The sequence below is a fragment of the Xenorhabdus sp. TS4 genome (genome assembly GCF_014467265.1).
Classification (GTDB): domain Bacteria; phylum Pseudomonadota; class Gammaproteobacteria; order Enterobacterales; family Enterobacteriaceae; genus Xenorhabdus; species Xenorhabdus ehlersii.
Genome location: NZ_NKHQ01000005.1, coordinates 1 through 57,671, shown reverse-complemented (window position 1 = coordinate 57,671; position 57,671 = coordinate 1). Strand labels below are relative to the sequence as shown.

Below are 57,671 nucleotides of genomic sequence, written 5' to 3'. Positions count from 1 at the left end.
CATGATCTGCCTAAAATAAAACCTTTACTCATACAGGAGCGGCACTGCGAATTAAAGGCATTACCATTAAAAGATTTCAATCGCCAGCCTGTTTCTGCGCTGTATTGCCCGCATTATCACCAATTGCAACACCTGGAGAAAATTTTCAAGGAACAGAATGTCCCCCTCTACGAAACCGATATCCGCCCACCCGACAGGTTTATAATGGAACGCTTTATCACTGCTCCCGTTTGGTTCAGCCAGAAACCCGACGGAAGTTATCAGATGAAACCCAATCCCGCCTATCGGCCTAATTTGCAATGGGTATCACTGGATATCGAAACCAGCCAACATGGAGAGCTGTATTCCATTGGCTTAGCTGGATGCGGCGAGAAAACCGTATTTATGTTAGGGCCAGCAAAGGGTAATCAACAGGCTCTCGATTTCAAATTAGAGTATGTTGTCAGTCGTCCGATGATGCTGGAGAAACTCAATGAATGGCTGGCACATTATGATCCTGATGCCATTATTGGCTGGAATCTGATTCAGTTTGATTTGAGGGTATTACAGCAACATGCTGAGCGCTATAACGTGCCGTTAAAATTCGGACGCAATCAGACTTTGCTCGAATGGCGAGAACACGGTTTCAAGCCAGGGCACTTTTTCGCCTCAGCAGAAGGCCGTTTGATTATTGACGGCATTGATGCACTGAAAACCGCAACCTGGAACTTTCCTTCTTTCAGCCTTGAATATGTGGCACAACAACTTCTGGGGGAAGGAAAAGCCGTCGATAATCCTTATGATCGCATGGATGAGATCAACCGCCGCTTTCAGCAAGATAAGCCTGCCCTCGCCCACTATAATTTGCAGGATTGTATTCTGGTTAATCGTATCTTTGAGAAAGCAGATTTGATGGACTTCTTATTGGAACGCGCTACGGTAACAGGGTTGGCGGTGGATCGCAGCGGCGGATCTGTGGCAGCATTCACGCACCTTTATTTGCCCAAAATGCACCGTATTGGCTATGTTGCGCCTGCCCAGCCAACGTATTTCGATGATAACAGTCCAGGCGGTTTTGTGATGGATTCATTTCCAGGGTTATACGATTCGGTGTTGGTACTGGATTACAAGAGCCTCTATCCATCGATCATTCGCACGTTTTTGATTGATCCGGTCGGCATGGTTGAAGGCCTTGCCAATCCTGACAGTGAACACGCCGTCCCTGGCTTTCGTCAGGCATTTTTTTCCCGTACACAGCACTGCCTGCCGGATATCGTCACACAAATCTGGCATGAGCGCGACAAGGCCAAACAGCAACAGAATGCGCCCCTTTCTCAAGCCCTGAAAATTATTATGAATGCCTTTTATGGTGTACTCGGTGCCTCTGGCTGTCATTTTTTTGATCCTCGCCTGACTTCATCAATTACGATGCGCGGCCACGAAATCATGCACCAAACCCGTGAGCTAATCGAATCACAAGGCTATCAGGTGATTTATGGCGATACGGATTCCACGTTTGTCTGGCTAAAACGCGCTCATTCAGAGGAAGAAGCCTGCCAAATCGGACATTCTTTGGCGCAATTTGTCAACCAATGGTGGCGAAACCATCTCAAAACCGAATTCAATCTTGCAAGTACGCTGGAGTTGGAATTCGAGACACATTATCGGCGTTTTCTGATGCCAACGGTACGCGGGGCAGAGCAAGGCAGCAAAAAACGTTATGCCGGATTAAGCGGTGATAAGGTGATTTTCAAAGGGCTGGAAACGGTAAGGACTGACTGGACGCCGCTGGCACAAATATTCCAGAAGGAACTGTATACTCTGATTTTTCATCAACAGCCGCATCAAAATTATATTCGTGAGTATCTTGCCAAGACGCTGGCGGGTGAATTTGATGACCGTCTGGTTTATCGTAAGCGACTACGCCGTAAGTTGTCTGATTATCAGCGCAATGTCCCGCCCCACGTTCGGGCAGCACGTTTGGCGGATGAGTATAATCAATTGCATCATCGTCCACTACAGTACCAAAATGGTGGCTGGATCAACTATGTCATCACCCAAGCAGGCCCTGAGCCATTAGAGAACCAAACCTCTGTCCCCGATTATGAACACTATATCAATAAGCAATTAAAGCCGATTGCTGACGCTATCTTGCCATTTATTCAAGATGACTTTATGCCTCTGCTGACAGGGCAAATGAGCATCTCTTTCGAATAATGGATATTTTTGCAGGTGACGGCTTGCTCGGCTTCAATTAACATATCGCCCCTCTAATGGGCCATTGTACTTTTGCGATCCCTTTATCAAAAAACAGGCGTTGTAAAGTGCAATTGAAAACTATCCCTATCGATAACCAATAACGATCGATATCCAACAAAAGCAGCCATCCTGCAACCATAAATAATATTGTCTAACAGAAAACTGAGCCAAAATTTATGCCATTTACTCTTGGTCAACGCTGGATAAGCGATACAGAAAGCGAACTTGGATTAGGAACAGTCGTGGCGCTTGATGCGCGCATGGTAACGTTGCTCTTCCCTGCCAGCGGAGAAAACCGCCTTTACGCACGCAATGACTCCCCTATCACTCGTGTTATGTTTAATGTGGACGATACCGTGACCAGTCACGAAGGCTGGAAACTCAAGATTAATGATGTCCAACAAGATAATGGTTTGCTGATCTATGTCGGTACGCGTCTGGATACGGAAGAAGAAAATACCTGCTTACGGGAAGTTTTTCTGGATAGCAAGCTGACGTTTAACAAGCCACAAGATCGCCTGTTTGCAGGTCAGATTGACCGCATGGATCGCTTTGCTTTGCGTTTTCGCGCCCGTAAGCACCAAAGCGAGCAGTTCCGTCTGGCAGAAAGTGGGCTACGTGGTATCCGTGCCAGTTTGATCCCTCACCAATTACATATTGCCAATGAAGTAGGCAAGCGCCACGCACCACGTGTATTACTGGCGGATGAGGTCGGCCTGGGGAAAACGATTGAAGCCGGGATGATTATCCATCAGCAATTAATGGCTGGGCGGGCTGAACGTGTGTTAGTTATTGTGCCAGATAGCCTGCAACACCAATGGCTGGTAGAAATGCTGCGCCGTTTCAACCTGCGTTTTTCGCTGTTTGATGATGACCGATATAGCGAAGCACTGCATGACAGCGATAATCCGTTCGAAACCGAACAGTTGATTATCTGTTCCTTAGATTTTGTTCGCCGCAATAAGCAACGTTTTGAACTTCTGCTGGAAGCAAGCTGGGATTTGATGGTGGTGGATGAAGCTCACCATCTGGCATGGAGCGAAAAATCCCCAAGCCGCGAATATCAAGTTATCGAACAATTGGCAGAACAAATCCCATCTGTCTTATTGTTAACGGCGACACCAGAGCAGTTGGGGCAAGAAAGCCACTTTGCCCGCCTGCGCCTGCTGGACCCAAATCGTTTCCACGATTATCAGGCTTTCATTGATGAACAACAGAAATACCGCCCTGTCGCGGATGCAGTGACGTTGCTGTTGTCCGGTGAAACCCTGAACAATGACCAGCAAAATGCCATCGGCGAACTGATTAGCGAACAGGATATTGAGCCTCTGCTGAAAGCAGCAAACAGTAATCAGGATGGAGAGAGCGAAGATGCGCGTCGCGAACTGATCACCATGCTGATGGATCGTCACGGCACCAGCCGCCTGCTTTTCCGTAACACCCGTGGTGGTGTGAAAGGCTTCCCGCATCGTGAACTACACGAGATCAAGTTACCACTGCCAGCCCAATATCAGACGGCAATCAAGGTTTCTGAAATCATGGGGGCCAAAAAGACGGTGGAGTCTCGCGCCAAAGATATGCTCTATCCTGAGCGGATCTATCAGGAATTCGAAGGTGAAAATGCCACATGGTGGAATTTCGATCCCCGCGTAGAATGGCTGATGGGATTCTTGATGGCAAACCGCGATGAGAAAGTGCTGGTGATCTGTGCCAAGGCAGAAACTGCGCTGCAACTGGAGCAAATTCTGCGTGAACGCGAAGGCATCCGCAGTGCTGTGTTCCACGAAGGTTTGTCCTTGCTGGAGCGTGACCGTGCCGCCGCTTATTTCGCTTCTGAGGAAGAAGGCGCGCAAGTGCTGCTCTGCTCTGAAATTGGCTCAGAAGGGCGTAACTTCCAGTTTGCCAACCAGCTTGTCATGTTTGATCTACCATTCAATCCTGATTTACTGGAACAACGTATCGGTCGTCTGGATCGTATTGGTCAAAATCGTAATATCAAAATCAGTGTGCCTTATCTGGAAAATACTGCGCAATCCATTCTCCTGCGCTGGTATCACGAAGGGCTGGATGCCTTTGAGCATACTTGTCCAACAGGCCGTGCCATCTATGACAAGTATTATGAAAACCTGCTCAATTTCCTGGCCAAACCCAATGAACAAACTGGCTTCAGTGAGTTTATTACCGAATGTCGCGGGCATCATGAGAAGCTTAAACAGCAATTGGAACAAGGACGTGACCGTTTGCTGGAGATGAACTCCAACGGTGGCGAGCAAGGCCAAAAACTGGCAGAAAAGATTGCTGCGCAAGATAACGACACAGATCTGGTGAATTTTGCCCTGAATCTGTTTGATATCATTGGTATCAATCAGGAAGATCGCTGCGACAATATTATTGCCCTGCATCCATCCGATCATATGCTGGTGCCTGATTTCCCTGGATTACCCAAAGATGGCTGCTCAATTACGTTTGACCGTGAAAAAGCACTCTCCCGCGAAGATACTCAGTTCCTGAGCTGGGAACACCCTATCATCCGCAATGGTCTCGATTTAGTCCTGTCGGGGGATACGGGAAGCTGTGCCGTTTCTATCCTGAAAAACAAAGCGCTGCCAGTAGGTACGTTGCTGGTTGAGTTAATTTACGTTGTTGAAGCTCAGGCACCGAAGCACCTGCAATTGACTCGTTTCTTGCCACCAACACCAGTGCGTCTTTTGTTGGATCTGAAAGGCACCAATCTGGCTCCTCAGGTCGAGTTTGAAAGCTTCAACCGTCAACTCAATGCGATTAACCGCCATAACGCCAGCAAGCTGGTTAATGCGGTACAGAAAGAGGTTCATGCTATTTTGCGTCAATCCGAACCTCTGATTGAAGAGCAAGCGCGCGTGTTGATTGAGAAAGCGAAAAAAGAAGCTGATGAAGCGCTGTCGACTGAATTGTCACGTCTGGAAGCCCTGAAAGCGGTTAACCCGAATATCCGTGATGATGAGCTGGAAGCGATCGGTTCCGAGCATAAACATCTGCTGCTCAATCTTGATCAGGCCAACTGGCGTTTGGATGCGATTCGTTTGGTGGTTATTTCTCACCAATAAACAGACATCAATAAATAGACAGCAATAACCTGTCATTCGGTAAACTCAGGGGCGCTTTCCGCAAGATGCCCCTGGGGATCCAATTTTTTCCGACCCATTGGAGCCACTATGCTGGAGTCTTATAATCCCCCGACAGATCCTTGGTTATATGTGCTGTATCAGGACGAGTACATTATGGTTGTCAACAAACCCAGTGGATTACTTTCTGTGCCGGGTAAAGCGGAAGAGCACAAAGACAGTATCATGACACGGATCCAAGCTGAATTTCCTACAGCCGAATCAGTCCATCGATTGGATATGGCTACCAGCGGTATCATGGTCGTGGCGCTGACTAAAGCCGCCGAGCGTGAGTTGAAACGCCAGTTCCGTGAGCGTGAGCCGAAAAAAATCTATATCGCACGGGTATGGGGAAAGATGGAGCAGGAAAAAGGTTTGGTGGATCTGCCCCTAATCTGCGACTGGCCGAATCGCCCAAAACAAAAAGTCTGTTTTGAAACGGGCAAATCCGCACAAACTGAGTATCAGGTACTGGAATATGAAGCTCAGGCAACACGTGTCAGGCTCGCACCAATCACAGGGCGCTCTCATCAGCTCCGGGTACATATGCTGGCACTGGGTAATCCCATCCTGGGAGATAAGTTCTATGCCCATACGCAGGCAAGGGAAATGGCGCCTCGCCTACAATTACATGCTCAAGAACTCTTTATTACTCATCCGGCTTATGGCACACCAATGCATTTTGAGTGTAAAGCCGAATTTTAACGTGCGCTATTTAAAACCCCGCTCCTTTTTAATCAAATCGTAAGCCGACTGGATGGACTGCGTCTTTTGTTTCGCCAGTTCCATCATTTCTGGTGGTAAACCTTTTGCCACCAGTTTATCGGGATGGTGCTCACTCATCAGTTTTCGATAAGCTCGCTTAATGGTGGTCGCATCATCCTGTTTATTGACGCCCAATACCTTACAAGCATCTTCCAATGTCGCACGCTGCTGCTCATGGCCTTGATAGCGCCCATACTGCTGGTACTGTCCACTGAAATGGCGTCCGCCTTCCATCATGGCAAGGAATTGTTCAAATTGAATACGGGAAATACCTAACTCTTCGGCAATGACAAACAGAACTTTTCTTTCATTAGGATGCAGTTCGCCATCAGCAAATGCTGCTTGTAGCTGAATTTCCAGAAACATGCGGATCAAATCAGAACGACCGAAGCAGGCACGGCGTAATTGTCGCATTGTTTCACGCAAAGGAAATTGAGACTGTTTGCCTTCACGAAACGCCTGCTGCGCGGAAAACCGTGCCTCACCATGCAGTTGCATTCTGTTCATCAATTGGATAGCGAGCTGGATATCCGTTTCTGTTACCCGACCTTTTGCTTTGGTTAAATGCCCCAATACTTGAAAAGTACTGCGGAAAAACAGCGCCTGCCGGGTTGGGCCTTTAGTCGTTCTCCCCAATTTCTGCATCCTGATTTTGTCAAGGATATGACCAAGCACTAAGCCAATCACAATCCCCCAAAAACCCGCACCAGATGCAATCCCAAATATCAATCCGAATAATTTTCCCCAATACTGCATATAGTCTTCAATTCCCCAATGCTCTGAGCGCAATTTTGCATTATCATACTCTCCATTAAGCTCTGTGCCTAACAACAAGATTAGCAAAGTTAAACTTTACTCTGGCGCATATCTCTCAACTACGTTAGTCTCTGAGCGTTTGCCGGCACGATGCCACTGATGACGGAACCGCATAAACATCTATGAATAAATGTTATCCTACCCTGCTGGCCACAATGGTATGGGCAGCACTTTATAGTCAGCAAGCTCATGCTGACCTTGCAGCACAATGTATGCTGGGTGTACCTGTCTACGATAAGCCGATTATCACAGGCGATCCAAATAAACTGCCAGTTTATATTCAGTCCGATGATTCTCACGGTGAATATCCCAATGCGGCTGAGTTCATTGGCAATGTGAATATCCAACAGGGAAATAAAACACTGATAGCCGATAAAGTTCGGCTCGAACAGACCCAAGAGCAGGATAAAGAACCTGTGCGCACTGTTACCGCAGTGGGTAATGTCAGCTATGATGACCCTCAGATCATTTTGAAAGGACCACGCGCCTGGGCGAATCTGAACAATAAAGATACCGACGTGGAACAAGGCAAGTACCAGATGGTTGGTCGTCAAGGACGTGGTAGCGCAGATAAGATGATGCTGCGTGATGAGAACCGCTACACCATCATGAATAATGGGATATTCACTTCCTGTCTGCCCGGTAATGATAGCTGGAGTGTCGTGGGTTCTGAGGTCATCCTTGACCGTGAAGAAGAAGTCGCCGAAATCTGGAATGCCCGTTTTCGCGTTGCTAATGTGCCGGTGTTTTACACGCCGTATTTGCAATTACCCATTGGGGATAAACGTCGTTCTGGTTTTTTAATCCCTAATGCCAGTTTTTCCAATAAGGAAGGCTTCCAATTCCTGCTGCCATATTATTGGAATATTGCACCCAACTATGATGCCACAATTACACCGCATCTCATCACGATGCGTGGTTTGAAGCTGGATAATGAATTCCGTTATTTAACCAAAGCGGGGGCAGGTACAGTTGCGCTGGATTGGATTGGTCACGACCGTCTGTATGAAGAGGATAAAAGACTCAATATCAGACCTGAGCGGGATAGCAACAGCCGCTGGTTGTTCTACTGGAATCACAGTGGTGTCATGAATCAGGTTTGGCGTTTCAGTGCTGATTATACTAAAGTCAGTGATCCGAACTATTTCAGTGACTTCAACTCACAATACGGTTCCAGCACCGATGGCTATGCCACTCAGAAATTCAGTATTGGCTATGCCCAGAAAAACTGGAATACCACACTAACAACCAAACAGTTCCAAATCTTTACCCCAAGTGAGAGCAAAAAAGCTTATCGGGCTGCCCCTCAGTTAGACTTTAATTACTATAAGAATAATCTGGGACCATTTGATTTTCATACTTATGCTCAAGTAGCGAAATTTACCAGTGTCGGCAATCAATGGCCGGATGCAACACGCTGGCATTTGGAACCAGCCATTAACTTACCACTCTCTAATGGCTGGGCGAGCATCAATAATGAATTTAAATTGATGGCGACGCACTATGAGCAAGATATTTCAGAAGCGACCAAAAATAAGCCTAATACGGCGTCATTGGAAAGATCAGTAAACCGTGTCCTGCCGGTATTTAAATCAGATGCGAAGATGGTGTTTGAACGCGCCATGTATTTTAACCAGGGTTATACCCAGACGCTGGAGCCACGCGTTCAATATCTCTATGTGCCTTATAAGAATCAAAACAACATCAATAATTTTGATTCTTCTTTACTGCAATCGGACTATACCGGGCTGTTCCGCGATCGCTTCTACAGTGGCTTAGACCGCATCTCGTCTGCCAATCAATTTACCACTGGCGTGACTACCCGTATTTATGATGAAGATTTAGTTGAACGTTTTAGCCTGTCCGTAGGTCAAATCTACTACTTTGAACGTCCACGTACCGAAAACACTGAATCTGTTTCAGGTAGCAAGGATATCATCGGGAATAAAAAAGGAACGGGGGCGACAACCTGGGCTGGGGATGTACACTGGAGAATCAATGATTCCTGGGGCATCAAAGGCGGGTTACAATATGATAATCGTCTGAACAGCTTCACTATGGGTAATGCCGTAGTGGAATACCGTCGTGATGCTGACCGCATGTTGCAGTTAAGCTACCGTTTTGTTGACCGCGATTATATTCAAGCCACACTCAAGGGAGGCGCGCCCGCTTACCAGCAAGGAATTTCTCAGATTGGTATGGTGGCAAGCTGGCCGTTGTCAGATCGTTGGGCGTTTGTCGGGGCTTATTACTACGATACCAAAGAGAAACAGCCAGCAAACCAGATGGTCGGTTTGCAATACAACACCTGCTGCTGGGCAGTCAGTGTAGGTTATGAACGCAAGATCACCGACTGGCGCTTCGACAGCAGTCAATATGACAACAAATGGTCATTCAATGTTGAACTTCGTGGCTTAAGTAACAATCATAGTTTGGGTAGTCAGAAAATGTTGCAGCAAGGTATTCTTCCATACCAACGTGCATTCTGATACCGATAAACGCAATGTAAACAAAATAACCCCGCCAAGGCGGGATTGATATGATGGGAAATGTATGAAGAACTGGAGATCGCTGATTTTCGGATTGATGTTTTCAGTAAACTCTGTCGCAATGGCGGCTCCACAAGAGCTGAATAAGGTAGCTGCCGTTGTTAACAATGATGTCGTACTGGAAAGTGACGTCAACAGCCTTTTACAATCCGTTAGACTCAATGCAAAACATGCAGGCCAGCAATTACCGGATGAGAAAACATTGCGTCACCAAATCCTTGAGCGCCTGATTATGGACGACATTGTTCTGCAAATGGCAAACCAGATGCAGATAACTATTCCTGATCAAGCCTTAGATTCTGCGATCACAAATATTGCAGCTCAAAACCACTTGAGCCTTGCCCAGTTGAAGCAAAATCTGAGCACAGAGGGTATGAGCTTTGATGCTTACCGTACTCAGATCCGCAAGGAAATGATGATTGCAGAAGTACGTAACAATGAAGTGCGCCGCCGCATCACTATCCTGCCACAGGAAGTTGATTCACTGGCTAACCAAATCAGCAACCAAAACAGCCAGGACTCTGAGGTAAATATCAGCCAGATCCTGATCCCTCTGCCGGAAAACCCGAGCCAGGAGCAGGTAGAAAAAGCGGAAACCACGATCAAAAAAATCTTATCTGAACTCCAGAATGGTGTTGATTTCGGCAAATTAGCGCTCTCCTATTCCGGTGATACCCAAGCCCTGAAAGGGGGAAATATGGGTTGGAGCAAACTGCAAGAATTGCCATCCCTGTTCGCTGCACAGCTCCAGTCTGCCCATAAAGGACAAATTATTGGCCCAATTCGTTCCGGTGTTGGTTTTCACATTCTGAAAGTGAATGATATCCGTGGTGGTCAGATGTCTATTGCCGTCACCGAAGTGAATGCCCGCCATATTCTGCTGAAAACATCACCTATTATGAATGACGAGCAGGCACGCAACGAGTTGATGAAACTCAGAGAAGAGATCTTAAGTGGCAAAACCTCATTCGAAGAAGCAGCAAAAGCGCATTCTGAAGATCCAGGTTCAGCCATGCGCGGTGGAGAACTGGGTTGGAATTTGCCGAGTGCTTACGATCCTGCTTTCCGTGATACGTTGATGAAACTGCAAAAAGGTGAGATCAGCCAGCCTGTTCACTCCTCGTTCGGCTGGCACTTAATCCAACTGCTGGATAGCCGCAAAGTTGACAGAACAGACGCCGCACAGAAAGATCGCGCCTACCGCCTGCTGTTCAACCGTAAATTCAATGAAGAGGCACAAAGCTGGATGCAGGAATTACGCGCCTCTGCTTATGTGAAAATTCTAGATGGTAACAATGCACAATAATAAACCCATCGTCATTACCCCCGGCGAACCAGCCGGGGTTGGCCCTGACTTAGTCATTGCCCTGGCTCAAAAAGAGTGGCCTAGCCAACTGGTTGTCTGTGCTGATCCAGAGCTGATGCTGTCCCGAGCTAAGCAACTGAATTTACCTCTGCAACTGCAAACTTATTCTCCGGAACACATTTCTTCATCACAAGCCGCCGGAACCCTGACCATCCTGCCCGTTAACCTCCACTCCCCGACGATTGCAGGGGAATTAAACCGGAAAAACGGTACTTACGTCACGGAAACCTTAGCAAGAGCTTGCGATGGCTGCCTGAATGGGGAGTTCTCAGCATTGGTGACAGGGCCTGTACATAAAGGTGTCATTAATGATGCAGGCGTACCTTTTACCGGACATACTGAGTTTTTTGCTGACCATAGCCAATGCTCAAGGGTAGTCATGATGTTGGCAACGGAAGAGCTACGGGTAGCGCTGGCAACCACGCACCTGCCGATTCTGGATGTCCCCAACGCAATTACGTTTGATTCTCTGCGGGAAGTGATCACCATTCTTAATCATGATCTAAAAACCAAATTCGGTATCCCCCGTCCCCATATCTATGTTTGTGGTCTGAATCCTCATGCCGGTGAAGGTGGGCATATGGGACATGAAGAAATAGATATCATCATTCCTGCCTTAGACAGTCTGAGAGCAGAAGGGATATGGCTGGAAGGTCCATTACCTGCGGATACCCTGTTCCAACCCAAATATTTAGATCATGCTGATGCCGTGCTTTCGATGTATCATGATCAAGGGTTACCCGTGTTAAAATACCAAGGTTTTGGCAGGGCCGTAAATATTACGTTGGGACTGCCATTTATCCGAACTTCTGTCGATCATGGCACAGCACTGGAGCTGGCGGGGACAGGTCAAGCTGATGTGGGTAGTTTTATCACCGCATTGAATCTAGCAATTAAAATGATACAAAACAGTAATGAATAACAAAGTCCATCAAGGGCACCATGCCCGTAAACGTTTCGGGCAAAACTTTTTAACCGATCAGTTTATCATTGATAGTATTGTCAATGCGATGAACCCACAGGCTGGCCAAGCCATCGTGGAAATCGGCCCAGGTCTGGGGGCACTGACTGAGCCAGTTGGTGAACGCATGGATAAGATGACTGTCGTCGAGCTTGACCGTGATTTAGCGGCTCGCCTGCATGTCCACCCCAAACTGAAAGATAAGCTGACAATCATTCAACAAGATGCGATGACCGTTGATTTTGGTCAGATTGCTAAAGAACATGGGCAATCCCTGCGTGTATTTGGTAACTTGCCTTATAACATCTCTACGCCGTTAATGTTCCATCTTTTCGGCTATACTGATGCTATCGCTGATATGAGCTTTATGTTGCAGAAAGAAGTTGTGAATCGTCTTGTCGCAGGGCCTGACAGTAAAGCCTATGGACGCTTAAGTGTGATGGCACAATACTACTGTCAGGTAATACCTGTTCTTGAAGTACCGCCAACAGCATTTACACCAGCGCCAAAAGTGGATTCTGCTATTGTGCGTTTGATCCCACACAAGAGTATGCCTTATCCTGTTCAGGACATTCGCATGTTAGCCCGGATCACAACTCAGGCATTTAACCAACGGAGAAAAACGATCCGTAATAGCCTTGGGAACATTTTTTCTGTTGAACAGTTAACAGAATTGGGTATTGATCCAAACTCGCGGGCTGAAAACATCTCTGTCGAGCAATACTGTAAGATGGCGAATTGGTTATCATCTCAACCTGAAATTGCCTAAACAAATAAACAGGCGTTGCAGCAACAGGAGGTATCTATGCTCAATGAACCAAGAATTCATATTCAAGTACAAAGTACTTACGTAGAAAGTCAATCACAGCCGGAACAACAACGTTTTGTGTTTGCTTATACCGTATCAATTCGTAATCTTGGGCATTCCCCTGTGCAACTTATTAGCCGTTACTGGCGCATTACCAATAGTGATGGTCACCTAACCGAAGTTCAGGGTGAAGGGGTTGTGGGAAAACAACCTTTGATCCCACCGGGAACAGAATATCGCTACAGCAGTGGCGCTATTCTGGAAACACCTCTGGGGACAATGGAAGGTCACTATAACATGATCGATCACGATGGTCGTCCATTCCGTGTCGCCATTCCCGTGTTCCGGCTGGCTATTCCAACACTGATAAATTAATTATGGCTACATACCTTATTGGCGATATTCACGGCTGTTATCGTGAATTTCGCGCCTTGTTACAACAAGTCGATTTTAATTCCAGTGAAGACACTTTATGGTTAACAGGCGATCTGGTCGCTCGTGGCCCTGATTCATTGGCAGTACTTCGCTACATTAAGCAACTCGGCTCCGCAGTTAAACTGGTATTAGGCAATCACGATCTGCATCTGTTGGCGGTTTACGCTAAGATCAGCCGCAATAAACCGAAAGATTTGCTGGATGAATTACTCGCGGCACCGGATGTCGATGAATTAATAAATTGGTTGAGAAAGCAGCCAATGCTGCAAATCGATGAAGAACTGAAACTCGTCATGGCACATGCCGGGCTCACTCCACAATGGGATCTGGGAACAGCCAAAATATGTGCCCGTGAAGTGGAAGCCATTCTTCGCAGTGACAGTTATCCCTTGTTTCTCAATGAAATGTATGGAGATATGCCGAACAATTGGACGCCAGAGTTAAGCGGACTTGCTCGATTACGTTACAGTACCAATGCCTTGACCCGAATGCGTTATTGTTTTCCACATGGTCAATTGGATATGAGCTGCAAATCCAAACCGGAAAATGCGCCTGCCCCACTAAAACCCTGGTTCGAATTACCACGCAGCATTCCTGAAGACTATTCAATTGCCTTTGGTCACTGGGCTGCTCTGGAAGGTCAGGGCACCCCCGCTGGCATCTACGCTCTGGATACCGGGTGTTGTTGGGGAGGTAAATTAACCCTGCTTCGTTGGGAAGATAAACAGTATTTCAGCCAAAAATCATTATCCAAATCATAAGCTTGGTAAATAAAATAATAAACCTGGCTGTGACACTGGAGTGCCCCAAGGCACTCCACACGTAAGATTAACTCACTCTCGGCGTTCCAGAATTTCAAAACAATAGCTATGAGAATTGTTTTCATCTGCATCGTGATATTCGGTAAACGTTGAATTCCATTCATCTGGTTCATAATCGGGGAAATGCGTGTCACCAATCACTTCTGCATCAATGTGAGTCAGGTACATACGATTAACCAGAGGAATAAACTGCTCATAAATTTTTCCTCCTCCCATCACCATAACTTCTTTAACATCGCCAGCGGCTGATAAAGCAGCTTCGATAGAGTTAACCCAAGTCACCCGATCATCATTTGCAGGTTGACTGCTAATCACGATATTCAGGCGCCCTGGCAGAGGGTGGCCAATAGACTCATAAGTCACTCGCCCCATTACAACCGGCTTTCCGAGTGTATTGCGTTTAAACCAGGCTAAATCACCCGGCAAAGTCCACGGCATGGCATTTTCCATACCGATAACTCGATCCATAGCCATCGCAGTAATCAAGCTGATAATCATTAAATCACCTTACAGCCAAGTAGTATGAAAATTTGGGACACTATACGGAAAGGGTTACTCACAGTCGATAAGATTAGCCATTTATCCGAACAAATAGTGAGTTTGCCCGCGAATTGTTAAACAATCCGTTGTTTAACAGATTATTACTTAACAAGCAGGCAGCAAAATAACAACTTTATTCCATTTGACAGAACATCTATCTAAAACAGAGCCAGAAACGAGTAAAGTCAGAGCAAAGATTTCATTTAAAAACCAGCAGGATTGACAATTAACTGTCCGGCAACTCCACGATCTGCCATCTCCAATATCTGGCTGTAATACATGAAAGGAAAATGTTCATAAGACGGCTGCATCATATTAACCAGCAATTCTGCCCGGCTATCGATCCAAACGGTATCTTTCCAGCCATAATCCTGTGGTTCTGGACGGTTGCCATTCAGGCTGATGACCTTAAATCTTACCCCTTCAATATGGAAAGGCTGGGGCACTGACGTTGTGACTATCCAACGTTCCCATGCGCCTTGTTGGCTTGTGATATCGATTCGATGCTCATTCAGCAGTGAGCCATTAATCCCTTGAGAATAATTGCCCAAATCAATCTGACGATTTTGAATGGTAGAGTTGATCTGTGGATTATCAACGATAAGCTGAGTCGGTAGTTGATCTGTCACCAAAGGAAGCAACCCGCTGGCTTTCAGGGTTAATACCGTCGTTGACAGCAGTTTGGTCGAAGGTTCAAACATGCCTTTCAAACGATCGATTACGCCAGCAGATTCTCCCGCAGTAACGGTAACACTTTCCACTTTCGACATATCAATCAAGACTTCTCGCCGTTCTCCCGGCGCAAGTGACAATAATTGTACCGCCACGGGAGCAGGCAGCAAGCCTTGATCAGTGGCAATCATGTAGAAAGGACGCCCATCACTGAGTTGCAATTGATATCGTCGGGCATTGGATGCATTCAGAAAGCGTAACCTGACCCAACCTCTGGCAACCTCCACAAAAGGATTTTCGACACCATTAACAATTAAGGTATCGCCAAGAAAACCTTGATTGGCTGGCGGGTTATATTGCGGTACACCAAAATTATTCAATCGCTTATCTTGCAAGATAACAGGAAAATCATCGACACCATAATGTCTGGGTAAAGGCAGGCAGTGGCTACTTTCGTCTTCCACCAGCCACATACCAGCAAGGCCGGCATAAACATGCTGTGCCATGCGATTTGGGGTATTGGCATGATACCAACAGGTCGATGCAACTTGATCTATCGGGATAACCGGCGACCAATTTTCCCCCGGCGCCATCAAACGAGCCGAACCGCCCATCAAGGTTCCAGGCACCAGTAATCCCCCGACGGTCATTGAAACCGGTTCAGATAACCGATTGCTATAGATCAGTTTGACATCATCCCCTCGATGAACCCGAATGGTTGGCCCCAAATAATGTCCGTTGATGCCCCAGACTGGCGCTTTATTATGACCATTAAACGACCAGGTGGCTTTTTGTATGGCTAAAAACAGGGGTTGCCCTCTGCGGGATTCCAGTAAGGGAGGGAGCGGCAATTTTGTTTGTTGATTTTTGTTGGCCCGAACAACAAAAGGAAGCGCCCCTAAACACATTGCCAAACCAGAAGCCTGAATAAATTGGCGCCGACTCAGTGACATACTTTCTCCACAGAAGGAATAGTCTCTCTACGATAAAAATAATTTTCACAACCCAAATAGCAATTTCCAATGATTGCCTAATTCAAATAATTGCAGGGATGAATACCCTGATATTGTGGCTATCAGAATTTATTATTCTATCGATTGCGTTTAATAAAAACGTTAATTCATTAAACGCAATCATATCGCGAACAGGAGAGAATTTCTAAAATTATCGAAAAATTATAGCGATAATCAGTCCAACATGTGGGAGAACATAATGGATCATTCAGGCCAATTAACCATCATTTAATTATCCACGCTGATTAAGTGCCTCGACTTCTTTATCCAATTCTGCAATTTTAGTTTTCATCATTTGTCGGCAGTGTTCTGCCAATTCACGAACCTGTTCTTTGGTATATTTCGTGGTGTCAATTGGAGGCAACATTTCAACAATAACGGTGCCATTATCCCAACGATTTAGTTTTATTTTATCGTGTGTTGTAGAAACACAGACCGGCACGATAGGTACACCTGCTGTAATGGCGGCATGAAAAGCACCTGTTTTAAAAGGCATCAACCCACGGCCACGACTGCGCGTTCCTTCTGGAAACATCCAAATCGAAACCCGATTTTTTTTGATCTGTTTGACAACCTGTGAAATCGTGCCATGTGCTCTTGTCCGATTATCCCTGTCGATCAAAATATTACCTGTCAGCCAATAAAGCGGGCCAAAGAAGGGAATAAAGACCAGGCTTTTTTTGCCCACAGTGACTGTACGTGGCTGTACCGCATTCGACATCGTAACCATGTCGTAATTATTTTGGTGATTGCCGATATAAATGCTAGGCCCATATTCCTGTGCTTCCTCTGGAATACGTTCCAGCAGCTTGATGCCAAGCACTTTGTGCAATTTGCCAAACGCATGCCCGAAAGTCATAACATGACGTGGGTTGCGTGGGCTGAATAAACAGTAGATACAGCCAAAAATAAAGATCAGTATCACAAACAGGATAACAATAATTCCCCGAATGATTGCTAGCATAGCGGCCCCTTGTTGAAAGGCCAGTGCATTCATTACACTGGCCTAAAATTACGATTTATACCTTTCACCCTGCAATTTGCAGCTTAATTGCTTGTATTACAAACTATTTCAACGCGTTCAATACGCTGTAACCCACGAGGCAGAGACACGCCCTTGCGCCCTCTCTCTGCCCTGAATTTCTGTAAATCCTCAGGGCGAAGCAGTAACTTGCGTTTGCCAAAATAAAGCGTGATTGAAGATTGTGGCGGCAATACCAATAACCAAGCCAGCATATCTTCGCCTGATGCAGCCTGTGCCGCCGGGATGGAAACAATCTTATTGCCCTTACCCTTTGAAAGCTGCGGCAGATCAGCCACCGGAAACATCAACATACGACCCGCGTTGGTAATCGCCAGTAACATGTCTTCCTGTTCGTTGTTAATCTCCAACGGCTGCATCACTTTGGCATTTTCAGGCAAAGTAATCATCGCCTTGCCCGCTCGGTTCTTGGCAATCAGGTCATTGAAAGTACAGATAAAACCATACCCCGCATCAGATGCCATCAAGAATTTCTGTTCTTCTTTCGCCATCAAAAGATGCTCAACCGATGCCCCTACCGGCAACGCCAGTTTGCCTGTTAGTGGTTCTCCCTGCCCTCTGGCTGATGGCAAATCCAACGGATCAACGGAATAACTGCGCCCTGTGGTATCAATAAAGACCACTGGCTGGTTACTCTTGCCGCGCACCGCACTGCGGAAGCTGTCACCAGATTTGTAATTCAAGCCAGCCGGATCAATATCGTGCCCTTTCGCACTACGTACCCAGCCCATCTCTGACATGATGACGGTAATCGGCTCAGAGGGCAGGATGTCATGATCACTCATGGCCTTCGCTTCCGTACGCTCTTTCAGCGGGGAGCGACGGTTATCACCGTAGCTTTCTGCATTGGCAATAATTTCTTTTTTCAGTAATGTATTTAACTTACGCTCAGAACCCAAGATCGCCTGAAGTTTGTCACGTTCTTTCGCCAATTCATCCTGTTCGCCACGGATTTTGACTTCTTCCAGTTTTGCCAAGTGGCGCAATTTCAGTTCAAGAATGGCTTCTGCCTGCGTTTCGGTTAATTCAAAACGCTGCATCAATACTGACTTCGGCTCATCTTCATTACGAATAATATGGATGACTTCATCAATATTAAGATATGCTGCCAGCAAACCTTCCAGGATATGCAAACGCTTAAGCACTTTTTCCAGGCGATGGTTCAGGCGATTACGCACTGTTTCACGGCGGAAAACCAGCCATTCACTGAGGATCTCAACCAAACCTTTAACCGCAGGACGGTTATCCAGGCCGATCATGTTGAGATTGACGCGATAGCTTTTTTCCAAATCGGTGGTTGCAAACAGGTGGTTCATCACCTGCTCGACATCCACGCGGTTAGTACGGGGAACAATCACCAGGCGGGTTGGATTTTCATGATCAGACTCGTCACGCAGATCATCCACCATCGGCAACTTTTTCGCCCGCATTTGGCTGGCGATTTGTTCTAAAACCTTCGCGCCAGATACCTGGTGAGGTAAAGCCGTGATCACTACGTTACCTTCTTCTTTCGACCAAACCGCCCGCATCCGTACCGAACCACGACCATTTTTGTAGATCTTGCGGATATCTTCTTTTGGCGTGATGATCTCAGCTTCTGTTGGATAGTCTGGCCCTTTGACATATTCCATCGCCTCATCAAGCGACAGATCAGGCTTATCCAACATGGCTATCAGTGCATTCACTACCTCACGAGCATTGTGTGGCGGGATGTCGGTCGCCATACCAACGGCAATGCCCGTGGTGCCATTAAGCAAGATATTAGGCAGACGTGCAGGCAAACACTTAGGCTCCTGCAATGTACCATCAAAGTTTGGCACCCAATCTACGGTTCCTTGCCCCAACTCAGACAGTAACAATTCGGCATATTTAGACAAACGAGATTCGGTATAACGCATCGCCGCAAAGGATTTTGGATCATCCGGCGCCCCCCAGTTTCCTTGCCCGTCGACTAACGGATAACGGTATGAGAAAGGCTGAGCCATCAAAACCATAGCTTCATAACAGGCCCCATCACCATGCGGATGATATTTACCGAGAACATCACCGACAGTACGGGCAGATTTTTTAAATTTGGCTCTGCTGCTCAGCCCAAGTTCTGACATCGCATAGACAATACGACGCTGAACAGGCTTTAAGCCATCACCAATAAAAGGTAACGCCCTGTCCATGATGACGTACATGGAGTAATTCAAATAGGCGTTTTCAGTGAACTTGTGGAGCGGCTGACGCTCCACACCGTCGTGAGTTATCTCACTCATGTAATAATTTCCTCAGGATCTGTATTGACTACCTTTGCGCTGTATTTATGCACTAAATTCATGCGCTAAATTTCGATATCAATGGAATCACCCTTCTCTTGCAGCCAATTACGGCGATCTTCTGAACGTTTTTTCGCCAAAAGCATATCCATGACTGAGAGCGTTTCTTGATAATTTTCATCGTCGATAGTCAATTGCACCAGACGGCGAGTGTTAGGATCTAACGTGGTTTCACGCAACTGCATTGGGTTCATTTCACCCAACCCTTTAAAGCGCTGAACGTTCGGCTTGCCCCGCTTGCGGCTCAAACGATCCAGGATGGCACTTTTTTCCCCTTCATCCAGCGCATAATGTACTTCTTTGCCAAGGTCGATGCGGTATAGCGGCGGCATTGCCATGTAGACATGCCCACGTTTCACCAATGTCGGGAAGTGACGGACAAACAGGGCGCACAGCAATGTTGCAATGTGTAATCCATCAGAGTCTGCGTCCGCCAGTATGCAGATTTTACCGTAGCGCAGTTGGCTTAGATCATCACTATCCGGATCGATACCAATCGCCACAGAGATATCATGAACTTCCTGCGAAGCCAGTACTTCATCCGAAGAGACTTCCCATGTATTCAGGATTTTTCCACGCAGTGGCATGATCGCCTGAAACTCACGATCACGAGCTTGCTTCGCAGAGCCGCCCGCAGAATCCCCTTCTACTAAAAATAGTTCAGTAACATTGAGATCTTGTGCAGTACAATCTGCCAATTTACCCGGCAAAGCAGGGCCATTGGTCAGCTTTTTGCGTACCACTTTCTTCGCCGCACGCATTCTACGCTGCGCACTGGCAATTGCCATTTCAGCGAGTTGCTCCGCATCTTGAATATGCTGGTTCAACCACAAGCTGAATGCATCTTTCACCACACCAGAAACGAAAGCCGCAGACTGGCGAGAAGAGAGGCGCTCTTTGGTTTGGCCGGCAAATTGTGGATCTTGCATTTTAAGCGATAGCACATAAGCACAGCGATCCCAAATATCATCAGCAGAGAGTTTAACCCCACGTGGCAATATATTGCGGAACTCGCAGAATTCACGCATGGCATCCAACAAACCTTGACGCAAGCCGTTAACATGGGTGCCACCTTGTACCGTTGGGATCAGGTTGACGTAACTTTCCGTCAATAATTCTCCGCCTTCCGGTAGCCAGAGCACTGCCCAGTCAATCGCTTCAGTATCTCCACTTAATGTGCCGACAAAAGGCGCTTGTGGCAATGTTACCAACCCGTTGACGGCTTCTAACAGATAATCTGTCAACCCGTCGGCATAACACCATTTCTGCTCGGTATCATTCAGTTTGTCCTTAAAAACAATCTCAACACCCGGACACAGCACCGCCTTGGCTTTTAGTAAATGAGTCAAGCGGGTGGCAGAAAAACGGGGTGTATCGAAATAGCTTTCATCTGGCCAGAAATGGACACTCGTTCCGGTATTGCGTTTGCCACAACTGCCGATGACTTCCAATTCTTGTACTTTCTCACCATTTTCAAAGGCGATTTGGTGTACCTGACTGTTACGACGAACAGTCACTTCCACGCGCTTGGACAAAGCATTGACCACCGAGATCCCAACCCCATGCAAGCCACCAGAGAATTGGTAATTTTTATTGGAAAATTTTCCGCCCGCATGTAGGCGGGTTAAAATCAATTCAACAGCAGAAACTTTTTCTTCAGGATGGATATCAACCGGCATACCACGGCCATCATCTATCACTTCCAGAGACTGATCGCTGTGAAGGATTACTTCAATATGCTTCGCGTGACCAGCCAGAGCTTCGTCCACACTGTTATCGATCACTTCCTGTGCCAAATGGTTCGGGCGGGCTGTATCAGTATACATTCCGGGACGACGACGAACTGGCTCCAGGCCACTGAGGACTTCAATGGCCTCTGCGTTGTAACTAGATTGAGTCATGTTGTAATTCTGTCGGTTGCTTCGTTATTAGAGGGCCAATCAGTATTGATATACTGTTGATAATACCAGTCGCTTACCTATTTTTGGCAATTTTTTTACTATTGCCACTGGTCAGCCCCAAGAAGTCAATGATTTGAGGGAAATAATATTCGAAGCCAATAAAAGCATGATTCCCACCGGATTCAACTGTCTGTCGGCACTGCATCAGGTAAGCAACGGCTTGACGGTAATCGAGCACCTCATCCCCTGTTTGCTGCAATAACCAAATAAGATCAGGTGATTCCAGCGGGTCAATATGCATCACTTTGAGATCATGTATATGGCTTGGTTCGAGAGTATAGCGCTCTTCGGTATAGGGATTCACGTTTTCCCCAAGATAATTCTGAAGCAAGTCGAAAGGACGTACCGCAGGATTGACAACCACGGCGGGCAAACCAAAGCACTGGGAAAGCCAGATAGCCAGATAACCGCCCAGGGAAGAACCTACCAGCCCGATATTTTCACCGGCGTGTTCCATTACCAGTTCTTCCAGTAAGATGGCCGCATCTTCAGGATAAGGGGGTAATTGCGGCACCAGCATGTCAATTTCAGGGTGCCGCTGGTGTAACCACGTTTTCAGCGCATTCGCTTTTGCGGATTGAGGGGAACTATTGAAACCATGTAAGTAGAGTAACGTCGACATTAATACCCGTCCGAATCTAAATCCGGGCAAAACTCGTTATTCTTAAGCCTGTGAACCTGTGTCTGCAATCTCGCTTCTTTATTATTGCCAGCCACAGACAGTTCGAGATAACGCCATCCCGGAGCCACTGTATCAAGCATAAAATTAGTACAATGTGGCTTAAATTGCACACAGGTTGATGGGGTTGCCATAACACGAATACCGTTCCACATTTCATCCACTTCTTGATGGATGTGCCCACACAGTATGGCTTTCACCTGGGTTTTGCCTTTCAAACATTCTGATAATTCGGGGGCATTACGCAAACTGTGCTGATCCAGCCATGTGCATCCAGATGGAATCGGGTGATGGTGAAGCATAATAATCGCATGGCGATCACTGTGTTTATCCAGGCATTTTTTCATCCACTCAAGCTGATAATCCGTCAATTCACCATGAGGAACACCTTGCACCTGACTGTCCAGCATAATCAACTGCCAATGCTGTCCGATAACGATCTGCTTGGAAGGTGAAATGCCTGCTGCTGCCAACGTGTCAACCATCGCGGGTTGATAATCATGATTACCGGGTAACCAAACACAAGGTACAGGTAAACGAGCAATACCCTCAGCAAAATGCTGGTAAGCATTGATGGTCTGATCCTGTACCAAATCACCTGTCGCAACGATCAAATCAATATCGAGATTTTGCTGCAAAATCATATCCAATACCGCATGATAACTGCGATAGGTATTAACTCCCAGCAATGAATCTCCCTTATTAGCAAAAAGGTGCGTGTCGGTAATTTGCAGTATTCTGGCTGTGGCGCCTTCTGCCACAGGTACTTCAAGCAGGCTTTCCAAAAGGTTTCCTTTTCCTGTCGATCATAAGGATTATTTTAACGTGTCTTTATGCAAAAGATCTGCTGGCTGGGGCACACTTCCCATTTTCCAACGTAAATTAGGAATGATTACCCAACCACTTTTTCCTAAGTTTTTCATGGTGCAATGCCAGCCACTGTATTGCAATAACTGAAGCCGCATTATCGATAATACCTTCTTCTACCCATTGATAAGCCTGTTCACGACTCACAACCAGAACACGGATATCTTCATGCTCACCTTCCAGACCATGAACCCCTGATGCAGTGGCGGCATCAACTTCACCGACAAAGATATACATACGTTCTGTCGTACCGCCAGGGCTGGAAAGATAACTTAACGCAGGCTGACAGCGCTTAACCTCAATCCCTGCCTCTTCCACGGCTTCGCGACGGACGACCTGTTCTGCGTCTTCTCCCTCTTCGATCATGCCGGCAACCACTTCCAACAGCCACGGCGTATGACTGGTTTCAATCGCCGGAATACGGATTTGTTCAATCAAAACAACTTGATCGCACACCGGATCATAAGGCAACAAAATGCCGGCATGACCTCGCTCAAAAACTTCACGTTTAATGGTTTCACTCCAACCACCGCGAAATAAGCGATGCTTGAATTGATATTCAGTCATTTTAAAAAAACCACGATAAAGCGTTTTTTGAGAAATAACTTCGACGTCTTGTTTAGTAAAAGTATATGGCAATGCAAGGTTTTTACTCATAAAATCTCCTGATTAGTTTTTAAAATTTCCTATTATTAAAAGGTATTTTTTCATATTGATCTAAATAAATTCATTTTGATGATACAAACAAGCAGAAAAATGAGGCAATATGGCACAAACAGCCACCCTACCCTGCTGGCATTCTCTGCTAGAATCTGTGGTATTCGTTTTTATGCAGAGGCAACTTAAGCAAAATAGCTGCACAACAAGGAACGCAAATGAAAAAATTGCTCTCTCTTTTTATTGCTATGAATCTGGTAGGTTTTAGTACTTCAAGCCATGCTGCGGATTTACTCCAGATTTATCAGCAGGCAAAAGAAACAAACCCGGAATTGCTTAAGGCACAAGCTGACCGCAATTCAGTGGTTGAAAAGATTAATCAAGCTCGTAGTACTTTATTGCCTCAATTGGGGCTGAGTGCAGAAGTTAATTATGGTAAGGGCTTTCGGGACTCCAGAAATTCAGAATCTCATGGCACAGATGCGGGTCTGCAACTGACGCAAACCATCTTTGATATGGCGAAATGGAATCGTCTGAGTCAAGCAGAGAAAGATGCAGGTATTGAAGACATCAAATTTCAAGCCGCTCAACAGCAATTAATTCTCAATACTGCGCAAGCCTATTTTGATGTTCTGAATAAAATTGATACATTAACCTTTACCGAAGCTCAAAAAGCCTCACTGTACCGTCAACTGGATCAAACCACTCAGCGTTTTAATGTCGGTTTAGTTGCCATTACCGACGTGCAGAATGCGCGCGCCCAATATGACTCAATTCTGGCAACCGAAGTTTCTGATCGCAACAATCTGGAAAACGCGCTGGAAAAACTACGTATGATTACAGGCGCTTACTACCCACAGTTGGCTGCACTGAATATTGATCAGTTCAAAACCAAACAACCAGAATTGGCTGATAAAGTGCTGAAAGAAGCAGAAACCCGTAACCTGAACCTGCTGTCAGCCCGCTTAATGCAAGATTTAAGACGCGAGCAAATCAAAGAAATGCAGACAGGTTATATGCCAACGGTTAATTTAAGCGCAGGTACAAGTATTTCTAACAACCATATACGCGGAAATAAACGAGCAGATGAGTATAGAGGCGGTAATAGCGTTAAGCTGTCTTTGAACTTACCGCTATTCAGTGGCGGAGCTACCTATTCTCAAGTAGAACAAGCAAAATATAATTTTGTCAGCGCCAGCCAAGATTTGGAAAACACTTATCGTAAAGTGACACAAGAAGTGCATTCCTCCACCAATAACATTGCTGCCGCAATCAGTAGTGTTGAAGCCAATAAACAGGCAGTACTCTCTGCGCAAAGTTCATTGGATTCAATGGAGGCCGGTTATCAGGTAGGAACCCGTACTATTGTTGATGTTCTGGATTCGACAACTAAACTTTACCGAGCCAAACAGGATCTGTCTAAAGCACGTTACGACTACTTGCTTTCCCTGTTACAGAATAAACAGGCGCGCGGCGTTTTGAATGAAAATGATTTGCTAGAGTTGAATAAGATGTTAGGCGCGCAAATCTCAACCTCTGCCAGCAGTATCATTAAAGAGATGAAAACGCCGTCAGTTCGCTGAATTAATGCACTATCGTTCTCAATTGAAAAACGTTATATTAAAAACGCTATACTAATAAAGAAAGCGGCCCGCGATTGCGTGAGCTGCTTTTTAACACATCCCTGAGAGCCACACCCATTGAACACAATAAAATGGGTTATAGCTCTTAATCTTATCAGATACCCTCAAGATGGATGCCCCTATGACAATGAAACGGACAAAAGAGATAAACCGCGATTCTTTCCGTAAAACGTGGCGAAGCTATCGCCTGACACCTGTAGCGCTTGCTGTCAGTGCTGTTTTTATGCTTGCTGCCTGTGAACAAAACGATGAAACGGTATCACTCTATACCAATGCCGATGAGTGCTCCCAGGCGAATCCTTCTCAAAGCGAACAATGCAAAACCGCCTATAACAACGCCCTGAAAGAAGCGGAAAAAACCGCACCGAAATATGCGACTCGCGAAGAGTGTGTGGCTGAATTTGGAGAACAACAATGCACGCAAGCCCCTGCTCAGGCGGGAGTCGGTCAGGCTCAGGCACAAAGCAGTAGCAGCAGTTTCTGGATGCCTTTGATGGCAGGTTATATGATGGGACGCTTAATGGGCGGTAGCTCTGCACCATCACAACCGCTGTTCACATCACAATCGGCTTCCAGCCCAGCCAATGGCAAATTTGTTGATGCAACAGGTAAAAGCTATGGCCCTGCTACCGCAGGTGGTCGCAGCATGACCGTGCCAAAGACGGCGATGGCACCAAAACCAGCAACCACAACTACGATTACCCGTGGTGGGTTCGGTGAATCTGTGGCGAAACAATCTGCCATGCAGCGTTCGTCTGCCAGCTCAAGTTCCAGTTCTTCCCGTTCTATGGGTGGTTAATCAAAGATGAAACGCATTGGTATTACCGAGCGCCCCGATTGGCGCGAAAAAGCAGCAGAGTTTGGTTTTAATTTTCACACGATGTATGGTCAGCCTTACTGGAGTGAAGACGCTTATTACCAGTTCACGTTGAACCAAATTGAAGAAATTGAAGATGCAACGGCAGAACTGCACCAAATGTGTTTGCAGGTCGTGGAAAAAGTGGTCGATAGTGAAGAACTGCTGACCAAATTCCAGATCCCAAAACACTGTTGGGAATTTATCCGTTCTTCATGGGTAACCAGTCAACCTTCGCTCTATTCCCGTCTGGATTTAGCCTATGATGGCAAAAATCCCCCTAAGTTGCTGGAAAACAATGCCGATACCCCAACGTCACTGTATGAATCGGCTTTCTTTCAGTGGATCTGGCTGGAAGACCAGATTAATGCCGGCAACCTGCCGTCAAATGCTGATCAGTTTAACAGCCTACAAGAAAAGCTGATTGAGCGTTTTGCACAGTTACGTGAAAAACATGGGTTTAGCCTGCTGCACATGGCCTGCTGTCAGGATACTGAAGAAGATCGTGGCACCATCCAATATTTGCAGGATTGTGCTGCGGAAGCCGATATTCCCACAGAGTTCCTGTTTATTGAGGATATCGGGCTGGGTGAGAAAGGGCAGTTTACTGACTTGCAGGATCAAGTGATCAGCAACCTGTTTAAGCTGTATCCGTGGGAATTTATGTTGCGTGAGATGTTTTCCACCAAGCTGGCTGATGCTGGTGTCCGTTGGCTGGAGCCAGCATGGAAAAGCATTATCTCCAACAAAGCACTGCTGCCAATGCTGTGGAAAATGTTCCCAAATCATCCTAACCTACTGCCTGCCTATTTTGCGGATGAACGCCCTTCAGACATGAACAGCTATGTCATTAAGCCACTGTTCTCCCGCGAAGGGGCTAATATTCGCATCATTGAAAACGGCCGGGAAATCGCCAGTGCGGATGGCCCTTATGGAGAAGAGGGCATGATCATCCAACAGTTCCACGCATTACCGAAATTTGATGGTAACTATGCCCTGGTCGGTAGCTGGTTAGTGGATGATCAATCTGCGGGTATCTGTATCCGTGAAGACCGAGAGTTAATCACCCAAGATCTGTCACGCTTCTACCCGCATATTATTTTGGATTGACTCAATCAGCCAATCTGAATCGATAACATACTTAAAGAGCCGTCTTCAATCCCTTCAACTGGCGTTGAAATTGGCTCTTTTTTATTCCATGTCCCCATCACATACAACAATGGCAGGAAGTGTTCTGGTGTTGGGTTAGACAATTGACCATCTTCCCTGTCCAAAGCATTAAACAGAGGATGAGGCTCTTCCATGCTGGTTAAACTTTCACGCACAAACTGCTCAAAAGAGAGTGCCCAGGGAAAAGGTTCTGCTCCCAATTTTTCGGCCGGCAGGTTATGCACAATATTTCCACTGCCCATGATTAAGACGCCTTCATCTCGCAGTAACGCTAATTTTTTACCTATTTCATAATGAAAAGACGCAGGTTGATTACGATCCATGCTCAGTTGGACAACCGGAATATCGGCATCAGGATACATTTTTGCCAATATTCCCCAAGATCCATGATCCAATCCCCATTTTTCAAAATCAGTCTCGACTTCAATCGGTTCAAGGATATCCTGTACCAATACAGCTAGTTCAGGAAAACCTTTAGCTGGATACTGTTTTTCATGCAATTCTCTGGGAAAGTTACCAAAATCGTGGATAGTTCTGGGCCGTGTCATCGTTGTCACGGCTGTACCATTCGTGTACCAGTGCGCAGAAATCACCAGAATCGCCCTTGGCCTAGGTAATTTCTTCCCCAGTTCAAACCAAGCACGTGAGTAACAGTTATCTTCAATGGCATTCATTGGGCTGCCATGACCAATGAACAAAGCAGGCATTCTCAGGAGACTCATTTTCGCCCCTTATACAACAAATTAAACATTCGAATAATGAATTCGGATTATGATAAAAAAATTATGACAGGATTAAGACATTCCTTCCTTGAATATCGTCAATCAAAAATGATGGCGTGTCTTAGAAATACTGAAAGGCTACAGGGTGTGGACTGTAGCCTTTCAACGTACATGCGTATGGCTCCCCGTCTTTCAAGCTACCATACAACTGCATGGCAACCCAAAATCTGTTGAGTATAACCGATATTTCCTGCCCTAATCTGTTCTCTATTCAAATTAAAAAAACAGTATTATTTAGGGACCTTTTAAAACCCGTTAGCTGGCTGCCTTTGCCATTTTTAAACGGTAATCTACCAAATCCTCAATAGTGACTATCGGCATATTATGCTGCTTTGCGAATTCAATGACTTCAGGGGCTCGAGCCATTGATCCATCGTCATTCGTCAATTCACATAACACTCCTGCTGGTTTGAACCCCGCCATTCTGACCAAATCAATAGTCGCTTCGGTATGACCACGACGGGTTAAAACCCCTCCCGGTTGCGCGCGCAGAGGAAAAACGTGTCCAGGTCGGCTCAGATCACTGGGTTGTGCGTCATCTGCAATAGCGGCCTGGATTGTGGTGATGCGATCTGCCGCAGATACACCTGTTGTCACGCCTTGTGCAGCTTCAATTGAGACGGTGAAAGCGGTTTGATATTGGCTTGAGTTATTTTCCACCATCATGGGCAGTTTTAACTGCTGACGGCGCTCTTCGGTCAAGCACAGGCAAACAATTCCACTACCGTGGCGGATAGTTAATGCCATTTGTTCTACCGTCATTGTTTCAGCGGCGAAAATCATGTCACCTTCATTTTCACGATTTTCATCATCCAATACCATCACGCCCTGACCCGCACGCAAAGCAGCAAGCGCACGTTCAACACGTTCAAATGGCGTCCCATATGAGGAAAGTAGCGTCTGATTCATGGTAAAGAAACCTCTTTAAATGTATGGATTACCAGAATCAGGGCAATTTTGAGGAGTTCGTGCTGCACGAAAATATGGCAACAGAAACAACAGACGAGCGCAAACACTCGATTGATGCTGTTATTCTCTCCCATCCGGACTATCACCGTCGGCTCCAGAATCACACTGGATCTGCTGACCTCTGTTTTATCCCCAAAACAACAAAGGGATAATGACAAACAGAGCGCTCGCGGGCTGCATAAAATGATTATTCGACATTTTACGTTACCGCCGGTAGGGACTTTCACCCTGCCCTGAGATAAACGATTTCACTATAGCGCTAATAATCGGCAGGAGCAATCAACAAAATCAAATATGAAACCTGGCTCTCAATCATTTATGCTTTCGTCATGGGGTATTAAAATACTGCCAAGACCATTACGCTATAAAACATGCACTATAAAATACACTTACATTATATAAAGGATAATTATTATGCTTGATCCAAAGAAAATTGAACAAATAGCCCGCCAACTCCATAACGCCATGCCAAAAGGTGTTAAAGAATTTGGCGATGATGTGGAAAAAAAATTGCGTACTGTTCTGCAATCCCAGTTGAGCAAGTTGGATCTTGTTAACCGCGAAGAATTTGATGTACAGACACAAGTCTTGTTGCGCACCCGTGAAAAACTGGCGGCAATGGAACAACGCTTGAATGAATTGGAAGCTCGCCTTGAAGAAGCAGACAAGAAAACTCAGTAGGCGAAATAATGTGGTAAGAGAGAATGCCATGAAGACAATTGCGTGAGGTGATATGCCGCTATGCGCCAAAAAGCATAACGGCACATGATGCCAAACTTACTGGCTCTTAATGGTTTTAATGATATTGGTTGTGGAAATACCATCTTCGAAGTTTAATACCTTAACCTCGCCACCCGCAGCCCAAACCTCTTCACTACCGGCAATCTCTTCAGGCTTGTAATCCCCACCTTTGACCAAAATATCCGGTAGGATATCCGCGATTAAGCGCTGCGGTGTATCTTCCTCAAATGCCACAACCCAGTCCACAGATTCCAACGCTGATAACACTGTCATACGTTGTTCCAGCGGATTCACCGGACGGGTTTCCCCTTTCAAACGCTTGGTGGATGCATCACTATTGACGGCAACGATCAAACGATCTCCCAATTTACGGGCGTTGGATAGGTAAGAAACGTGCCCCGCATGGAGGATATCAAAACAACCATTCGTCATGACAATCCGTTCACCACGCTGACGCGCCAGTGCAACAGCTTCTGTCAGTTTGGCTTCACTCATTACGCCAAATCCGGTTTCTGCACGTCCACGCACTGCATTTTCCAGCTCAACCGGTGACACAGTGGACGTACCTAGTTTGCCAACCACCACACCCGCTGCCACATTGGCAAGGTAACAGGCTTCGTTTAACGGCTTGCCAGCGGCTAATGCCGTTGCCAAGACACCTATCACCGTATCTCCTGCACCCGTGACATCAAAAACTTCCTGTGCCTGAGTCGGCAAATGCAGGGGGGGCTGCCCAACCCGCAATAAACTCATGCCTCGTTCAGAACGAGTGATCAACAGCGCTTGCAGCGCCAAATCCTGTACCAGCCTCGTGCCTTTCTGCACTAAATCATCATCATCCTGGCAGTGTCCTACAACCGCTTCAAACTCTGACATATTTGGCGTTAGCAATGTTGCGCCACGATAGCGGCTAAAATCGCTGCCTTTTGGATCGATCAGTACAGGAACATTGGCTTCATTAGCGAGCTTAATCATCGCCTGAATCTGGCTTAGCGCTCCTTTAGCGTAATCCGACAGTACTAACGCGCCAATATGGGGCAAGGATTGCTGAATTTTTTCCAACAGCGGTTGGGCATCGATATTCTGGAAGCCCTCTTCAAAATCCAGACGCAACAATTGCTGATTACGCGATAAAACACGCAGTTTCGTGATAGTTGGATGAGTTGGGACAGAAACAAAATCACAACGGACTTTCACACTACTGAGTTTCTCACTCAATGCCCGCGCTGCATCATCAATGCCCGTTAAACCTACCAAACGTGAATTCGCCCCCAAAGAAGCAATATTCATGGCTACGTTAGCCGCACCTCCAGGGCGCTCTTCTATGGTTTCTACCTTAACCACCGGAACGGGTGCTTCCGGTGAAATGCGGCTAGTTGGGCCGTACCAGTAGCGATCTAACATAACATCGCCAACAACCAAAACACCTGCGCGGTGAAAATCAGGGAGTGTTACTTTCATCCCATGCTCCAAATATCAAAATAAACTGTTGCGGATATTACCATAACCAGACTTAGTGCCAGTCAACTCGATCAGGAAAAGCAACGGCATCAGCAGCGATACTCTAACCATTTTTGCCAGCTATCACGTACCAATGCTTGCTGCTGGCTGAAATATCCAGCAGAAACTCGGCTGGATAACGCCTGCAACGCTAAATGATGCAATTCATCACGCATAGTAATGTAAGCCTGCGTCAGCGCCATCGCCTCCTGCTCGTCCATAATATTATGCTGCGCCATTAATTCGAAAATTCGCACATTATCAGACCAGCGAGTCAGCCTGATATTTTCTGGTGCATAACGCAGCACCTGATACTGAGCAATAAATTCAATATCCGTGATCCCCCCCGGATCAGCTTTGATATCAAATTGATCTTGCTGCTGACTGCCCAAGTGCCGATACATTTTTTCTCGCATCTCACGCACCTGTTGACGCAAAAGATCAGGATCACGGGGAAGGCATAATGTTTCACGGCGAATGCGTTCAAAATCACGCCGCATTTTCTCATCACCGAAAACCATGCGTGCACGAACCAACGCCTGATGTTCCCAGGTCCACGCTTCATTTTTTTGGTAATCATCAAAGGCTTCAAGGGTACTGACCAACATGCCCGATTCACCGGATGGACGCAAACGGGCATCAACGTCATACAATACCCCCGACACAGTTCGGGTACTGAACAAATGTAGGATGCGTTGAGTAAGGCGCAAATAAAATTGGCGAGCCTCAATGGAACGGGCACCGTCTGTCATCACTCCCATTGGGCAATCCAACAAGAACACCAGATCCAAATCAGAGCCATAACCGAGTTCCCAGCCACCTAATTTGCCATAACCAATAATGGCAAAGCCCAACCCCTGCCGCTGGGATAAATGAGCGGGGGCGCCATAGCGTTTTACCATTTGGTTCCACGCCAGCCGTACAACAGCCTCAATAATGGCTTCCGCCAGATAAGTCAGATGATCACTTACCTTCATCACAGGCAAGACGCCCGCAATATCTTCTGCTGCGATCCGCAATAGTTGTGCCTGCTTAAATTGACGTAAAGCCTCCAGCAATTGCTCTTCATCATCCTCAGGGAGCCGCAATAAATATTGATAAAGCTCATCACGATAAGCTTCCATCGGCAACGGTTGATACAGTGATTTGGGATCGAGTAGCTCATCCAGCAACAACGGATGACGGGCAAGCTGGCTGGCGATCATCGGAGAAGCAGCACAGAGCCGGATAACATGAACCATGACCAGTTCTGATTCCAGCATCAGTTCCAGATAAGTCGTGCGACTGACAATACTGAGCAACAGGGAAATAATCCGCTCTAAAACGATATTGGCATCTTGCCTGACTGCAATTTCTGCTAACAGACGTGGCATCAACTGGTCAAGCACATCCCTTCCCCGTGGGCCAATGGTGCGCTTACTGACGTCCCGACGGAAAAGCGTCATTACATCAAGCATCTTCTGGGCTTTTTCTCTATCAAGATGAGGAATCAACGCGCTAAGTTCATCTACATGCAAGGCTTCCTGCCATAAGCTCTTAAACGGGATATGGCTAGCCTCCTCATTCTGCTCTTCTACTTCATCGCCGATCAACTGTTGGAAAATACTTCGCACCGCACTCATTTTACGTTCGGTTTCTGCCATTAATTCATCCCAATTGGCAAAATTCATGCCCCAAGCAAGACGGGCACGATCTAATTCATTATCCGGTAAAGTTTGCGTTTGTTGGTCATGAATAGATTGCAACAGGTTTTCAAGCCGCCGTAAAAACAGGTAACTTTCTTCAAGATGCTTTAATTTTTCCGTTGGCAATAAAGCTAAGTCATTGATAGCCTTTAATGTTGGCAATAATGAGCGGGATTGCAGGCTCGGCTCCCTTCCCCCACGAATAAGCTGAAAGACCTGGGTGATAAACTCAATTTCACGGATCCCACCTGCGCCTAATTTAATATTCTCTTTTAATCCCCGACGACGGACTTCCCGCTCAATCATACCCTTCATATTGCGCAAGGATTGAATTGCACTGAAATCAATATAACGGCGAAAAACAAACGGGCGCAACATCTGGCGCAGTTCCTGACAATAAACCTGATCATCATTGCCCAAAATGCGTGCTTTCACCAAAGCATAACGTTCCCAGTCACGCCCTTGTTCCTGATAATAATCTTCCAATGCCGGAAAGCTGAATACCAAAGGCCCACTGTCACCAAATGGACGTAATCTCATATCAACACGATAAACAAATCCGTCTACGGTTTTTTGATCCAACACCTTAATTAATTTCTGGCCTAATCGAGTAAAGAACTGAGAATTATCTATTTCTCGACGCCCACCTTGCGTTACACCATTTTCTGGATAAGCAAAAATGAGGTCAATGTCAGAAGAGAAATTAAGCTCTCCGCCCCCCAATTTTCCCATTCCCAAAATCAGCAGCGGCTGTGCCACTCCATCGCTATTAGTAGGTGTTCCCCAATCCTGACAACAACGCAGATAAAGCCAATCACGGGCAGCGATAATCAAAGTTTCAGCCAACATGCTTAATTGCTGTAATGTCTGTTCTGTCGTACTGCTTTGCAATGCCTGCGACCATGCAATCCTGACCAAAATCCGATGGCGGAAAAAACGTAAACACCGCATCAAACCATTTTCATCATTTACCACCAGCAGCGCTTGTCCCAGCCAATGGGAATAACGTTGCCACTCTTCCGGTTGGGGGGGATTTTGGCGAATATCCTCTAGCCATGCAGGATGTGATAACACGTTTTCTGCCACAAACTCACTCAATGACAGCACCGCCTGTTCAGCCGATGAAAAGGGCGTTATTGTTCCCTCTAATGGTGAAAAATTCGCAATGATATGCTGTAATTGTCGGGCTAAAGGTGATGAAAGTGGCTGCATAACTGGTTTTTCCTTATGACTGTTTTTTTAATAACAAAAGGGGATTATCGGGGCTGAGCCAGCAACCACTGCATTAATGCCAGCTTACATTGCAACCAAGAAGTGCTATAACACAGTGTTTCAGAATACAATGTTCCAGCCTCCGCATTGTTCATGGATAAAGCAGCCTTTAACTCCAGCAATAAATCCAGAATCGGTAAACGTTCAGTTTGTCTTTTTGTCAGTTCTATCATCCATTGCAAAACCTGCGCCAATCCCGTTTTCCCTTCTGGCAACCCCGCCAGCCATCCTTCTTCTTGCTCCTGCCATTGCGCCAAAATTTCAGGCAGAAGCACAGACAATGGCTGCTGCCATTCCAACTCTTTCGGTAATTTTGGTGATGTTTTATGAGACAAACCATGAACAAGCGCATATCCTCGTGCAGCCTTGCTTTTATTTGCTAAACGCAGGCCGTTCTGTGACGCCAGTTTGTTTGCTAATGACAGAATATCGATGATATTTCCATTTTTTAGTTCCAGCTCAAATTCACAAATAGGTGACGTTTGATCTCCTGAATCTTTATTGCCAGAAAAAATAGTTCCCTGATCCAATACCACTTCAATTTCACTTTCTCCATAAGTCACAAGCCATTTTTCACGGTTAAAGTCGGTACTGAATAATTCAGCCAATTGTGCCTGTAGATAAGCGAGATCGGTATTTTCAGGCCAGATATAGTCGGGAAACAACGTCAGGTCTAATTTAGGTTGGTACAAAGGGATATTGAATTCAGGACGTTGGTGTAACCCACCTATCACTTTACCTGCGGTTTTGATGGTCATCTCATAGTGCCCGTCAAACCCACGGATACGTAGCCCCATATCCCAACGCCGCAATTGATTATCAGGCGTCTCAAAATAAATATTAGTCAGGTGTTGTGGTGAAGTGTAATCATGAGGAAACTGAAATAATTGCTGGCGAACTGCCGGTATCGCATCAGGCTTTACGGACAGTTTCAATTCTATTTCTACAGAACTCATATTTTTTATTCCTCAATGGATATTACAGAATTTTTTTCTTAATCCTGTTCACACTTTCTTTCACAGATGAAAAACTTTTCACAGAAGAGAAAAATAAACCACAATAGGGTGTTATCTCAACAAACATCACTTTCACTTCGCCAAAAAAAACCTCAAAAGGCTTGTATTCGGCCAGTTGATATCGCATTCATTCTGGTTTACTGATTGCACACACAAACTTAACTCTTTACTATCCTTTGAGTAGTTTAAATTACGATTAGTCCATACTTGATTGATCCATACACAGAGAACAGTTGAGCACAGAATGCAAAAACTACATCAATTATTTATCTTGTTATTGAGTTTCACTCTTCCATTATCCGTACACGCTGAAGAAAAACGCTATGTCTCCGATGAGTTATCAGCTTACATTCATAGCGGCCCAAGCACTAAAAACCGTATCATTGGCTCATTGAATGCCGGCGAAGAAGTCATATTAGTCAGCCCTAAATCAGATAATGGTTTCCTGCAAATTCAGGACCGCAAAGGGCGTACAAGCTGGATACTCGCAAGTGAACTCAGCGCCATTCCAAGCCTGCGTGAACGCCTTCCTGCAATGGAACAAGAGATCAAAACACTGACTGGGAATCTGGCCACTATTGACGATAAGTGGAATAAGCGTACCGCTGAATTGCAGAACAAAGTGGCAAACAGCGATAAGATCATCAGTGATCTGAAAAAAGAGAATGCCCAGCTCCAGAGTAAATTAACTGTGGCTGAGAAAAAGGTAGAAGTTGCCAATTTGCAGTTGGATGATAAACAAAGAGAGATCATCTTGCAGTGGTTTACCTATGGCGGTGGGGTTGCGGGAATTGGCCTGATTCTGGGGCTTATATTGCCACACATTATCCCTCGCCGAAAAAAGAAAGATCGTTGGATGAGCTGATTTAAGGAAACAAGAGTGAAAGTCTATTTGGTTGGTGGCGCCGTTCGCGATCAATTATTGGGTTTGCCCGTCACCGAACGGGACTGGGTTGTCGTTGGCAGCAACCCAGAGGAACTACTGTCTCAGGGATATCAACAAGTTGGGAAAGATTTTCCTGTTTTCCTGCACCCTAAGACCCATGAAGAGTATGCGTTGGCTCGCACTGAAAGAAAATCCGGGCAGGGATATACCGGTTTTACCTGTTATGCTGCCCCCGATGTGACGCTGGAAGAAGATCTGCTGCGCCGTGATTTAACGATTAACGCTATTGCACAAACTCGTGAAGGCGCATTAATCGATCCCTATCATGGCGCCAATGATCTCAAAAATCGTATCTTGCGCCATGTTTCCTCTGCGTTCGCAGAAGATCCATTACGTGTGCTGCGTTTAGCGCGTTTTGCGGCTCGTTTTGCCCATTTAGGCTTTTCAATTGCACCAGAGACGCAAGCGCTCATTACAGAAATGGTCGCAAATGGTGAATTATCCTCATTGACCCCTGAACGCGTTTGGCGGGAAACTGAAAAGGCGCTCACTTCACAATCACCACAAGTCTACTTTCAGATTCTGCGTGCTTGCGGAGCATTGGCTGTACTCTTGCCTGAAATAGATAACCTGTTTGGCGTTCCTCTGCTTGAACATGATACCGGGCTTCATTCATTGCGCGTGTTGCAAATATCCACCCAATTGAGCGAAGAGACAGACATTCGTTTCGCCTCACTATGTAGCCATATCGCAATAATGCCACTGAAACAAATGTGCGAACGACTGCGCATTCCCAACTCGGCACGCGACCTAGCCACGATTGTGACGCAATATCACAATTGGGTACATACTGTAGAACAATTACCGCCAGAAACCTTGCTGAGCTTGTTTAATGCCGTGGATGCCTGGCGCAAACCACAACGCATTGAACAACTGATTACCTGTAGCGAAGCAGACAACCGTGGATACCCAGGAGCAGAAACTTCACCCTACCCACAAGCTGATTATTTACGTGAAATGTTTGCGATTGCCAGCCAAGTCAGCGTCCAGGAAGTGATTGCCCGTGGATTTCAAGGAGCCGAGATTCGCACAGAATTGGAACGTCAACGACACATTGCCATCGCCGACTGGAAACAACAATCGATTGATTAAATTCACCCATCAATTTAGCGCCCCAAACCATTAATTAAATTGGGACGCTTTTTCAATTAGCCCGCACTTCGCTCAATCACTACACCTACACTTTTTGCATGTGCAACCGCACCTGGTTTACCGACCTTAACCTTGACCCAAGGAGAGTGAAATTGGTTTAGCAAAATACCTGCCACTTCTTCTGCGACCCGTTCGACCAAAGCAAAACGTTGGCCTGCCATATGATTAATAATCGCCTCACTCACCTTGGCATAATCCAGACAGTGCTCAACATTATCACTGGAAGAGGCTAGTTTGTTGTCCCATCCCATTTCGATATCGAACACTAATTTCTGTTTAATTGTTTGTTCCCAGTCATAAACACCAATAGTGGTAATTACGGTTAATTCTTCAATAAATACGATATCCATCACGACCTTTTCCCCATTTTTCGGTTCGCCAGATACCACTTCCGACGAAATGTGCGTATTATCCATTGTTAGACTTAAGAAAACGACCCTTATTCATTGGAGATATCTTATGAGTGCAATCGCGCTTGGCATGATCATCTTCGCGTACTTATGTGGCTCTATATCCAGCGCGATATTGATCTGCCGCCTGGCAGGGCTTCCCGATCCCCGTCAGCATGGTTCCGGCAATCCTGGGGCAACAAATGTACTGCGCATCGGTGGTAAATGGGCTGCATTGGCAGTGCTGGTTTGTGATGTCCTAAAAGGGCTAATACCCGTTTGGCTGGCATACAAACTCAACGTTTCCCCATTTTATTTAGGCATTACCGCCATTGCTGCCTGTCTGGGGCATATTTATCCCATCTTTTTCCATTTCAAGGGAGGGAAAGGCGTTGCAACCGCTTTCGGTGCCATTGCTGCCATAGGTTGGGATCTGATGGGATTGATCGCGGGGACATGGATGCTAACAGTGTTGCTAAGCGGCTATTCCTCATTGGGTGCCATCGTCAGTGCATTAATTGCACCTTTCTACGTCTGGTGGTTCAAACCTGAATTCACTTTTCCTGTTGCCATGCTGTCATGTCTGGTACTTGTGCGTCATCACGATAATATTCAACGCCTGTGGCGAGGGCAGGAAAGCCGCATCTGGCAGAAATTGAAAAAGAAACAGGAAATGACCGATAAAGAGAAAACTCAAGCAATTAAAGAGCAAGAGCAGCAAGAGGACTGACGTGGAGAAAGCCTATGAAAGCACTTGTTTATCATGGCGTCGGCAAAATACGCGGGGAAGGAAAAGTACAATCCCAATTCATTTGCAATAGTCCACTTTACCAGAGCCTATACGTAGCTTTGTGTAATTATGGGCGAAAAACAGTTACAGGCTTTTTTCTGGCAGGTGTTTTTTCAGCTCTCCGTGTCACCGGGTTAATGCTTAGCCCGGTGACACGAAGAAGACAAGCACAGCGCGTCAGTATTTTCCTAAACAAATCAAAATAATTGCTACCTCATTGAGCAAGAAACTCTTTCTGGCTGGCAATTAGTTTGCACCATAGACTTTACCCGAACCTCAGCCAATCAAAGAAAAACCCCGAACAGTGAAACCTATTGCTGAACGCATCGCAACAATGCTCGCTACAGCTATTACGGGCGAATCTCAATATCTGGTGAAAAAGGGGTTGCAATGCCCCAATCAGCGGTTATTGAAAGATGGCTCTTTATTGCGGGTGGTTCAGACGCTGGACGGCACAATTACAGGCGCACAGGCCATCAAACCAAACGGTGAAAAACGCCTTGTTGCTGGTACTCAAAAAAGGGAAGTTTTATCCCCATAATCATTTCATTCCATACTATTGTATAAATAGATGGCCTTGCCTGAGCAGAAGACGTGAAGCGCCCCACATTAAGAGCGCAGTCAATCATATGAATTCATCCTAGTATTTCATAAAGCTTCTTAATTTCCTTTCTCCAGCTCTCCTGATTTTTGGGCTTCTGGTGCTTCGGTTTTCTTGCCAAATCCTGCGCCAGATTTTGCTCCAATACCACAATACGTTGCAGGATCTCTTCCTCATCTGCTAATGCTTCCGCCCCTTCAAGCGCGCTTTCCTGATCTTTAACCACTTCTTTTTGATAAGGGATCACTTTTTCATTAAGAAACTGATAATACCCATCACTGGATGTGACCTCTTCCAGTTTGCCATTGTTAATCAGCCAAAAACGGTTAGCGACGTTATCAATAAATGCCCTATCATGCGAAGTGATTAATATCGTCATCTCGTTATTAATTAATTCATTCTCCAATTCCATTTTGCCAAAAATATCCAGGTGGTTTGTTGGCTCATCGAGGATCAGGAAATTGTGCTTATTTAATTTCAAAATCAAAAACATTAATCGGGAACGTTCGCCACCACTTAATCGCCCCACCAATTGGTTAAAATCTGCATACTTAAAACCTGTCGCAATCAGTTGCTGTTTACAGGTGATATCATCGATATTCGGTGTGTTATTTCTGACTGCATCGAAGATCGATTCATTCAGCGGAATTTTTTCCAATTCCTGATCGAGATAACCCAGATTACACTGCGGAGAGAAGGTATTTGTGGCCTTGTTATAGTCCTCAACCAACGTATGAATCAGAGTGGATTTCCCCACGCCATTATCACCTAATAAGGCGATTCTATCTCCGGGGCGGATATACAAGCCATTAATTGAAAATAAAGGATTAAATTGCCCATCCTGGTGATAGCCAATCCATCTTTCCCCAATTTGCAGCATATTTTTCGATTTTATCGAGTCGGCATCCAACGATAATCGATAAGTTTCCCCTTCGGTTATTTTGGTTTTACTCTTTTCGAGTTTTTCTGCCCGTTTTTCCATCGACTTGGCTTTTCTGGCAAATTTTTCGTTATCGTGGATTTTTCCCCATAATGCCAAACGGTTGGCACTCTCCTGTATGCGCTGAATGTTCTTTTCTTCCGCTTTCAAACGTAATGCATCCGCTTTATCTTTTTCTTGTAAGGCAATAAATGCCTGGCTAAATGGCAAAGAAAATGCCGTCAATTGTCGGTCACGCAAGAAAATCGTCTGGTTGGTGACGTTATCCAGAAAATTTCGGTCGTGGGAAACGATAATAAACGCGCTCTTTAGGCTGTTATTAAAAAAGTCCTCGAAAAATTTCAGGGTATTGGCATCCAAATGGTTACTGGGTTCGTCAAATAAAATAATATCGGGCTCTACAATCGCACTCATGGCAAACATCAATTTTGTTTTTTGCCCACCACTGAGATCAGCAACTTTTGTCGTAAAATCAGCATCCTGAAAACCAAAATCATAAAGCATGGATACCGCTTTGTAGTCACCATATTCATCTATTTGTTTTACTTTCTGGGAAATAGATTCAAACAAAGTCATCTCAAGCAATGCGTCGTCAATAAACTGAGATACCATCTCCAATTTCAAACCATTAACATATTCGATGACCCCATCATCCGGTTTTTCAATGCCTGCCAGTAGCTTAAGTAAATGGGTTTTTCCCGTACCGTTATAACCAACCAAAGCAATTTTATCGTTTTCTTTAATAGTTATAGAGAGATGACTAAATAATGGTTTTGAATTAATACTAAAGTTAACTTTATTACAATGAATCAGCGTTGACATTTTTATGCCCCCATCGTAAGACCTTTATTAATCTCAGAATGTTGATTATTTCCAGTCAAAACTTATATATTCAAAGAAAAGTCAGGTCAAGTTTTCATCATAATAAATGAAGGGATAACTGCGACGTTTTTTATATTTTAATGTGATTATTTATTAAGGTAACTAATTTATAAAAATAAACGCTACTCATATTATTGAGCCGCGTTTATTTTTATTTGTAACCACGTTACTTGCTCTCTCTATCAATAGATACATCCTTAAAATGGAATAGCCGTTTTTAAGAAAATTTGGGCACCCGATGGGCGATTACTGACGACAAAGTCTTTCTGCCACTTCAAAGTAACCAACCAGCCTTTATCATTGGCATAGCGAATAGAAGGACCAAAACCCACCGCCCTTGCTTTACCCTGTGCGGAATTTGGCCCACTATCATGAGTGGCCTGCTGAAAAGCGTAGCCGCCAACGCCCACAACCAACCCGTTGCCAAATCCCCAACCCAGTGCATAATCTGCATGAAGTGCCTGGCCGGAAGTTGTTTTGGTGTCCTTGTTGCGGAAGTTGACATCATACATCACTTTTAAATCTGCATTGATGCCGCTAACAGGGAAATAGCTGATCGCCCAAACAGGCTGGGCTGTCCAATAGTTTTTCCCCAGGCTGGAAAGATCGTTGCGGTCATAGTGGCCTGTCGGCGCGTTAATATTCAAGCCAATAACATAAGCCAAATCTGGGGCGGGATGGTAACCCAAGGCGGGGCCAAAGGTGATATCCCCTATCCCTTTGCTGTTGTCATATTTGCCAGCGGCATCAGCGGTGACATCCAATAATGGCACGATAGCATGATAAGCCAGTTGGCCGCCAAAGACCTGCTTCTCGGTCACCCAAACCAATCGAGGGGCAAGGACATTCACGTTGACTTTAAAACCAGGAACAAGGATCAAATCGCCGTGATTGCCCCTAAGCTTGGTATAGTGAATATTGCCACCATAAAACAGGGCATGAATGCCTGTGAGCGGTAAAGCACCGGACAAGTAATTATCCAGACCATCAGGATAGGCGCCAACACCACCTTCTGTTGCCATAGCGGAATGACTTACCATAGCTAAAAAACCTGGCAGTGATAAAACTGCTGCATAAAAGAGCCGTCTGAATTTTGACGTCATATAATCCTCCTCTCTGTAAGAGATGAATTGATAAAAAATGAAATGATTGGCTACTTTAATCAGCGTCGCGCAAGTCGGCGGGCGACAAGATAGCCGGAAGTCCCACTTAATCCGGGGCCTGGATGGGTTGAAGCCCCAATGTGAAACACGTTACTGACAGGTGTTTGATGCGCCTTGGCACCTTGCGCAGGGGCAAACGGACGTAGCCAGAAAAATTGATCAGGTGAACAAATGCCTGAATAGGGATCGCCTCCTGACAAATTACAGTTCAATGCCTGTAAGTCCGCCGGAGAATAGGCTTTGCGGCCAACAATAGAGGATGAAAAACCCGGCATCACCGTTTCCAGACGAGCCTGTACACGATCCGCAACCGCTGTGCGAATAGCCTCATTCCATTTGCCATCTGCCGGAATAGGAATTTCTCCCGCTGCATCGCCTTTTAGCTGCGTCGGCAACTCCTGCATTTGAATCCACAAAACCCAACCGTCCTTTGGAGCACGGGAAGGATCAAGAACTGTTGGCTGCCCTATCGCAAGTGTCGGATGACTTGGCAGATAACCATTGTTGGCCTGCGTCACGGACAAACAGACTTGTTCCATACTCTCCGTTAAATGGACAAGTGGTACATGGCTCAATTCAGGCTCACACCACGGTGGTGGAGCGTTCAAGGCAAAATGAACCTGCATTCCCCCGCGCCCATAACGATAGTTCCGCGCCCGTTGCAGGAGGGTATCGGAAACCTTATCCAGCAAGTGACCATAAAGCTGTTGGGGGGTTACATTACAGACCACTGCCTCACTGGCATGATAAACCTGTCCCGCAACCATAACACCAGAAGCACGGCGCTTTTTCCCCTGCCCTTGGGTGATGATCCGGTCAACGTTAGCATGAGTGATAAGCTGACCGCCATATTGCTTAATGATCCCTGTTAGCGCTTCTACAATGCGCAGACTGCCACCTTTTACCACCGGCATCCCGCCGGCAACCACGGCAGCAAAGGTGAGCTTACCTATCAGAGCGGAGCTGGCATCATCCGGCCCCAAACCCGTATGCAATACCCACGGCGCCAGCAGAGCGCGGCTGAAATCAGACTGTAATTCACGTTCCGCCCAGCGCCGGAAAGTTTCCAGCGAACTGCCAACAAACTCACTCAATCCATCAATACCGCGTTTGTGCCATTCAGAAAACAGCAATTTGAGTATCCCGAGACCATAGGGATTTTGCCCTAATAAGCCAAAGATCAGCGCGGCATCATCATGAAAAATTTGCTGTGCCATGCGCTGCAATGTCTCTCCATCACCTGCCGCGATTTCATCAAGCCGCAAAGCTGAGGCCAGAATATCCCGCTTTAAGGCAATTCCCTTGCCATTGGGTTGGATCAATCCCGTTGAATAATCGCTTTGCAAAAATTCCAAACCTGCCTTTTCCAATGCAGGCTTGAGTTCTTGATAAGCTGGACTACCCAAAAACAGCGGATACCAGCAAGAGAGCACATCATGGGTATAACCGGAAAAAAGTTCTTCCGTGCGAATACAGCCGCCAGGTACTGCATTGCGTTCCAGTACCAAGACTGATTTACCCCATTTTGCCAACAAAGCGGCACATACCAATGAATTGATGCCACTGCCGACAATGATCACTTGTGGTCTGGGAACTGTCATGGTATCGCTCCAGAAAAAGATTCAATCAATGCCAGAACACGCAGCGGGCTTCCCGAACCGCCGCCAATCTTGAGGGGAGCCGCAATAATGACAGCACCAGTGGGGGGCAACAAATCGAGGTTTTTCAGGCACTGCAAACCATATTTATTCGCCCCGTGCATCAACGTATGGCAGGGATACGTCACTGGCCAGCCATAAGATTGCCCCGCATCCGTATTAATGGTTTCTACCCCGAACCCGCGAATATCCCGCTCATGAATCAACCACTCTACCGCTTCCTGGCTTGGTCCTGGCGTGTGAGCACCATCATCATGCATATTGAGAAAACGTGCCGGATCGTCCGCCCGTTTCGACCAATCTGTCCTGAACAACAACCATGCTCCGGCAGGAATATGACCATGCTGTTCCTCCCAGGATTGTAAAAACTCAACCGTCAATATCCAGTCTGGATCTTGTGCCACCTGCTGGCTGGCATCCACCACCACCGCAGGCGCGACAAAATTATCCAAAGGAATGGTATCGACACTGTTATCGGGGTGATCTTTACCGCTTACCCAATGTATCGGCGCATCAAAATGCGTTCCGGTATGCTCACCACAACTAAAATTGTTCCAGTACCAGCCCGGACCATGCTCGTCATAGTGAGAAATGCGTTCCATGTTGAATGCCCAAACTTGTCCAAATTGTTCAGGCAACTGCAAGGTCGGAAAATCCGGCGTCAATGTCTGCGTAAGGTCGATGATTTTCACACTGCCTTGATTTAACGCCGTGACAAACGCATTTAACAGACTATTCATTAATCATGTTCTCCTGAATGTTTTCCAACAGAATCATTTTTTATATTCCGTGAACATCATGCAGACCGGTAAACATGCCGCCATGAAAAACCAATGGCTTACCTTCGATACTGGCAATTCGTTTGACCTGACCAATCACCAGTAAGTGATCGCCAAGATGCGTTTGCTGGTGATTGGCACACACCAGAGTCGCTATCGCTCCGCCAATCGAAGGGATACCTTCGGGCGTTTCCTGCACCAGAATACCCTGAAATTTATTTTCTACCCGTGAACTCGCAAAACGCAGGGCCAGTTCCTGATGGTCATAACTCAGGATGCTGATGGTGAAATATTCGCAATCACGGAACACAGACAGATTAGGTGAATGATTAACCAAACTCCAGAGCACCAAAGGCGGCTCCAGTGAAAGTGAAGCAAATGAGTTGATGGTCAACCCCACATTACGCCCCTCAGCAGTGCGCGTTGCAACAATGGCAACCCCTGTCGGATATTTGCCTAAAAGCGTGCGCAAATCTCTCGTTTCAAATTCGGTCGCGCCCCATCCACTATCAAACAGCGGCATTTGGTTATTCAGGGTATTTATGCTCATGTTATTCCCCCGTTTATGCCCGAATTTCTTCAATGAGCTGTGAATGGATGTATTCTTCACAGGCATGGGCATCTTCCCACCACGGGAACAGTACCGGAGGATGGTTGAACGCATTGGCAATTGTGCTGCCGAGTGTCGGCAGACGCTGGGCTGCTGCTAATAATTCCAGAACGTGTGGCTTTGGTGGGACAAGAAGACTGTTTGTCCATTCCACAACGTAATGACCATATTTCCAGAATTGTTCAAACGTATCGTTCATCCATTCAGCCGTAAACGGTTGGTCACCACGGGCAAGAATGGCTTCGTAATAGACTTTGCAGGCTTTTGTTGCATTATTTGAACCTTGTCCAGTCAGCGGATCATTCGTAACTACCGCATCCCCCAGGCCAAAAACCTGGCGACCAGAAGGCAACGTCAGCACGGGCTTACGCACCACTGGTGCAAAACGTCCCGCCAGAATGCCATTTTCATCGGTCAGCTCTACATGCTCACAACGTTCAGACTCCCACGGCAGGAAAGTTTTGAGGATCTGCTTGCTATAGGCCAGATGTTCCTTCGGTGTTCTGACCTCTTGCCAGCCATCCATTGCGCCACCCGGAATACCTTCAAAAACCATAATGTCGCAGGGACCATTTAGTGTCAGGGCAGGAAAAACGAAATATTCCCCTGCACCCGGGATCAGGTTAAAAGAAACACGGGAATATTCAGGCGTTGGCAGCATACCATTCACATAAGTCAATGCCAGTGCGCGCCGCGGTGTATCATATGGTGAGCGTGAAGCATCGCGTTCCAGCAATTTTACAATTTCCCCTTTTCCTCCCGCCAGAATGACCAATTCATGGCTGGCAGCCTGGCGTTCCAGTTCAGCAACCCCCACATCGCTAATTTCCAGATTACCGCCACGAGAAGCAAATAGTTCCAGCCAAAATGGCATCTTAATACGTTGATCGACAGCTTGCGCATATTTATCGAGCCGTGCACTCCATTCAATGGCTTTGTCATTGGGAATTTCGGGATGTGGCACGGTGAAACCGATTCCTTCAACGGGCGGGCATTGCGTTTCCCACTGATTCAATCCCAAATCACGTTCAAATTGTAAAGAAGCATCGAACATGCACTGGCTTGACAGAACCCGACCATTGCGAACATCATCAGGCGTGCGGTTGGTGACTACAGTGACTTGATAGCCCTTGTCTAGCAGACCAAGGGCCAGAGGCAGTCCAGCCTGGCCACCTCCGACGATAGCGATACGACGCATAGTATTTTCCTCTTTTGTTTTGGCTGCCGGAACTGAACCTATTCCGCCAACCGTGGAATAGCGGGTTTCGCCTGTTCTGGTCCCATTGCTGAATAACCACCATCAACGGCATAATCTGCACCAGTTACAAAACTCGCCAAATCTGATAAGAGAAATGCCACGACCTGCGCAATTTCTTCGGGATCACCAACACGGCCAAGCAGATGGTAATCTGCGGCAACGTTATCGGCTTTCTGTCGCTTCCCCTGAGTCAGCTCATCCATAACCCGTGACCAAGTCCACCCTGGTGAAACAGAATTAACGCGGATGTGGTCAGCCGCATAATCCATTGCCATACTGCGGGTAATTTGCAGCAACGCGGCTTTTGAGGCGGGATATAACCAGCGGCCTGTCTGGGCAATTGAGGAAGAAATGCTGGTGAAGTTAACAATGGCACCGCCTCCCGCTGCAATGAGATAAGGCCGGACAAATTGGGCTGCTCGAACAGCACTGATCACATTAATATTCAAGGCGGTCAGCCATGTTTCACGGCCAGCATCGGCACCATTATCCAGATAAGTGGCTGCAAGGTTGATGAGATAATCCAGACGGTGATAATGAGCAACAACATCATGTATTGCCTGAGAAAGTTGTTTGTCGTCAGTAATATCGACATGCCAGAAACGGATGAATTCCGGTTGCAGGCTGGCCGCTTTCTTCCCGCCTGCCTGATCAATATCAAAAATCGCGACCTTAACCCCATATTCACTCAATATCCTGGCAACGGTTGCCCCAATTTTGGTAGCTCCACCGGTGACAATAGCGACTTTATTATTTAAGCCCTGCATAAAGATTCCCCTTTTGTCATATGCCCACCAGAGTGATTAATCATGAAGGGGTATCATTACGTGAAATAGGGAGACGCAAGTAGCCGCTATATGCAGAAAAGATCCATTCAGTGCAGATTTGGCCTCTTACCCGCCCAAAAATGCAGGTAAGAAAACACAAAACAGGGATAAAGATGAGAGGTTACTCTGCTGGGGCATTCAACGCAGCAAGTGGATATTCGCTATATAGATAAACCATAGGTGGTGCCATTATGGCATACAAAACCTCATATCCCATCACAGCAACTCCACCAACTCCACCGCCTCCCTCACCAATTGACCCACCTTCTTCCATTCCTTATCTCGGATCAACTGTGGGCTGACCATCCATGATCCACCACATGCCACAATTTGTGGGATAGTAAGATAATTGCGAATATTCTCAACACTGATCCCACCGGTTGGCATGACCTTTAACTGTGGGTATGGAGCGAGTAGCGCGTTAATCATCGCAATTCCACCCGAGGGTTCAGCCGGGAAGAATTTAACAAAATCGATGCCTAATTCCAGCGCCTGTTCAATTGTGCTGGCATTATTCACGCCGGGAATGATAGGGATACCAATTTGCTGGCACGCCTGTACGGTGTTTGGGTTAAGCCCTGGTGAGACGACAAACTCTGCCCCCGCTATTTTTGCCTGACGAACATGTTCACGATGAAGCACAGTTCCTGCACCGATCAGCATATCTGGCCGCTCAACCTTCAGCAGACTAATCGCTTCGGCGGCACTCTCGGTACGAAACGTGATTTCAGCCACCGGCAAGCCGTTGTCTGCTAATGCATGACCAAGAGGAATGATATCTCTGGTCTCTTCAATGGCTATTACAGGCACGATTTTAATCTGACGCAGACGTATCATTATCTCTTGCATTTTCATTCTCTCCAATTTCGTTCGAATTAAAAAAACGGGCGATAACCCCTTGTGTCGCGGCTTGCGGAACAATCGCACCTTTATGCTGGATCACAACCCCTGCGAGCTGATGCCCCATTAATGCTGAATCATGAACAGATTTCCCATTTAACAGCCCCGCGATAAAACCCGCATTAAAAGCATCGCCCGCCGAAGTGGTATCAACGACAGGTGTAACAGGTTGAGTTTTAATATGCAGTGTGTCGTTGCAACCGCTTAAGTCACGATAAAAACAGCCCCGTTCACCCGCTTTGATAATGGCTTGTTTAACCCCCATTCTTTTCAGACGATGAAAACTTTCCTCAGTTGAAGTATCGCCCCAGAGATTTGCTTCATCATCGTCAGTGACTAACGCAATATCAGTGATGGCATACATTTGCTGATAACACGCACGGGCTTGGGCTTCGTTTTCCCATAAGGCCGGACGATAATTACTGTCAAAGAAAATCACTTTCCCTTCATAAGATAACTGTTTTAAATCAATGAGCAGCCGTTGGCGATCATCTTCGGGCGAAACCGCCAGGCTGATCCCGCTGAGATAGAGCACATCCATGCTCTGCAATTGCTGGCGCACTATGGGGTAATCAGGATGGCGCAAGAGATAACGTGCCGCCGAGTCATTGCGCCAGTAAAGAAACGTGCGTTCACCTTTTTCATCAAGTTGGATCAGGTATAAACCGGACTGATGCGCATTATCACGCAATACTAACGCAGTATTAATGCCCTCTTGCTGCCAGCGTGAGATTATACCTTCGCTCAAGGCGTCCGTTCCCATCGCCGTGACAAAATGGACATCAAATATATCGCCCCCAGCGCGAGCCAGATAAACCGCGCTATTCAGCACATCACCGCCATAGCTTTGTGTCATGGCACCAAATGGGATGCCATTTAGCTCAATCATACATTCGCCAATCAGGGCTATTTTCCGCATCTGCATCCTTTAATCCTTCATGGCCTGAAAATAACGTTCAGCATTATTGAAGCAGATATCCTGAACTATTTGCCCCAGCATTTTTTCATCATGGGGAATTTCACCATTTTCGACCCCGTTCCCCAGCATATTACAGAGAATGCGCCGAAAATATTCATGGCGGGTATAGGATAAGAAACTGCGTGAATCTGTCAGCATACCGACAAACTGGCTTAATAAGCTTAATTGGGAGAGTTGCTCTAATTGACGCTGCATACCGTCTTTTTGATCGTTAAACCACCAGCCCGATCCAAATTGAATTTTGCCCCCGATGTTTTTACTACCTTGCACAAGGCTTCTGCCCTGAAAGTTGCCAGTCATAGTTGCGATCACTTCGTTATCACGGGGATTTAAGCAATAGAGAATGGTCTTCGGTAATTCATCAGTTTTATCCATCTCATCCAGCAAACGAGATAATGGGTAAGCGATAGGATTATCTCCAATGGAATCAAAGCCGCTGTCTGGCCCTAACCGTTTAAACATACGCGTGTTGTTATTGCGTAAGGCACCAATATGCATCTGCATGACCCAGCCGCGTTTTGCATACTGCTTACCTAACCAAACCAGCACCGCTGTTGTGAATTGTGCGATTTCTAATTCACTGAGTGATTGCCCTTGTCTGCGCTTTTGCAAAATGATATCTAACACTTTTTCGTCAGGTATTGGCGCATAACGCAAATGTTCAATTCCATGATCCGATGCCACACAACCGTGATCCTGAAAGTGTTCAAGGCGACGCGCTAATGCCAGCAATAAATCAGCAAAACACCCGATGGTGACATCTGCGACTTCTCCTAATCGTTCGAGATAGTCACAAAAACCCGGTAATTCAATTTTGAAGACTTTGTCTGGACGCCAGCTCGGTAAGACTTTGATGGTGAAATCTTTATCTTTGGCAATCTGTTGATGATATTCGAGAGAATCAATGGGATCATCCGTTGTTCCTGCCATTCGTACCTGCATTTGCTGCATAATGCCACGGGCAGAAAATTCACTTTGAGAGAGTTTTTCATTCGCCTCATACCAGATAGCTTCTGCGGTGTCAGGCCCCAATAATTTTCCGCTAATGCCAAAGGGGCGTCGCAATTCCAGATGTGTCCAATGATAAAGTGGATTGCCGATCGTCAGGGGAACCGTTTTCGCCCATGCGAGGTATTTTTCGTAATCACTGCTTTCAGTACCAGTAATCAGTGCCTCTTCAATCCCTGCCGCACGCATCGCCCGCCACTTATAATGATCCCCCTCCAACCAGATTTGACCAAGATTGTGGAAACGGCGATTTTGCGCGATCTCTTTTGGATTGAGATGACAGTGATAATCATAGATAGGCATCAACGCCGCGTAATCATGATAAAGGCGGCGGGCAACATCATTATTTAACAGGAAATCTTCACACATAAAGGTTTTCATTACATTTCCTCTATGGTCAAAGGGCGGCAACCGCTTGGCGGCTGCCAACGTTCAGTAGGTTCTGGTAGGTTTTGGTGACGTTATCGACAAAGTCACGGTTTTTGACTAACTTTTTACCGAAAATCGATTCAATTGCCAGTAACGCTTCCACCACATCAACAGAATGACCATATTTGGCAAAAATCGCCGCAAAGGTCTCTTTTAATGGATCACGCACATCAATAGACTGGCCTTGTTCATCCACGCCACTGATATAGCGCATCCAACCCGCCACACCGAGCGCTAAATGGCGATAATCATTTCCCTGCATAAGGTGCCATTCAATGGAATCAAGCATGCGCTGTGGCAATTTCTGGCTGCCATCCATCGCTATTTGCCACGTCTGATGTTTTAACGCTGGGTTAGTGAACCGTTCGATCAATTTATCCGCATAGGCCATTAAATCGATATCTTCTGGCATCGACAGGGTTGGAGCTTGTTCATTCACCATCAGTGCGTACACTGCCCGACGATAATCGGCATTAGTCATCGTATCGGAGATATGGGCATAGCCACCCAAATAACCCAGGTAAGCCAGAAAGGAATGAGCGCCATTTAACATGCGCAATTTCATCATTTCAAATGGCACCACATCGTCCACAAATTGTGCACCGGCCAGATCCCAATCTGGACGCCCATTGACAAAGTTATCTTCAATCACCCATTGACGGAAAGGTTCGCAGGCAATGGCACAGGGATCTTCAACGCCCAGCCGTTGGGCAATTTCAGTTAACGTTTCTGGTGTAGCTGCCGGCACAATACGATCCACCATCGTGCAGGGAAACGTCACCTGATTTTCTATCCATTGTGCCAATTTTTCGTCCTGCAAACGCGCCAGACCCAATACGGCCTCACGGGCAACATGTCCATTTTCCCGCACGTTATCGCACGACAAAATTGTCACCGCAGGGAGGCTTCGTTCAAAACGCAATTTTAATGCCGCAGTGATATAGCCGATGGCTGATCTTGGCACTGCGGGATTAGCAATATCTTTAATAATCAATTCATTATTTGGATCTAAACGCCCGGTCGCGGCATCAGTACAATAGCCTTTTTCAGTGATTGTCAAAGAGATGATAGCGATATCAGGATCGGCCATCTTTTCGATAATCGCCTGAACACCGTCAATTAATGGATGCATCCCCTCTTTCATCGAGCCAATAATTTTTAATCTGATTTCTTCCTGCCCTTTTTCTGCGACGGTATAGCGCATGGATTGTTTTTTCAGATTTTCAATCAGTGAAGCATCATTTAGCATCAGGTTAACTTCACAGAATCCCCAATCACTGTCTGTCTGTTCTAATACATAATGTGTATAAAGCGCCTGATGCGCCCGATGAAACGCACCACAGCCTAAATGCACAATACGGGAAGTCAAACGTTCGGTTGTCCAGCGTGGACATGGAACAGAGGTTATCGCATTGACAAGATTTTTTTCCATAATCGACTCACAAATAAGCGGTAATGAGTGACATTCATTCACTACCCTGTAGGGTTCAAGGTCAGAAATTATTTTTGGAAAAATGCACGATGAATACCCAACTCAAGGCCACGAATTTCAGCCAGTCCTTTCAGGCGACCAATTGCCGAATAGCCGGGATTCGTTTTCTTTTTCAAATCATCAAGTATTTGATGACCATGATCAGGCCGCATTGGAATCAGGTGATTTTCACCCGCTGCCAATCGGCGATGTTCTTCTTCGGCAACCGCTTTGATCACTTCATACATATCCACATCACCGGCAAGATGCGCCGCTTCGTGGAACGTGGATGGGTTCTCCTCACGCACGGTTGAACGCAAGTGGAGAAAATAGATACGGGGACCAAATGCTTTGATCATCTGCACCAAATCATTATCCGCCCGCACACCGTAAGATCCGGTGCACATCGTATAACCATTGGCATTACTGTCTACCGTTTCGGCTATCCAATGCATATCCTCTATCGTAGAAACAATGCGTGGCAAGCCTAAGATCTCACGAGGTGGATCATCAGGATGAACAGCCATTTTGATACCAAGTTCTTCCGCAACCGGAATGATCTTTTGCAGGAAATAAGCAAAGTGCTCACGCAATTTGGCCTTATCAATGCCTGTATAACGTTTTAGGTGTTGGCGAAATTGTTCTAAGGTATAGCCTTCCTCTGCACCAGGAAGACCAGCAATGATCGTGTTTGTTAGTTTTTGTTTTTCTTCTTCTGTCATTGAAACAAAACGTGATTGTGCTTGCACAATTTCATCATCGGAATACGCTTTTTCTGCCCCACAGCGTTGCAAAATGTGGATATCAAAAACAGCAAATTCGATTTGATCAAAACGCAGCGCTTTTGAGCCATCAGGTAATTCATATTCGAGATCAGTACGAGTCCAATCCAGAACAGGCATGAAGTTGTAGCATATTGTTTTAATCCCGCAGGCAGCGAGGTTACGCAAGGTTTGTTGATAGTTTTCGATCCATTGATCATACTCCCCAGTATGCGTTTTGATATCTTCATGAATGGGAACACTCTCTACGACTGTCCACTCAAGTTGATTAGCTTCAATCAGTGCCTTACGTTGCTCTATCTCTTCGATAGTCCAGATTCCACCGTTAGGAATATGGTGCAGCGCCGTCACCACCCCTGTTGCTCCAGCCTGACGGATATCCGCTAATAAAACCGGATCTCTTGGCCCATACCAACGCCAAGTTTGTCTCATAATTCCCCCCTATAACTAATTCAAAACTAATTCAGGTAACCATAAACTCAATTGCGGCAGGTATGTCACCAGCGCTAGCGCCGAGATCAGCGCAACATACATCGGCAACAGTGGCTTCAATACCTTATCAATACTCACATCCCCCACAGAGCAACCCACAAATAAAGCGCTGCCGACGGGAGGGGTACAAATCCCAATGGCCAAATTAAATGTCATGATGATGCCAAAATGCACAGGGTCGATACCCATGCTCATCGCAACGGGTAAGAAAATCGGCGTGAAGATCAAAATAGCCGGTGTCATATCCATAAAGATCCCCACAATCAGCAGAATGATATTAATGACTAGCAGAATGGTCAGCGGATTATCAGAAACCGTCATCAACGCATCCGCAATCAGATACGGCAGATCAGCATTGGCCATCGCCCAGGACATACCCATTGATACGCCAATCAGCAGCAAAACAATCGATGTGGTCACCGCAGAATCAAGAATAATTTGGGGCAGTTGTTTGAAACTCACTTCACGATAAACAATCACTGCGAGAATAAAACTGTAGAGAACGGCAATGGCTGATGCTTCTGTCGCTGTGAAGATCCCCGCAATAATCCCGCCCATGATCACTACAATCAGCATTAATGACGGTATTGCTTTCCACGCTGTAGCAAAAAATTCGCTCCATGTTGGCCGAGGTGCAACAGGATAACGTTTCCTCTTGGCAATAATGGCAGACACAATCATGAGTGAAATTCCCATCATAATGCCAGGGATATAACCCGCTAAGAACAAGGCAGCAATAGAAGTCCCTCCTGAGACTAACGAGTACACAATCAAGGTATTGCTGGGTGGGATCAGCAAACCTGAAGGGCAAGAAGCGATGTTCACGGCAGCAGATAACTCAGGGTCGTACCCTTCTTTTCGCTGCATCGGCGCCATTGTCCCCCCGACCGCAGCCGCGGACGCCACTGCCGAGCCTGAAATTGCCCCAAACAGCATGTTCGCCATAATATTGACGTGCATTAATGATCCCGGCAAACGACCGCCAATCATTTTAGCCAGATTGATCAAACGCGCTGCTATCCCGCCCTGGTTCATAATATTTCCGGCCAGGATAAAAAACGGGATCGCCAATAAAGAGAAATTATCAACACCCGCAGCCATACGTTGTGCAACAACCGTGATTGCAGATTCCAGCGGCAATGTCATCGTAATAGCGACTAACGAAGATAAGCCGATTGCAAAAGAAACGGGAACACTCAATGCCAATAATATTGCAAATGTGCCAAAGAGTGCGGCAATGGTAGACCAATCCATACTCTAACCTCCACAATTTAATAATTTTCAGGCACAACGGGTGGTTGACCAGAAAAATGCTGAACAATCGAGATCACATCAACGAGCGCATAGAAAATCATCAATAATCCGCTAATCGGCAAACATAAATAGATGTATCCCATCTTCCAGCCTAATACCGGTGTGATTTGACCATTTTCCAATGTCGATGAAACAAGCAGGCTGCCACCATAAAGCAGCACAATGGAAGAAAATAAAATAATTGTTGCCTGAATAATCAGGCCGATAATACTTTTCTTGACTCCGGTTAATTTCATCATCAGCAGATCGATAGCAAGATGACGATGCTGTCCGGTGGTATAGGCAGCGCCAATCATTGCGACCCACATAAACAGATAACGTGCTAACTCATCGGTCTCCGTGCTCGGTGCATCTAAGACATAACGTGAAATGACCTGCCACGACACACATAAAACCAGAAAGGCCAGCAGGCAGATGGTAAAAAATGCCAAACTTTTATTGGTCATCGCTACAAGGTTTTTCATTTATCCGATTCCTGTCATTTTGGTTTACCAATTAAAATCCACACAGGAATTAGAATCTATACTGATCGTACTAAAAACGTTGAAATAACTCCCTGAAAAAGGGTGAGATAGATCACAAACACAAAAGGTCAACCAATTATGCTGTTTTTTGCGATTCAGATCGACCAATCGGATTTTACCCTTTGCCCAATCAGTGAGATCTGATTATGGTTTGTCCACAGAAAATCATAAAAACCTACATTCACCTCTGGAGAACCAAACATGCAGAACAACAAACGACAGGTTTTAGGTATAGCAGGCATAGCGGCGGGCGTAATGTTTATGCTGGGAACATCCCAGGCTTTCGCCGTAACAACCCTGAAACTCAGCCATAACCAGAACCGAGACCATGCTGTCCATAAAGCCATGACCGAGTTCGCTAACGAAGTGAAAGAAAAAACCAACGGGGAAGTCCGTATCCGTATCTATTCTGATTCTCAATTGGGCAACCAACGTGAATCTATCGAATTGATGCAAAACGGTGCTCTGGATATTGCTAAATCCAATGCGGCAGAATTAGAAGCCTTCTCTCCGGCGTATTCCATTTTTAACCTGCCCTATTTATTCCGCGATAAAGCGCACTATCAACAAGTCATTAATAGCGATATTGGTAAAGAAATCCTCGATTCAAGCCAAAACATGGGGTTTATTGGTCTCACTTACTATGATGCGGGTGCACGCAGTTTTTATGCGAAAAAACCGATTAGAACGCCTGAAGACCTAAAAGGTTTGAAAATTCGCGTACAACCCAGCCCAACGGCAATTGCGATGGTGAAAGGGCTGGAAGGAAGCCCAACGCCGTTAGCTTACGGTGAACTCTATACCGCATTGCAACAGGGGGTTGTAGATGCAGCGGAGAACAACATTACTTCTTTTACGCTAAGCCGCCATAGCGAGGTGACAAAGTTCTTTTCCCTGGATGAACATACGATGATCCCTGATGTGCTGTTAATATCGAACAAATCGTTGAATAAATTAACCACTGAACAACAAGATATTGTGAAAAAAGCGGCACTAAACTCCTCAAAATATATGATTCAACTGTGGGAAAAATCAGAAAAGGAAGAGCGTGCTAAAGCAGAAAAACAAGGGGTTAAATTTATTGTCGTGGATAAAACCCTCTTTCAAAACGCGGTTAAACCCATGTATGCCGATATTGCAAAAACCCAACCGGAGTTATTCGAAATGGTAAATCGAGTGCGTAAAGTAGAATAATTTTCTCTCAAAACCACCTATTGTAACAAGAATAGGTGGTTATATTTCTGGCATTGATGTCTTAGAATAACATCATTTTTAGTCGTTTCATTTAAGTATATTACCTTACGGCGGCATTAAATGATGAACTTTGCAGACTCCAGGCGTCCCTATCACGAAGTAGCCCAATCATTACGTCAGATGATTATAGAGATGGATTATTCTCCTGGTGATCGTCTCCCGACAGAACGAGAAATTGCAGAAAAATTCAGCGTTTCGCGTACTCTTATTCGTGAAGCGTTAATTGTACTGGAGTTGGAAAACCTCATTGAAGTACGCAAAAGCTCAGGTATTTATCTCATCCGCCTGCCGCACTCTTGTTCAAGCGATACAACCCTTAATGCCGCAGGGCCTTTTGAGTTATTACAAGCGCGCCAATTATTGGAAAGTAATATCGCTGAGTTTGCAGCACTCCAGGTGACTCCGGTCGATATTGCCAATATGCGCAACGCATTGGAAAAAGAGAAAAAAGATCTAATTTCGGGAGAAAGTGAATCCGGTGACAGGGAGTTTCATTTAGCCATCGCGCAGGCAACGCATAACAGTATGTTAGTTGAATTGCTTAAACAATCCTGGGCATGGCGTGAGAATAACCCTATGTGGATCAAGTTACATAGCCGAATTACCAATACCGACTATCGTAAAGCGTGGTTGAATGATCATCAGGCAATTTTGGCAGCGATGATCAAAAAAGATCCCGCAGCAGCGAAACAAACGATGTGGCAACATTTAGAAAATGTGAAACAGAGTTTACTTGAATTATCAGATGTGGATGATCCTAATTTCGATGGGTATTTGTTTGAGTCGTATCCGGTTGGTATTGGGAAGTGAGTTTTTGACGCTGAGCTGGCTGAAAATCTCAAGACCTCGGGAGATTTAAGCCAGTTCTTCCTCTTTATCAAAAAACTGACTGTTGAAATTTTGCTGAACAATGTATTTCAGCTTGCCATCAAAAGATGCAAAATATTTCTGTCAGATGAATCCGTGAAGAAAGTGATTTTGGCTGGTAATTCGAGCAGCTTCTAAAAAATGGACTATACCGATTCAATATTAACGTATTGCCATGTATCGTTTTATGATTGAATTCAATGATTGTCCAACCATAATTTAACGCGATGCTCGACTTTTATGGTGAGTTGAAATGACATAGCCGCTCCTTTATAACTTTAAGTTGACAAACAAAGAGAAATAAAGGAACAAAAGGCTATGTCACAACAAGATTTTATCATTTGGGTGTTTTGTTGGGTAGAGGATAA

49 protein-coding genes and 1 riboswitch (1 of these 50 running past the window's edge) are annotated in these 57,671 nt (G+C 45.9%); of the genes, 20 read left to right on the top strand and 29 right to left on the bottom strand.

The features are described 5' to 3' along the window. From Xets_RS03815 to rluA, 3 genes are all read left to right on the top strand, one after another. Positions 1-2,196, top strand: the 3' portion of a protein-coding gene (locus tag Xets_RS03815; protein ID WP_187651175.1) for a DNA polymerase II. The gene continues 153 nt to the left of window position 1, outside the view; only the last 2,196 of its 2,349 coding nucleotides appear in the window; its start codon lies beyond the left edge, outside the window; the stop codon is at positions 2,194-2,196. Between the two features lie 218 nt (positions 2,197-2,414). Continuing rightward, positions 2,415-5,324: an RNA polymerase-associated protein RapA gene (gene rapA / locus Xets_RS03810; RefSeq protein WP_187651174.1), complete on the top strand. Its 2,910-nt coding sequence runs from the start codon at positions 2,415-2,417 to the stop codon at positions 5,322-5,324. 108 nt (positions 5,325-5,432) lie between these two features. Then, positions 5,433-6,086 (top strand): bifunctional tRNA pseudouridine(32) synthase/23S rRNA pseudouridine(746) synthase RluA, encoded by a 654-nt coding sequence (gene rluA, locus Xets_RS03805; RefSeq protein ID WP_099133025.1) that lies wholly within the window; start codon positions 5,433-5,435, stop codon positions 6,084-6,086. Between the two features lie 6 nt (positions 6,087-6,092). Here the strand turns inward: rluA and djlA are convergent, their stop codons facing one another. Then, entirely contained in the window at positions 6,093-6,902 is an 810-nt protein-coding gene (gene djlA / locus Xets_RS03800) for a co-chaperone DjlA (RefSeq protein ID WP_099133056.1), read from the bottom strand. Positions 6,903-7,084: 182 nt separating this feature from the next. On the opposite strand from djlA, the gene lptD reads away from it, so the two are divergent. From lptD to apaH, 6 genes are all read left to right on the top strand, one after another. After that, the gene (gene lptD / locus Xets_RS03795; protein WP_099133024.1) at positions 7,085-9,451 is read left to right on the top strand and encodes an LPS assembly protein LptD; all 2,367 of its coding nucleotides are present in this window, start codon (positions 7,085-7,087) and stop codon (positions 9,449-9,451) included. A 64-nt stretch (positions 9,452-9,515) separates the two neighbouring features. Next, on the top strand, positions 9,516-10,817 hold the full coding sequence (gene surA / locus Xets_RS03790; protein ID WP_187651173.1) for a peptidylprolyl isomerase SurA: 1,302 nt from the start codon (positions 9,516-9,518) through the stop codon (positions 10,815-10,817). Next, the gene (pdxA, locus tag Xets_RS03785) at positions 10,807-11,799 is read left to right on the top strand and encodes a 4-hydroxythreonine-4-phosphate dehydrogenase PdxA (protein WP_187651172.1); all 993 of its coding nucleotides are present in this window, start codon (positions 10,807-10,809) and stop codon (positions 11,797-11,799) included. The genes surA and pdxA overlap by 11 nt, the downstream gene beginning before the upstream one ends. Then, on the top strand, positions 11,792-12,607 hold the full coding sequence (gene rsmA / locus Xets_RS03780) for a 16S rRNA (adenine(1518)-N(6)/adenine(1519)-N(6))-dimethyltransferase RsmA (protein WP_187651171.1): 816 nt from the start codon (positions 11,792-11,794) through the stop codon (positions 12,605-12,607). Before pdxA ends, rsmA begins: the two co-directional genes overlap by 8 nt. Positions 12,608-12,643: 36 nt before the next feature. Continuing rightward, entirely contained in the window at positions 12,644-13,021 is a 378-nt protein-coding gene (gene apaG, locus Xets_RS03775; RefSeq protein WP_099133020.1) for a Co2+/Mg2+ efflux protein ApaG, read from the top strand. Positions 13,022-13,023: 2 nt separating this feature from the next. After that, on the top strand, positions 13,024-13,842 hold the full coding sequence (apaH, locus tag Xets_RS03770) for a bis(5'-nucleosyl)-tetraphosphatase (symmetrical) ApaH (protein ID WP_187651170.1): 819 nt from the start codon (positions 13,024-13,026) through the stop codon (positions 13,840-13,842). Between the two features lie 72 nt (positions 13,843-13,914). Here apaH and folA read toward each other — a convergent pair whose 3' ends face one another. The 8 genes from folA to nudF all read right to left on the bottom strand — a co-directional run bounded on the left by folA (position 13,915) and on the right by nudF (position 23,654). Next, a complete protein-coding gene (gene folA, locus Xets_RS03765; RefSeq protein WP_099133018.1) occupies positions 13,915-14,400 on the bottom strand; it encodes a type 3 dihydrofolate reductase in 486 nt (161 codons plus the stop codon). Between the two features lie 245 nt (positions 14,401-14,645). Further along, positions 14,646-16,067 carry a cell division protein FtsP gene (gene ftsP / locus Xets_RS03760; protein WP_187651169.1) on the bottom strand — a complete coding sequence of 474 codons (1,422 nt, stop codon included), beginning with the start codon at positions 16,065-16,067 and terminating at the stop codon, positions 14,646-14,648. 292 nt (positions 16,068-16,359) lie between these two features. Next, complete coding sequence (locus Xets_RS03755; protein WP_099133055.1) at positions 16,360-17,091, bottom strand: 1-acylglycerol-3-phosphate O-acyltransferase; 732 nt, start codon at positions 17,089-17,091, stop codon at positions 16,360-16,362. Positions 17,092-17,174: 83 nt separating this feature from the next. Beyond that, positions 17,175-19,430, bottom strand: coding sequence for a DNA topoisomerase IV subunit A (gene parC / locus Xets_RS03750; protein WP_187651168.1), 2,256 nt, complete (start codon positions 19,428-19,430; stop codon positions 17,175-17,177). A gap of 65 nt (positions 19,431-19,495) precedes the next feature. Next, on the bottom strand, positions 19,496-21,391 hold the full coding sequence (gene parE, locus Xets_RS03745; RefSeq protein ID WP_099133015.1) for a DNA topoisomerase IV subunit B: 1,896 nt from the start codon (positions 21,389-21,391) through the stop codon (positions 19,496-19,498). Between the two features lie 73 nt (positions 21,392-21,464). Then, positions 21,465-22,073 carry an esterase YqiA gene (gene yqiA, locus Xets_RS03740; RefSeq protein ID WP_187651167.1) on the bottom strand — a complete coding sequence of 203 codons (609 nt, stop codon included), beginning with the start codon at positions 22,071-22,073 and terminating at the stop codon, positions 21,465-21,467. Beyond that, positions 22,073-22,915 (bottom strand): 3',5'-cyclic-AMP phosphodiesterase, encoded by an 843-nt coding sequence (gene cpdA / locus Xets_RS03735; RefSeq protein ID WP_187651166.1) that lies wholly within the window; start codon positions 22,913-22,915, stop codon positions 22,073-22,075. The genes yqiA and cpdA overlap by 1 nt, the downstream gene beginning before the upstream one ends. A 97-nt stretch (positions 22,916-23,012) precedes the next feature. Next, a complete protein-coding gene (gene nudF, locus Xets_RS03730) occupies positions 23,013-23,654 on the bottom strand; it encodes an ADP-ribose diphosphatase (RefSeq protein ID WP_187651165.1) in 642 nt (213 codons plus the stop codon). 218 nt (positions 23,655-23,872) lie between these two features. On the opposite strand from nudF, the gene tolC reads away from it, so the two are divergent. From tolC to Xets_RS03715, 3 genes are all read left to right on the top strand, one after another. After that, a complete protein-coding gene (gene tolC, locus Xets_RS03725) occupies positions 23,873-25,237 on the top strand; it encodes an outer membrane channel protein TolC (RefSeq protein WP_099133011.1) in 1,365 nt (454 codons plus the stop codon). A 187-nt stretch (positions 25,238-25,424) separates the two neighbouring features. Then, on the top strand, positions 25,425-26,096 hold the full coding sequence (locus Xets_RS03720) for a DUF1190 family protein (RefSeq protein ID WP_187651199.1): 672 nt from the start codon (positions 25,425-25,427) through the stop codon (positions 26,094-26,096). Positions 26,097-26,102: 6 nt separating this feature from the next. Continuing rightward, the gene (locus Xets_RS03715; protein WP_099133009.1) at positions 26,103-27,263 is read left to right on the top strand and encodes a glutathionylspermidine synthase family protein; all 1,161 of its coding nucleotides are present in this window, start codon (positions 26,103-26,105) and stop codon (positions 27,261-27,263) included. Between the two features lie 5 nt (positions 27,264-27,268). Here the strand turns inward: Xets_RS03715 and ygiD are convergent, their stop codons facing one another. Beyond that, positions 27,269-28,045 carry a 4,5-DOPA dioxygenase extradiol gene (ygiD, locus tag Xets_RS03710; RefSeq protein ID WP_099133008.1) on the bottom strand — a complete coding sequence of 259 codons (777 nt, stop codon included), beginning with the start codon at positions 28,043-28,045 and terminating at the stop codon, positions 27,269-27,271. Positions 28,046-28,360: 315 nt separating this feature from the next. Beyond that, positions 28,361-29,014: a 3,4-dihydroxy-2-butanone-4-phosphate synthase gene (gene ribB, locus Xets_RS03705; RefSeq protein ID WP_099133007.1), complete on the bottom strand. Its 654-nt coding sequence runs from the start codon at positions 29,012-29,014 to the stop codon at positions 28,361-28,363. Positions 29,015-29,132: 118 nt separating this feature from the next. Further along, positions 29,133-29,318: riboswitch (FMN riboswitch) on the bottom strand. Between the two features lie 170 nt (positions 29,319-29,488). Between ribB and Xets_RS03700 the strand changes: the two genes are divergently transcribed. Then, on the top strand, positions 29,489-29,755 hold the full coding sequence (locus Xets_RS03700; protein WP_099133006.1) for an accessory factor UbiK family protein: 267 nt from the start codon (positions 29,489-29,491) through the stop codon (positions 29,753-29,755). Positions 29,756-29,851: 96 nt separating this feature from the next. Here Xets_RS03700 and hldE read toward each other — a convergent pair whose 3' ends face one another. From hldE to Xets_RS03685, 3 genes are all read right to left on the bottom strand, one after another. Next, entirely contained in the window at positions 29,852-31,276 is a 1,425-nt protein-coding gene (gene hldE / locus Xets_RS03695) for a bifunctional D-glycero-beta-D-manno-heptose-7-phosphate kinase/D-glycero-beta-D-manno-heptose 1-phosphate adenylyltransferase HldE (protein WP_187651164.1), read from the bottom strand. A gap of 89 nt (positions 31,277-31,365) precedes the next feature. After that, positions 31,366-34,212 (bottom strand): bifunctional [glutamate--ammonia ligase]-adenylyl-L-tyrosine phosphorylase/[glutamate--ammonia-ligase] adenylyltransferase, encoded by a 2,847-nt coding sequence (gene glnE, locus Xets_RS03690; protein ID WP_187651163.1) that lies wholly within the window; start codon positions 34,210-34,212, stop codon positions 31,366-31,368. 44 nt (positions 34,213-34,256) lie between these two features. Continuing rightward, on the bottom strand, positions 34,257-35,228 hold the full coding sequence (locus Xets_RS03685; protein WP_099133003.1) for an inorganic triphosphatase: 972 nt from the start codon (positions 35,226-35,228) through the stop codon (positions 34,257-34,259). 304 nt (positions 35,229-35,532) lie between these two features. On the opposite strand from Xets_RS03685, the gene Xets_RS03680 reads away from it, so the two are divergent. Together Xets_RS03680 and Xets_RS03675 are read left to right on the top strand one after the other, a co-directional pair. After that, positions 35,533-36,153, top strand: a complete 621-nt coding sequence (locus Xets_RS03680; RefSeq protein ID WP_099133002.1) for a TIGR04211 family SH3 domain-containing protein — start codon at positions 35,533-35,535, stop codon at positions 36,151-36,153. A 15-nt stretch (positions 36,154-36,168) separates the two neighbouring features. Next, entirely contained in the window at positions 36,169-37,326 is a 1,158-nt protein-coding gene (locus tag Xets_RS03675; protein WP_099133001.1) for a multifunctional CCA addition/repair protein, read from the top strand. 56 nt (positions 37,327-37,382) lie between these two features. Here the strand turns inward: Xets_RS03675 and folB are convergent, their stop codons facing one another. Further along, complete coding sequence (gene folB / locus Xets_RS03670) at positions 37,383-37,736, bottom strand: bifunctional dihydroneopterin aldolase/7,8-dihydroneopterin epimerase (protein ID WP_187651198.1); 354 nt, start codon at positions 37,734-37,736, stop codon at positions 37,383-37,385. A 109-nt stretch (positions 37,737-37,845) separates the two neighbouring features. Between folB and plsY the strand changes: the two genes are divergently transcribed. The 3 genes from plsY (at position 37,846) to Xets_RS03655 (ending at position 39,106) form a co-directional block, all read left to right on the top strand. After that, a complete protein-coding gene (gene plsY, locus Xets_RS03665) occupies positions 37,846-38,505 on the top strand; it encodes a glycerol-3-phosphate 1-O-acyltransferase PlsY (protein ID WP_099133000.1) in 660 nt (219 codons plus the stop codon). Positions 38,506-38,519: 14 nt separating this feature from the next. Continuing rightward, positions 38,520-38,771, top strand: coding sequence for a hypothetical protein (locus Xets_RS03660; protein WP_099132999.1), 252 nt, complete (start codon positions 38,520-38,522; stop codon positions 38,769-38,771). 98 nt (positions 38,772-38,869) lie between these two features. Further along, positions 38,870-39,106 (top strand): hypothetical protein, encoded by a 237-nt coding sequence (locus tag Xets_RS03655; RefSeq protein ID WP_370588202.1) that lies wholly within the window; start codon positions 38,870-38,872, stop codon positions 39,104-39,106. Between the two features lie 94 nt (positions 39,107-39,200). Here Xets_RS03655 and Xets_RS03650 read toward each other — a convergent pair whose 3' ends face one another. From Xets_RS03650 to Xets_RS03585, 14 genes are all read right to left on the bottom strand, one after another. Further along, a complete protein-coding gene (locus tag Xets_RS03650; protein ID WP_099132998.1) occupies positions 39,201-40,928 on the bottom strand; it encodes an ABC-F family ATP-binding cassette domain-containing protein in 1,728 nt (575 codons plus the stop codon). A 257-nt stretch (positions 40,929-41,185) separates the two neighbouring features. Then, on the bottom strand, positions 41,186-42,091 hold the full coding sequence (locus tag Xets_RS03645; RefSeq protein WP_187651162.1) for a transporter: 906 nt from the start codon (positions 42,089-42,091) through the stop codon (positions 41,186-41,188). A gap of 59 nt (positions 42,092-42,150) precedes the next feature. Continuing rightward, positions 42,151-43,752, bottom strand: a complete 1,602-nt coding sequence (locus Xets_RS03640) for an NAD(P)/FAD-dependent oxidoreductase (protein WP_187651161.1) — start codon at positions 43,750-43,752, stop codon at positions 42,151-42,153. Next, the gene (locus tag Xets_RS03635) at positions 43,749-44,549 is read right to left on the bottom strand and encodes a cyclase family protein (protein ID WP_099132996.1); all 801 of its coding nucleotides are present in this window, start codon (positions 44,547-44,549) and stop codon (positions 43,749-43,751) included. The genes Xets_RS03640 and Xets_RS03635 overlap by 4 nt, the downstream gene beginning before the upstream one ends. Before the next feature lie 40 nt (positions 44,550-44,589). Beyond that, a complete protein-coding gene (locus tag Xets_RS03630) occupies positions 44,590-45,138 on the bottom strand; it encodes a flavin reductase family protein (RefSeq protein ID WP_244208799.1) in 549 nt (182 codons plus the stop codon). Between the two features lie 13 nt (positions 45,139-45,151). After that, a complete protein-coding gene (locus Xets_RS03625) occupies positions 45,152-46,396 on the bottom strand; it encodes a styrene monooxygenase/indole monooxygenase family protein (RefSeq protein WP_187651160.1) in 1,245 nt (414 codons plus the stop codon). Positions 46,397-46,434: 38 nt separating this feature from the next. Continuing rightward, a complete protein-coding gene (locus Xets_RS03620; protein WP_099132994.1) occupies positions 46,435-47,223 on the bottom strand; it encodes an SDR family oxidoreductase in 789 nt (262 codons plus the stop codon). A gap of 276 nt (positions 47,224-47,499) precedes the next feature. Continuing rightward, positions 47,500-48,132: a bifunctional 4-hydroxy-2-oxoglutarate aldolase/2-dehydro-3-deoxy-phosphogluconate aldolase gene (locus Xets_RS03615; protein WP_187651159.1), complete on the bottom strand. Its 633-nt coding sequence runs from the start codon at positions 48,130-48,132 to the stop codon at positions 47,500-47,502. Next, entirely contained in the window at positions 48,098-49,102 is a 1,005-nt protein-coding gene (locus Xets_RS03610) for a sugar kinase (RefSeq protein WP_187651158.1), read from the bottom strand. Before Xets_RS03610 ends, Xets_RS03615 begins: the two co-directional genes overlap by 35 nt. A gap of 9 nt (positions 49,103-49,111) precedes the next feature. Continuing rightward, on the bottom strand, positions 49,112-50,551 hold the full coding sequence (gene uxaC / locus Xets_RS03605) for a glucuronate isomerase (protein ID WP_187651157.1): 1,440 nt from the start codon (positions 50,549-50,551) through the stop codon (positions 49,112-49,114). Positions 50,552-50,567: 16 nt separating this feature from the next. After that, on the bottom strand, positions 50,568-52,031 hold the full coding sequence (locus Xets_RS03600) for a fructuronate reductase (protein ID WP_187651156.1): 1,464 nt from the start codon (positions 52,029-52,031) through the stop codon (positions 50,568-50,570). 68 nt (positions 52,032-52,099) lie between these two features. Beyond that, entirely contained in the window at positions 52,100-53,284 is a 1,185-nt protein-coding gene (gene uxuA, locus Xets_RS03595; RefSeq protein ID WP_187651155.1) for a mannonate dehydratase, read from the bottom strand. 15 nt (positions 53,285-53,299) lie between these two features. Beyond that, the gene (locus Xets_RS03590) at positions 53,300-54,598 is read right to left on the bottom strand and encodes a TRAP transporter large permease (RefSeq protein WP_099132988.1); all 1,299 of its coding nucleotides are present in this window, start codon (positions 54,596-54,598) and stop codon (positions 53,300-53,302) included. Between the two features lie 17 nt (positions 54,599-54,615). Next, entirely contained in the window at positions 54,616-55,122 is a 507-nt protein-coding gene (locus Xets_RS03585; protein ID WP_099132987.1) for a TRAP transporter small permease, read from the bottom strand. Positions 55,123-55,383: 261 nt separating this feature from the next. Here Xets_RS03585 and Xets_RS03580 point away from each other — a divergent pair, with 261 nt between their 5' ends. Then, positions 55,384-56,376, top strand: coding sequence for a TRAP transporter substrate-binding protein (locus Xets_RS03580; protein ID WP_099132986.1), 993 nt, complete (start codon positions 55,384-55,386; stop codon positions 56,374-56,376). 120 nt (positions 56,377-56,496) lie between these two features. Then, entirely contained in the window at positions 56,497-57,246 is a 750-nt protein-coding gene (locus Xets_RS03575) for an FCD domain-containing protein (protein WP_099132985.1), read from the top strand. The last annotated feature ends 425 nt before the right edge of the window (positions 57,247-57,671 follow it).

Excerpts from the sequence above, each read along its gene's own strand:
- rapA (WP_187651174.1), top strand. The coding sequence starts at position 2,415 with ATGCCATTTACTCTTGGTCAACGCTGGATAAGCGATACAGAAAGCGAA.
- rluA (WP_099133025.1), top strand. The coding sequence starts at position 5,433 with ATGCTGGAGTCTTATAATCCCCCGACAGATCCTTGGTTATATGTGCTG.
- djlA (WP_099133056.1), bottom strand. The coding sequence starts at position 6,902 with ATGCAGTATTGGGGAAAATTATTCGGATTGATATTTGGGATTGCATCT.
- lptD (WP_099133024.1), top strand. The coding sequence starts at position 7,085 with ATGAATAAATGTTATCCTACCCTGCTGGCCACAATGGTATGGGCAGCA.
- surA (WP_187651173.1), top strand. The coding sequence starts at position 9,516 with ATGAAGAACTGGAGATCGCTGATTTTCGGATTGATGTTTTCAGTAAAC.
- pdxA (WP_187651172.1), top strand. The coding sequence starts at position 10,807 with ATGCACAATAATAAACCCATCGTCATTACCCCCGGCGAACCAGCCGGG.
- rsmA (WP_187651171.1), top strand. The coding sequence starts at position 11,792 with ATGAATAACAAAGTCCATCAAGGGCACCATGCCCGTAAACGTTTCGGG.
- apaG (WP_099133020.1), top strand. The coding sequence starts at position 12,644 with ATGCTCAATGAACCAAGAATTCATATTCAAGTACAAAGTACTTACGTA.
- apaH (WP_187651170.1), top strand. The coding sequence starts at position 13,024 with ATGGCTACATACCTTATTGGCGATATTCACGGCTGTTATCGTGAATTT.
- folA (WP_099133018.1), bottom strand. The coding sequence starts at position 14,400 with ATGATTATCAGCTTGATTACTGCGATGGCTATGGATCGAGTTATCGGT.
- ftsP (WP_187651169.1), bottom strand. The coding sequence starts at position 16,067 with ATGTCACTGAGTCGGCGCCAATTTATTCAGGCTTCTGGTTTGGCAATG.
- Xets_RS03755 (WP_099133055.1), bottom strand. The coding sequence starts at position 17,091 with ATGCTAGCAATCATTCGGGGAATTATTGTTATCCTGTTTGTGATACTG.
- parC (WP_187651168.1), bottom strand. The coding sequence starts at position 19,430 with ATGAGTGAGATAACTCACGACGGTGTGGAGCGTCAGCCGCTCCACAAG.
- parE (WP_099133015.1), bottom strand. The coding sequence starts at position 21,391 with ATGACTCAATCTAGTTACAACGCAGAGGCCATTGAAGTCCTCAGTGGC.
- yqiA (WP_187651167.1), bottom strand. The coding sequence starts at position 22,073 with ATGTCGACGTTACTCTACTTACATGGTTTCAATAGTTCCCCTCAATCC.
- nudF (WP_187651165.1), bottom strand. The coding sequence starts at position 23,654 with ATGAGTAAAAACCTTGCATTGCCATATACTTTTACTAAACAAGACGTC.
- tolC (WP_099133011.1), top strand. The coding sequence starts at position 23,873 with ATGAAAAAATTGCTCTCTCTTTTTATTGCTATGAATCTGGTAGGTTTT.
- Xets_RS03720 (WP_187651199.1), top strand. The coding sequence starts at position 25,425 with ATGAAACGGACAAAAGAGATAAACCGCGATTCTTTCCGTAAAACGTGG.
- Xets_RS03715 (WP_099133009.1), top strand. The coding sequence starts at position 26,103 with ATGAAACGCATTGGTATTACCGAGCGCCCCGATTGGCGCGAAAAAGCA.
- ygiD (WP_099133008.1), bottom strand. The coding sequence starts at position 28,045 with ATGAGTCTCCTGAGAATGCCTGCTTTGTTCATTGGTCATGGCAGCCCA.
- ribB (WP_099133007.1), bottom strand. The coding sequence starts at position 29,014 with ATGAATCAGACGCTACTTTCCTCATATGGGACGCCATTTGAACGTGTT.
- Xets_RS03700 (WP_099133006.1), top strand. The coding sequence starts at position 29,489 with ATGCTTGATCCAAAGAAAATTGAACAAATAGCCCGCCAACTCCATAAC.
- hldE (WP_187651164.1), bottom strand. The coding sequence starts at position 31,276 with ATGAAAGTAACACTCCCTGATTTTCACCGCGCAGGTGTTTTGGTTGTT.
- glnE (WP_187651163.1), bottom strand. The coding sequence starts at position 34,212 with ATGCAGCCACTTTCATCACCTTTAGCCCGACAATTACAGCATATCATT.
- Xets_RS03685 (WP_099133003.1), bottom strand. The coding sequence starts at position 35,228 with ATGAGTTCTGTAGAAATAGAATTGAAACTGTCCGTAAAGCCTGATGCG.
- Xets_RS03680 (WP_099133002.1), top strand. The coding sequence starts at position 35,533 with ATGCAAAAACTACATCAATTATTTATCTTGTTATTGAGTTTCACTCTT.
- folB (WP_187651198.1), bottom strand. The coding sequence starts at position 37,736 with ATGGATATCGTATTTATTGAAGAATTAACCGTAATTACCACTATTGGT.
- plsY (WP_099133000.1), top strand. The coding sequence starts at position 37,846 with ATGAGTGCAATCGCGCTTGGCATGATCATCTTCGCGTACTTATGTGGC.
- Xets_RS03660 (WP_099132999.1), top strand. The coding sequence starts at position 38,520 with ATGAAAGCACTTGTTTATCATGGCGTCGGCAAAATACGCGGGGAAGGA.
- Xets_RS03650 (WP_099132998.1), bottom strand. The coding sequence starts at position 40,928 with ATGTCAACGCTGATTCATTGTAATAAAGTTAACTTTAGTATTAATTCA.
- Xets_RS03645 (WP_187651162.1), bottom strand. The coding sequence starts at position 42,091 with ATGACGTCAAAATTCAGACGGCTCTTTTATGCAGCAGTTTTATCACTG.
- Xets_RS03640 (WP_187651161.1), bottom strand. The coding sequence starts at position 43,752 with ATGACAGTTCCCAGACCACAAGTGATCATTGTCGGCAGTGGCATCAAT.
- Xets_RS03635 (WP_099132996.1), bottom strand. The coding sequence starts at position 44,549 with ATGAATAGTCTGTTAAATGCGTTTGTCACGGCGTTAAATCAAGGCAGT.
- Xets_RS03630 (WP_244208799.1), bottom strand. The coding sequence starts at position 45,138 with ATGAGCATAAATACCCTGAATAACCAAATGCCGCTGTTTGATAGTGGA.
- Xets_RS03625 (WP_187651160.1), bottom strand. The coding sequence starts at position 46,396 with ATGCGTCGTATCGCTATCGTCGGAGGTGGCCAGGCTGGACTGCCTCTG.
- Xets_RS03620 (WP_099132994.1), bottom strand. The coding sequence starts at position 47,223 with ATGCAGGGCTTAAATAATAAAGTCGCTATTGTCACCGGTGGAGCTACC.
- Xets_RS03615 (WP_187651159.1), bottom strand. The coding sequence starts at position 48,132 with ATGCAAGAGATAATGATACGTCTGCGTCAGATTAAAATCGTGCCTGTA.
- Xets_RS03610 (WP_187651158.1), bottom strand. The coding sequence starts at position 49,102 with ATGCGGAAAATAGCCCTGATTGGCGAATGTATGATTGAGCTAAATGGC.
- uxaC (WP_187651157.1), bottom strand. The coding sequence starts at position 50,551 with ATGAAAACCTTTATGTGTGAAGATTTCCTGTTAAATAATGATGTTGCC.
- Xets_RS03600 (WP_187651156.1), bottom strand. The coding sequence starts at position 52,031 with ATGGAAAAAAATCTTGTCAATGCGATAACCTCTGTTCCATGTCCACGC.
- uxuA (WP_187651155.1), bottom strand. The coding sequence starts at position 53,284 with ATGAGACAAACTTGGCGTTGGTATGGGCCAAGAGATCCGGTTTTATTA.
- Xets_RS03590 (WP_099132988.1), bottom strand. The coding sequence starts at position 54,598 with ATGGATTGGTCTACCATTGCCGCACTCTTTGGCACATTTGCAATATTA.
- Xets_RS03585 (WP_099132987.1), bottom strand. The coding sequence starts at position 55,122 with ATGAAAAACCTTGTAGCGATGACCAATAAAAGTTTGGCATTTTTTACC.
- Xets_RS03580 (WP_099132986.1), top strand. The coding sequence starts at position 55,384 with ATGCAGAACAACAAACGACAGGTTTTAGGTATAGCAGGCATAGCGGCG.
- Xets_RS03575 (WP_099132985.1), top strand. The coding sequence starts at position 56,497 with ATGATGAACTTTGCAGACTCCAGGCGTCCCTATCACGAAGTAGCCCAA.